Annotated in this window: 53 protein-coding genes, 1 tRNA gene and 2 pseudogenes (1 of these 56 only partly in view); 22 read left to right on the top strand and 34 right to left on the bottom strand. The window is 75.9% G+C overall.

Going from position 1 to position 56,451, the window contains the following annotated elements; genetic code table 11:
* The 14 genes from WAA21_RS13285 to WAA21_RS13220 all read right to left on the bottom strand — a co-directional run.
* A protein-coding gene (locus WAA21_RS13285) for a F0F1 ATP synthase subunit delta (protein ID WP_336923298.1) crosses the window boundary here: on the bottom strand, positions 1-18 show its beginning. The gene continues 804 nt to the left of window position 1, outside the view; the window shows 18 of its 822 coding nt (coding positions 1-18); it begins with the start codon at positions 16-18; its stop codon lies off the left edge, out of view.
* Positions 18-614 (bottom strand): F0F1 ATP synthase subunit B, encoded by a 597-nt coding sequence (locus tag WAA21_RS13280; protein WP_336923297.1) that lies wholly within the window; start codon positions 612-614, stop codon positions 18-20. Before WAA21_RS13280 ends, WAA21_RS13285 begins: the two co-directional genes overlap by 1 nt.
* Positions 614-844, bottom strand: coding sequence for an ATP synthase F0 subunit C (locus tag WAA21_RS13275; RefSeq protein ID WP_336923296.1), 231 nt, complete (start codon positions 842-844; stop codon positions 614-616). The genes WAA21_RS13280 and WAA21_RS13275 overlap by 1 nt, the downstream gene beginning before the upstream one ends.
* Positions 845-870: 26 nt before the next feature.
* Complete coding sequence (gene atpB, locus WAA21_RS13270; protein ID WP_442893292.1) at positions 871-1,560, bottom strand: F0F1 ATP synthase subunit A; 690 nt, start codon at positions 1,558-1,560, stop codon at positions 871-873.
* Positions 1,561-1,857: 297 nt separating this feature from the next.
* Positions 1,858-2,364 (bottom strand): hypothetical protein, encoded by a 507-nt coding sequence (locus tag WAA21_RS13265; protein ID WP_336923294.1) that lies wholly within the window; start codon positions 2,362-2,364, stop codon positions 1,858-1,860.
* Positions 2,361-3,128 (bottom strand): L-threonylcarbamoyladenylate synthase, encoded by a 768-nt coding sequence (locus WAA21_RS13260; RefSeq protein WP_336923293.1) that lies wholly within the window; start codon positions 3,126-3,128, stop codon positions 2,361-2,363. Before WAA21_RS13260 ends, WAA21_RS13265 begins: the two co-directional genes overlap by 4 nt.
* On the bottom strand, positions 3,125-4,012 hold the full coding sequence (gene prmC, locus WAA21_RS13255; protein WP_336923292.1) for a peptide chain release factor N(5)-glutamine methyltransferase: 888 nt from the start codon (positions 4,010-4,012) through the stop codon (positions 3,125-3,127). The genes WAA21_RS13260 and prmC overlap by 4 nt, the downstream gene beginning before the upstream one ends.
* Positions 4,009-5,076: a peptide chain release factor 1 gene (gene prfA, locus WAA21_RS13250; protein WP_336923291.1), complete on the bottom strand. Its 1,068-nt coding sequence runs from the start codon at positions 5,074-5,076 to the stop codon at positions 4,009-4,011. The genes prmC and prfA overlap by 4 nt, the downstream gene beginning before the upstream one ends.
* A 122-nt stretch (positions 5,077-5,198) precedes the next feature.
* Positions 5,199-5,417, bottom strand: a complete 219-nt coding sequence (rpmE, locus tag WAA21_RS13245) for a 50S ribosomal protein L31 (RefSeq protein ID WP_336923290.1) — start codon at positions 5,415-5,417, stop codon at positions 5,199-5,201.
* 151 nt (positions 5,418-5,568) lie between these two features.
* Positions 5,569-7,929, bottom strand: a complete 2,361-nt coding sequence (gene rho / locus WAA21_RS13240) for a transcription termination factor Rho (RefSeq protein WP_336923289.1) — start codon at positions 7,927-7,929, stop codon at positions 5,569-5,571.
* 222 nt (positions 7,930-8,151) lie between these two features.
* Positions 8,152-9,111, bottom strand: a complete 960-nt coding sequence (locus WAA21_RS13235) for a homoserine kinase (RefSeq protein WP_336923288.1) — start codon at positions 9,109-9,111, stop codon at positions 8,152-8,154.
* A gap of 28 nt (positions 9,112-9,139) precedes the next feature.
* Entirely contained in the window at positions 9,140-10,222 is a 1,083-nt protein-coding gene (gene thrC, locus WAA21_RS13230; protein ID WP_336923287.1) for a threonine synthase, read from the bottom strand.
* Positions 10,222-11,523 (bottom strand): homoserine dehydrogenase, encoded by a 1,302-nt coding sequence (locus WAA21_RS13225; RefSeq protein WP_442893289.1) that lies wholly within the window; start codon positions 11,521-11,523, stop codon positions 10,222-10,224. Before WAA21_RS13225 ends, thrC begins: the two co-directional genes overlap by 1 nt.
* 13 nt (positions 11,524-11,536) lie before the next feature.
* Positions 11,537-12,412 carry a TetR/AcrR family transcriptional regulator gene (locus WAA21_RS13220; protein WP_336923286.1) on the bottom strand — a complete coding sequence of 292 codons (876 nt, stop codon included), beginning with the start codon at positions 12,410-12,412 and terminating at the stop codon, positions 11,537-11,539.
* A 74-nt stretch (positions 12,413-12,486) separates the two neighbouring features.
* Here WAA21_RS13220 and WAA21_RS13215 point away from each other — a divergent pair, with 74 nt between their 5' ends.
* The 3 genes from WAA21_RS13215 to WAA21_RS13205 all read left to right on the top strand — a co-directional run bounded on the left by WAA21_RS13215 (position 12,487) and on the right by WAA21_RS13205 (position 17,187).
* The gene (locus WAA21_RS13215; protein ID WP_336923285.1) at positions 12,487-14,718 is read left to right on the top strand and encodes an MMPL family transporter; all 2,232 of its coding nucleotides are present in this window, start codon (positions 12,487-12,489) and stop codon (positions 14,716-14,718) included.
* A 160-nt stretch (positions 14,719-14,878) separates the two neighbouring features.
* On the top strand, positions 14,879-15,424 hold the full coding sequence (locus tag WAA21_RS13210) for a GNAT family N-acetyltransferase (protein WP_336923284.1): 546 nt from the start codon (positions 14,879-14,881) through the stop codon (positions 15,422-15,424).
* Positions 15,425-15,453: 29 nt separating this feature from the next.
* Positions 15,454-17,187, top strand: a complete 1,734-nt coding sequence (locus WAA21_RS13205; protein ID WP_336923283.1) for an HNH endonuclease signature motif containing protein — start codon at positions 15,454-15,456, stop codon at positions 17,185-17,187.
* A gap of 105 nt (positions 17,188-17,292) precedes the next feature.
* Here WAA21_RS13205 and lysA read toward each other — a convergent pair whose 3' ends face one another.
* Both lysA and argS read right to left on the bottom strand, forming a co-directional pair.
* Positions 17,293-18,714, bottom strand: a complete 1,422-nt coding sequence (gene lysA / locus WAA21_RS13200; RefSeq protein WP_336923282.1) for a diaminopimelate decarboxylase — start codon at positions 18,712-18,714, stop codon at positions 17,293-17,295.
* Positions 18,711-20,372: an arginine--tRNA ligase gene (gene argS / locus WAA21_RS13195; RefSeq protein ID WP_336923281.1), complete on the bottom strand. Its 1,662-nt coding sequence runs from the start codon at positions 20,370-20,372 to the stop codon at positions 18,711-18,713. The genes lysA and argS overlap by 4 nt, the downstream gene beginning before the upstream one ends.
* A gap of 65 nt (positions 20,373-20,437) precedes the next feature.
* Here argS and WAA21_RS13190 point away from each other — a divergent pair.
* Both WAA21_RS13190 and WAA21_RS13185 read left to right on the top strand, forming a co-directional pair.
* Positions 20,438-20,509, top strand: a tRNA-Arg gene (locus WAA21_RS13190).
* Positions 20,510-20,645: 136 nt separating this feature from the next.
* A complete protein-coding gene (locus tag WAA21_RS13185; protein WP_336923280.1) occupies positions 20,646-21,527 on the top strand; it encodes a CPBP family intramembrane glutamic endopeptidase in 882 nt (293 codons plus the stop codon).
* Between the two features lie 9 nt (positions 21,528-21,536).
* Here WAA21_RS13185 and WAA21_RS13180 read toward each other — a convergent pair whose 3' ends face one another.
* Both WAA21_RS13180 and WAA21_RS13175 read right to left on the bottom strand, forming a co-directional pair.
* Positions 21,537-22,553, bottom strand: a complete 1,017-nt coding sequence (locus WAA21_RS13180) for a M15 family metallopeptidase (RefSeq protein WP_336923279.1) — start codon at positions 22,551-22,553, stop codon at positions 21,537-21,539.
* Positions 22,554-22,808: 255 nt separating this feature from the next.
* Positions 22,809-24,263: a GuaB1 family IMP dehydrogenase-related protein gene (locus WAA21_RS13175; protein ID WP_336923278.1), complete on the bottom strand. Its 1,455-nt coding sequence runs from the start codon at positions 24,261-24,263 to the stop codon at positions 22,809-22,811.
* A 65-nt stretch (positions 24,264-24,328) separates the two neighbouring features.
* Between WAA21_RS13175 and WAA21_RS13170 the strand changes: the two genes are divergently transcribed.
* The 4 genes from WAA21_RS13170 (at position 24,329) to WAA21_RS13155 (ending at position 30,727) form a co-directional block, all read left to right on the top strand.
* A complete protein-coding gene (locus WAA21_RS13170) occupies positions 24,329-25,312 on the top strand; it encodes an ATP-binding cassette domain-containing protein (RefSeq protein ID WP_336923277.1) in 984 nt (327 codons plus the stop codon).
* Positions 25,309-26,130 carry a hypothetical protein gene (locus WAA21_RS13165; RefSeq protein ID WP_336923276.1) on the top strand — a complete coding sequence of 274 codons (822 nt, stop codon included), beginning with the start codon at positions 25,309-25,311 and terminating at the stop codon, positions 26,128-26,130. The genes WAA21_RS13170 and WAA21_RS13165 overlap by 4 nt, the downstream gene beginning before the upstream one ends.
* Positions 26,131-26,246: 116 nt before the next feature.
* Positions 26,247-30,080, top strand: a complete 3,834-nt coding sequence (locus WAA21_RS13160) for a multifunctional oxoglutarate decarboxylase/oxoglutarate dehydrogenase thiamine pyrophosphate-binding subunit/dihydrolipoyllysine-residue succinyltransferase subunit (RefSeq protein WP_336923275.1) — start codon at positions 26,247-26,249, stop codon at positions 30,078-30,080.
* A gap of 2 nt (positions 30,081-30,082) precedes the next feature.
* Positions 30,083-30,727 (top strand): GDSL-type esterase/lipase family protein, encoded by a 645-nt coding sequence (locus WAA21_RS13155; protein WP_336923274.1) that lies wholly within the window; start codon positions 30,083-30,085, stop codon positions 30,725-30,727.
* Positions 30,728-30,785: 58 nt separating this feature from the next.
* Here WAA21_RS13155 and WAA21_RS13150 read toward each other — a convergent pair whose 3' ends face one another.
* Positions 30,786-31,181 carry a nuclear transport factor 2 family protein gene (locus WAA21_RS13150; RefSeq protein WP_336923273.1) on the bottom strand — a complete coding sequence of 132 codons (396 nt, stop codon included), beginning with the start codon at positions 31,179-31,181 and terminating at the stop codon, positions 30,786-30,788.
* A 123-nt stretch (positions 31,182-31,304) separates the two neighbouring features.
* Between WAA21_RS13150 and WAA21_RS13145 the strand changes: the two genes are divergently transcribed.
* Positions 31,305-32,279 (top strand): zinc-binding dehydrogenase, encoded by a 975-nt coding sequence (locus tag WAA21_RS13145; RefSeq protein ID WP_336923272.1) that lies wholly within the window; start codon positions 31,305-31,307, stop codon positions 32,277-32,279.
* Between the two features lie 28 nt (positions 32,280-32,307).
* On the opposite strand, the gene WAA21_RS13140 is transcribed toward WAA21_RS13145, so the two are convergent.
* The gene (locus WAA21_RS13140) at positions 32,308-32,961 is read right to left on the bottom strand and encodes a UdgX family uracil-DNA binding protein (RefSeq protein WP_336923271.1); all 654 of its coding nucleotides are present in this window, start codon (positions 32,959-32,961) and stop codon (positions 32,308-32,310) included.
* A 23-nt stretch (positions 32,962-32,984) separates the two neighbouring features.
* On the bottom strand, positions 32,985-33,353 hold the full coding sequence (locus WAA21_RS13135) for a S24/S26 family peptidase (RefSeq protein WP_336923270.1): 369 nt from the start codon (positions 33,351-33,353) through the stop codon (positions 32,985-32,987).
* Positions 33,354-33,428: 75 nt separating this feature from the next.
* Between WAA21_RS13135 and sodN the strand changes: the two genes are divergently transcribed.
* From sodN to WAA21_RS13120, 3 genes are all read left to right on the top strand, one after another.
* The gene (gene sodN / locus WAA21_RS13130; RefSeq protein WP_336923269.1) at positions 33,429-33,827 is read left to right on the top strand and encodes a superoxide dismutase, Ni; all 399 of its coding nucleotides are present in this window, start codon (positions 33,429-33,431) and stop codon (positions 33,825-33,827) included.
* A gap of 92 nt (positions 33,828-33,919) precedes the next feature.
* Positions 33,920-34,876 (top strand): hypothetical protein, encoded by a 957-nt coding sequence (locus WAA21_RS13125; protein ID WP_336923267.1) that lies wholly within the window; start codon positions 33,920-33,922, stop codon positions 34,874-34,876.
* Positions 34,873-35,394, top strand: coding sequence for a GNAT family N-acetyltransferase (locus tag WAA21_RS13120; protein ID WP_336923266.1), 522 nt, complete (start codon positions 34,873-34,875; stop codon positions 35,392-35,394). The genes WAA21_RS13125 and WAA21_RS13120 overlap by 4 nt, the downstream gene beginning before the upstream one ends.
* 61 nt (positions 35,395-35,455) lie before the next feature.
* Here WAA21_RS13120 and WAA21_RS13115 read toward each other — a convergent pair whose 3' ends face one another.
* Entirely contained in the window at positions 35,456-36,544 is a 1,089-nt protein-coding gene (locus WAA21_RS13115) for a type IV pilus twitching motility protein PilT (RefSeq protein ID WP_336923265.1), read from the bottom strand.
* Between the two features lie 105 nt (positions 36,545-36,649).
* Positions 36,650-36,862 carry a biotin/lipoyl-binding carrier protein gene (locus WAA21_RS13110; protein WP_336923264.1) on the bottom strand — a complete coding sequence of 71 codons (213 nt, stop codon included), beginning with the start codon at positions 36,860-36,862 and terminating at the stop codon, positions 36,650-36,652.
* Positions 36,863-36,941: 79 nt separating this feature from the next.
* Here WAA21_RS13110 and WAA21_RS17965 point away from each other — a divergent pair, with 79 nt between their 5' ends.
* The gene (locus WAA21_RS17965; protein ID WP_377002503.1) at positions 36,942-37,016 is read left to right on the top strand and encodes a 50S ribosomal protein bL37; all 75 of its coding nucleotides are present in this window, start codon (positions 36,942-36,944) and stop codon (positions 37,014-37,016) included.
* A 110-nt stretch (positions 37,017-37,126) separates the two neighbouring features.
* On the opposite strand, the gene WAA21_RS13100 is transcribed toward WAA21_RS17965, so the two are convergent.
* From WAA21_RS13100 to WAA21_RS13085, 4 genes are all read right to left on the bottom strand, one after another.
* A complete protein-coding gene (locus tag WAA21_RS13100) occupies positions 37,127-38,365 on the bottom strand; it encodes an IS110 family transposase (protein ID WP_336923262.1) in 1,239 nt (412 codons plus the stop codon).
* 308 nt (positions 38,366-38,673) lie between these two features.
* Positions 38,674-38,940 (bottom strand): mycothiol system anti-sigma-R factor, encoded by a 267-nt coding sequence (gene rsrA, locus WAA21_RS13095; RefSeq protein ID WP_336923261.1) that lies wholly within the window; start codon positions 38,938-38,940, stop codon positions 38,674-38,676.
* A complete protein-coding gene (locus tag WAA21_RS13090; protein WP_336923260.1) occupies positions 38,937-39,662 on the bottom strand; it encodes a sigma-70 family RNA polymerase sigma factor in 726 nt (241 codons plus the stop codon). The genes rsrA and WAA21_RS13090 overlap by 4 nt, the downstream gene beginning before the upstream one ends.
* Before the next feature lie 56 nt (positions 39,663-39,718).
* The gene (locus WAA21_RS13085; RefSeq protein ID WP_336923259.1) at positions 39,719-40,531 is read right to left on the bottom strand and encodes an SOS response-associated peptidase; all 813 of its coding nucleotides are present in this window, start codon (positions 40,529-40,531) and stop codon (positions 39,719-39,721) included.
* A gap of 163 nt (positions 40,532-40,694) precedes the next feature.
* Between WAA21_RS13085 and WAA21_RS13080 the strand changes: the two genes are divergently transcribed.
* From WAA21_RS13080 to rsgA, 3 genes are read left to right on the top strand one after another with little or no spacing between them, the layout of a single operon-like run.
* Positions 40,695-41,285, top strand: coding sequence for a DoxX family protein (locus WAA21_RS13080; RefSeq protein WP_336923258.1), 591 nt, complete (start codon positions 40,695-40,697; stop codon positions 41,283-41,285).
* A gap of 2 nt (positions 41,286-41,287) precedes the next feature.
* Positions 41,288-42,616, top strand: coding sequence for a 3-phosphoshikimate 1-carboxyvinyltransferase (aroA, locus tag WAA21_RS13075; protein WP_336923257.1), 1,329 nt, complete (start codon positions 41,288-41,290; stop codon positions 42,614-42,616).
* Positions 42,617-42,623: 7 nt separating this feature from the next.
* Positions 42,624-43,676 carry a ribosome small subunit-dependent GTPase A gene (rsgA, locus tag WAA21_RS13070; protein ID WP_336923256.1) on the top strand — a complete coding sequence of 351 codons (1,053 nt, stop codon included), beginning with the start codon at positions 42,624-42,626 and terminating at the stop codon, positions 43,674-43,676.
* Here rsgA and WAA21_RS13065 read toward each other — a convergent pair.
* A complete protein-coding gene (locus tag WAA21_RS13065; RefSeq protein ID WP_336923255.1) occupies positions 43,667-44,047 on the bottom strand; it encodes a DUF2087 domain-containing protein in 381 nt (126 codons plus the stop codon). The genes rsgA and WAA21_RS13065 overlap by 10 nt on opposite strands.
* Before the next feature lie 73 nt (positions 44,048-44,120).
* On the opposite strand from WAA21_RS13065, the gene hisN reads away from it, so the two are divergent.
* Entirely contained in the window at positions 44,121-44,942 is an 822-nt protein-coding gene (gene hisN / locus WAA21_RS13060; RefSeq protein WP_336923254.1) for a histidinol-phosphatase, read from the top strand.
* A 188-nt stretch (positions 44,943-45,130) separates the two neighbouring features.
* The gene (locus tag WAA21_RS13055; RefSeq protein WP_336923253.1) at positions 45,131-45,799 is read left to right on the top strand and encodes a histone deacetylase; all 669 of its coding nucleotides are present in this window, start codon (positions 45,131-45,133) and stop codon (positions 45,797-45,799) included.
* Here WAA21_RS13055 and WAA21_RS13050 read toward each other — a convergent pair.
* The gene (locus WAA21_RS13050; protein WP_336923252.1) at positions 45,688-47,862 is read right to left on the bottom strand and encodes a GGDEF and EAL domain-containing protein; all 2,175 of its coding nucleotides are present in this window, start codon (positions 47,860-47,862) and stop codon (positions 45,688-45,690) included. The genes WAA21_RS13055 and WAA21_RS13050 overlap by 112 nt on opposite strands.
* Positions 47,863-48,052: 190 nt before the next feature.
* Here WAA21_RS13050 and WAA21_RS13045 point away from each other — a divergent pair, with 190 nt between their 5' ends.
* Positions 48,053-49,324 carry an NAD(P)/FAD-dependent oxidoreductase gene (locus WAA21_RS13045; protein ID WP_336923251.1) on the top strand — a complete coding sequence of 424 codons (1,272 nt, stop codon included), beginning with the start codon at positions 48,053-48,055 and terminating at the stop codon, positions 49,322-49,324.
* A gap of 123 nt (positions 49,325-49,447) precedes the next feature.
* Positions 49,448-50,665 carry a C40 family peptidase gene (locus WAA21_RS13040; RefSeq protein WP_336923250.1) on the top strand — a complete coding sequence of 406 codons (1,218 nt, stop codon included), beginning with the start codon at positions 49,448-49,450 and terminating at the stop codon, positions 50,663-50,665.
* Between the two features lie 9 nt (positions 50,666-50,674).
* Here WAA21_RS13040 and WAA21_RS13035 read toward each other — a convergent pair whose 3' ends face one another.
* From WAA21_RS13035 to WAA21_RS13025, 3 genes and pseudogenes are all read right to left on the bottom strand, one after another.
* Entirely contained in the window at positions 50,675-51,202 is a 528-nt protein-coding gene (locus WAA21_RS13035) for a hypothetical protein (protein ID WP_336923249.1), read from the bottom strand.
* Between the two features lie 25 nt (positions 51,203-51,227).
* On the bottom strand, positions 51,228-51,650 hold the full coding sequence (locus WAA21_RS13030) for an ATP-binding protein (protein ID WP_336923248.1): 423 nt from the start codon (positions 51,648-51,650) through the stop codon (positions 51,228-51,230).
* Positions 51,651-52,016: 366 nt separating this feature from the next.
* Positions 52,017-52,970, bottom strand: a pseudogene (locus WAA21_RS13025) (EamA family transporter); the annotation flags it as partial.
* Between the two features lie 72 nt (positions 52,971-53,042).
* Here WAA21_RS13025 and WAA21_RS13020 point away from each other — a divergent pair.
* Positions 53,043-54,026, top strand: a complete 984-nt coding sequence (locus WAA21_RS13020) for a LysR family transcriptional regulator (RefSeq protein WP_336923246.1) — start codon at positions 53,043-53,045, stop codon at positions 54,024-54,026.
* Here the strand turns inward: WAA21_RS13020 and WAA21_RS13015 are convergent.
* Together WAA21_RS13015 and WAA21_RS13010 are read right to left on the bottom strand one after the other, a co-directional pair.
* Positions 54,017-55,117 (bottom strand): peptidoglycan DD-metalloendopeptidase family protein, encoded by a 1,101-nt coding sequence (locus WAA21_RS13015; RefSeq protein WP_336923245.1) that lies wholly within the window; start codon positions 55,115-55,117, stop codon positions 54,017-54,019. The genes WAA21_RS13020 and WAA21_RS13015 overlap by 10 nt on opposite strands.
* A gap of 198 nt (positions 55,118-55,315) precedes the next feature.
* Positions 55,316-56,451, bottom strand: a pseudogene (locus tag WAA21_RS13010) (hypothetical protein); the annotation flags it as partial.

The raw sequence follows: 56,451 nt of genomic DNA, 5'->3' as shown, positions 1-56,451 counted from the left end.
GCGGCTGACGCCTCGCATCAGACGGTCCCGCCCCCGGTCGCGCCGGTGCCGGCGCCGCTCGTGCGCGCGCCGCCCTGCTCGGCCTCGAGGTCGGCGAGGAAGCGGTCGACGACCCGGCGCTGCCGCTCCTCGTCGCTCAGCGACTCCCCGACCACGCGACCCGCGAGGTCGACCGCCAGCCGGCCCACCTCGCCGCGCAGCTGCGCGACGGCCTGCTGGCGCTCGGCCTCGATCTGCCGCGTCGCCTGCTCGGTCACCCGGTCGGCCTCGGCCTGGGCCCGCCCGCGCATCTCGGAGATGATCGCGGCGCCCTCGCCCCGGGCCTGCTCGCGGATGCGGCCGGCCTCCTCGCGCGCCTCGGCGAGCTGCTGCTCGTACTCGTGCAGCCGCGCGTCGGCCTCGGCCTGCGCCTTCTCCGCCCGCTCGAGCCCGCCCTGGATCTTCTCGTTGCGCTCGTCGAGGACCCGGAGGTAAGACGGCAGCACGTAGCGCCAGAACAGGACGAACAGGACGACGAAGACGACCGCCGACCAGATGATGTCGTAGTACGCGGGGAGCAGGACCGGACGTTCGGCCCCCTCCGCCGCGAGCACGGCGAACGGTGCGGACGACATCAGGCGAAGACGAAGCCGGCGGCGAAGCCGATGAGGGCGAGCGCCTCGGTGAAGGCGATACCGAGGAACATCGTCGTCTGCAGGCGACCCGCCATCTCCGGCTGGCGCGCCTGGCCCTCGACGGTCTTGCCGACGAGGACGCCGATGCCGATGCCGGGGCCGATCGCCGCGAGGCCGTAGCCGACGGTGGCGATGTTGCCCGTGAGGCCGGCGAGAACGGTGGTGTCCACTGGGAGGTGTCCTTTCGGTGGGGTGGTCAGTGCTCCGGGTGGAGCGCACCGCTGATGTAGACGGCGGTGAGCAGGGTGAAGATGTACGCCTGGAGGACGGCGACGAGGATCTCGAACAGCGTGAAGGCGAAGCCGCCGACGAGCGTGAGGACGAAGAACGCCCCGAAGGCCTCCCCGCTCAGCAGCTGCTCGAGGAAGTACTGCGTGCTCTTGAAGCACAGGACGAGCAGCAGGTGGCCCGCGATGAGGTTCGCGAGCAGACGGATCGTGAGCGAGAACGGCCGGATGAGGAACGTCGAGGCGAACTCGATCGGGGTGACGAGCACGTACAGCGGCTTCGGCACGCCCGGCGGGAACAGGTTGCTGCGGAAGTAGCCCCCCACGCCCTGCGTGCGGATGCCGACCGCGATGAAGGTCACGTACGCGACGAGGGCGAGCAGCAGCGGGACGCCGATCACGCTCGTGCCGCCGATGTTGAGCAGCGGGATCACGCCGGTGATGTTGAGCGCGAAGACGAGGAAGAACAGCGTCGCGAGCAGCGGCAGGAACTTCCGCCCGTCGCGCTGGCCGAGGATCTGCTCGGCCACCTGCGTGCGGACGAGGTCCAGACCGAGCTCGACCGTGCTCGTGAAGCGGCCGGGAACCAACCGGGCCCGGTTGACGTAGAGCACGAAGAGGACGACCACCGCCGCCATGGCGATGAGCCGGACCAGCATGATGCGGTCGAAGACGGGTACCCCGCCCACCGTGAACGGGTAGGGGAAGAACTCGCCGATCCCCGGCGGGACGAAGTTGCCCTCTTCGTCCGCGACGGACAGCGGTAGCGCGGCGAACGCGGTCAGCGTCGTCAGCGTCGACTCCCGGGATCGGGCCGGCACGGGGGCCGGCGGACGAGCGAAGGGTGACCGCGCCGGACACTGGCGCGCAGCGCGTGCCGGCGGCCCCGTCGGGTCGTCCGGAACCCTACCAACCTCCCGGCGGTGCCCCGCACGTCGGGCCGCGGCGCCGGGGCGTCAGCGGCCGCTGGTGTCGACGTAGGGGATGCGCGCGGACGTGAGCGCGCGGTACTCGGCGAACAGCGTGGCGACCATGCCGACGACGACCCCGACGAACAGCGCGACCGGGTCGTAGAAGTCGAGGTCGCGCACGAGCCACAGCACGGCGCCCACGACGACGACCTTGACGAGCCACGACCCGAGCACCCAGCCGGCGACGACCACGGGGTCGCCGCCCGCGACCCGGGCGCCGACGAGCGCGGTGACCGCGAGGAAGCCGAAGGCCACCGCGAACCCGACGAGCGCGCCCCACACCCCCGGCAGGCCGACGAGCAGCCCGGCGACGACGGCCGTCAGCACCGCGGCGACGGCGCACGCGAGCGCGGCCAGCCGCACGGCCCGGCGCAGGGCCGCGCGGAGCGCGAGGCCCGCCTCCCCGACGGGTTCGTCTCCCGTCCGAGCGGCGCCCGGGGGCGGGTCGGACGGGCTCGGCGAGCCGTACGGGACGTCGTCGTCGGCGCTCACGGGGCGGCCTCCTCGGGCTGCGGCTGGTCGTGGTCCTCGTGCTGCACGTCCGGATCGTGCGCGTCCGGGTCCTCCGCGTCCGGGTCCTGCACGCCCTCGTCGGGCTCCGCGTCGGGCTCCTCGTCGTCCCAGCCGTCGGGCACGACCTCCCGCAGCAGCGCGAGCGGCACGGCGCCGGCGCGCAGCAGCCGAGGCGTCGCGCCCGTCGCGTCGACGACGCTCGAGGCAGGCTCGTCGAGGCACGCCCCGCCGTCGAGGTACACCGCGACGGCGTCGCCGAGCATGTCCCGCGCGTCCTCGGCCGAGCGCGGGACCGGCGAGCCCACCGTGTTGGCGCCGGAGACCGCGAGCGGCCCGGTCCGCGCGAGGAGCTCCAGCGCCACCGGGTGCAGCGGCATCCGCAGGGCGACGCGCCCGCCGGTGTCGCCGAGGTCCCACGCGAGCGTGGGCTGCGCGGGGAGCACGAGCGTGAGCCCGCCCGGCCAGAAAGCCTCGGCGAGGTCGCGGGCCCACGCCGGCACCTGCGTCGCGAGCGCGTCGAGGCCCGTCGGGTCACCGACGAGCACCGGGGGCGGGGCGTCGCGCCCGCTGCCCTTGGCGGCGAGCAGGTCGTCGACGGCGAGGGGGGCGAAGGCGTCGGCCGCGACCCCGTACACGGTGTCGGTGGGGACGACGACGAGCGCCCCGCGCCCGAGCGCCGCCTCCGCGGCGGCCAGCCCGCGCTCGCGCTCGCGGGGGCGCGCGCAGTCGTACGAGCGGCTCACGCGGGCGATCCTCCCACCCGCGCCGTCGTGACCCGAGGGCGGCCGGTGAGGTCGACGTGGTGGGCGACGTCGTGCCAGCCACCGGCACGACGCAGCACGCCGGCGACCCGCTCGGCCTGGTGCTCCCCGTGCTCGAGCGCGAGCAGCCCGCCGGAGACGAGCAGCCGCGCGGCCACGCGCACGCAGCCGGCGAGCACCCGCATGCCGTCGGGGCCGCCGTACAGCGCGGCGGGCGGGTCGTGCTCGGCGACCTCGGGGTCCAGCGGCACCATGTCGTCGGGCACGTACGGCGGGTTGGCCGTCACGACGGCGCACGCGCCGACGAGGTCCGGCAGCGCGGCCGCGACCGCGGCGGGGTCGCCCGCGTCACCCCGGACGAGCCGCACCCGCCCGTCGCCGAGCGCCGCGACGTTGCGCTCGGCCCAGGCGTGCGCCGCCGGCTCGAGCTCGACCGCCCCGACGACCGCGTCCGGCACCTCGACCGCCAGCGCGAGCGCGACCGCGCCGCTCCCTGTGCAGAGGTCGACCGCCCGCGGCGCGGGGCCGGCCGCGGCGAGCCCGGCGACGCCGAGGCCGGCGAGCAGCTCGGTCTCCGGGCGCGGCACGAACACCCCGGGCCCCACCGCGAGCTCGAGCCCGCGGAAGCCGGCGGTGCCGGTGAGGTGCTGCAGCGGCACGCGCGCGGCGCGCTCGGCGACGAGCGCGGCGAAGCGCTCCCCCGCCCCGTCCGGCCAGTCCGCCCGCATCACCACGAGGCGCTGCAGCCCGCCGCGGCCGGTGCCCGCGGCGTGCGCGGCGAGCAGCTCCGCGTCGGTGCGCGCGCTCGGGACGCCCGCGGCCCGCAGCGTGGCGACGGCCCGGGCGAGGTCGTCGACGAGGCTCACGCGCCCGCCTCCGCCTGCTGGGCGAGCGCCTCGTCCGTCCGCATGCGCACGAGGGAGCCGACGACGGGGTCGAGGTCGCCGTCGAGCACCTGGTCGAGGTTGTACGCCTTGTAGCCGCTGCGGTGGTCGACGACGCGGTTCTCGCCGAAGTTGTACGTGCGCACCCGCTCGGAGCGGTCGACGGTCCGCACCTGCGCGGCGCGCGCCTGCGAGGCGGCGTCGGCCGCGGCGGCGCGCGCGTCGGCGAGCAGCCGGGCCCGCAGCACGCGCATCGCCTGCTCCCGGTTCTGCAGCTGCGACTTCTCGTTCTGGCAGCTGACGACCGTCCCGGTCGGCAGGTGGGTGATGCGGACCGCGGAGTCGGTCGTGTTGACGCTCTGCCCGCCCGGCCCGCTGGACCGGAACACGTCGACGCGCAGGTCGGCCGGGTCGATGTCGACCTCGACCTCGTCGGCCTCGGGGTGCACGAGGACACCGACGGCGGAGGTGTGGGTGCGGCCGGAGGACTCGGTGACCGGCACCCGCTGCACGCGGTGGACCCCGCCCTCGTGGCGCAGCAGGCCGTACGCGCCCTCGGGTGCGGCGACCGCGAGGGTCGCGGCCTTGACGCCGCCGAGGTCCGCCCACGTCGTGTCGAGCAGCTGCGTGCGCCAGCCTCGTCGCTCGGCCCACCGCTCGTACATGCGGACCAGCTCCGCGGCGAAGAGCGCGGACTCGGTGCCGCCCTCCCCCGCGCGCACCTCGACGATGGCGTCCCGGTCGTCGTCGGGGTCGCGCGGCACGAGCAGCTGCTCGAGGTGCGCCGCGGCCTCTCGCGCGGCGGCCTCGAGCCCCGGCAGCTCGGCGCGGATGTCGGGGTCCTCCGCGGCCAGCTCCCGCGCCGTCGCGAGCTCGTCCTCGGCCGACCGCGAGCGCCGGTGCGCCTCGGCCACGCGCGACAGCTGCGCGTAGCGACGGGTGAGACGGCGGGCGAGTGCGGCGTCGGCGTGCGTTGCGGGGTCGGCGAGCGCGGCCTCGAGCTCGGCGTGCTCGTCGAGCAGCGGCTGCAGGCCCTGCGTGCTCACCGGCGTCTCCTCTGCTCCTGGCGCCGGACGGTCGGACGCCGGCGGACGGCCGGGTGCCGCCCGGCCCGTGACGTGCGACGGCGCCCGGCCCGCTGCTGCGGGACGGGCGCCGTCGGGGGGTCCTACTTGGCGTCGGCCTTCTTGCCGTACCGCTTCTCGAAGCGGGCCACGCGGCCGCCGGTGTCGAGCAGCTTCTGCTTGCCCGTGTAGAACGGGTGGCACTGGCTGCACACGTCGGCGCTGATGCGGCCGCTCGTCGCGGTGCTCCGCGTCTCGAACGTGCTGCCGCACGTGCACGTCACGGTGGTGGTGACGTACTCGGGGTGGATGTCCTTCTGCATGTCTCTCCTCGCGGTCTCAGGTCGCCGGGTCGTGCGGGGCACGTGAACCGGGACCGGTGGGTGACCTGTGTCGGCAGCAAGTGTGACGCATGCGCGCGGTCCGTCCGGACCGTGACGGCGCCCGACCCCTGCTGCCGACCTCGTCAACCTCTCAGTGGTCGTGGCTGTTCCCGTTGTGCTGCCGGTCGTGCGGGCGGTCCCCGGTGGCCCCGTGCAGCGTCATGCCCGGCCCCGACGGCGAGGTCTTGCCGACCGTCAGGAGGAACTCGGTGTTGCTGCGGGACTTGCGGAGCCGGTCGAGCAGCAGCTCGACGGCCTGCTGCTGCTCGAGCGCCCCGAGCACGCGACGCAGCTGCCACATGATCGTGAGCTCGTCGCCGGCCAGCAGGATCTCCTCGCGCCGGGTGCCGGAGGCGTTGACGTCGACCGCGGGGAAGATCCGCTTGTCGGCGAGCTGCCGCGACAGCCGCAGCTCCATGTTCCCGGTGCCCTTGAACTCCTCGAAGATGACCTCGTCCATCTTGGAGCCGGTCTCCACGAGCGCGGTGGCGAGGATCGTGAGCGAGCCGCCGTTCTCGATGTTGCGCGCGGCCCCGAAGAACCGCTTCGGCGGGTACAGGGCGCTGGAGTCGACGCCGCCGGACAGGATCCGCCCGCTCGCGGGCGCCGCGAGGTTGTACGCGCGGCCGAGGCGGGTGATGGAGTCGAGCAGCACGACGACGTCGTGGCCGAGCTCGACGAGGCGCTTGGCCCGCTCGATGGCGAGCTCGGCGACCGTCGTGTGGTCGTCGGCGGGCCGGTCGAAGGTCGAGGCGATGACCTCTCCCTTGACCGTCCGCTGCATGTCGGTGACCTCCTCGGGACGCTCGTCCACGAGGACGACCATGAGGTGGCACTCGGGGTTGTTGCGGGTGATCGCGTTGGCGATCGCCTGCAGCACGAGCGTCTTGCCCGCCTTGGGCGGGGACACGATGAGCCCGCGCTGGCCCTTGCCGATGGGAGCGACGAGGTCGATGATCCGCGTCGTCAGCTGGTTGGGCTCGGTCTCCAGCCGCAGCCGGCTCTGCGGGTAGAGCGGCGTGAGCTTGCCGAACTCGTCGCGGCCGCGGGCGTCCTCCGGCGAGGTGCCGTTGACGGTGTCGACGCGCACGAGCGCGTTGAACTTCTGCCGCCGCTCCTCGCCCGGGCGCTCCTGGCGCACCTGCCCGACGACCGCGTCGCCCTTGCGCAGGCCGTACTTCTTGACCTGCCCGAGCGAGACGTAGACGTCGTGCGGACCCGGCAGGTAGCCGCTGGTCCGGACGAAGGCGTAGTTGTCGAGGATGTCGACGATGCCGGCGACGGGCACGAGCACGTCGTCGTCGCGGACCTCCGGCTCCGGGTCCACCTGGTCGCGACGGCCCGTGCGCTTGTCGCGCTGGCGGTTGCGGCCGCGCCGGCGGCGGCCGTTGCGGTCGTCGTCGAGGTCGTCGTCCTGCGGGCCGTTCCGGTCCTGGCCGCCCTGCGGGCGCAGGTCGGGCTGGCGGTCCGCCCGGTCCTGACGGTCGTCCCGCGGCTCCTGCTGACGGTCCTGCTGACGGTCCTGCTGCCGGTCCTGCTGGCGGTCCTGCTGGCGGTCCTGCTGGCGGTCCTGGCGGCCGTCCGGGCGCTGGTCCTGACGGTCCTGACGGTCCTGACGGTCCTGACGGTCCTGACGCAGCTCGGCCTGCCGGTCCTGGCGCGCCTGCTGCCGCTCGCGGAGGCGGTCGCGGCCGGTCCCGCCGTCGCGGCCGGAGTCCTCGCCGCGGCGCGGCGGGAGGTCCGGCAGGATCGGCTCGGCCTTGAGCACGGCCTCCTGCACGGCGGCCTCCGCGTCGCGCTGCGCCCGCCGCCGGGCGCGGCTCACCGGCCGACGGTCGTCGTCCTCGTCGCGGCTGCTGCGCGACGGCTGCTCCCGCTGCTCACCGGACGGCTCGCGCGGCTCCTCGCCGGTCTGCCCTCCGGACCCCTGCCGGGACCGGTCGCCGGACTCCTGGCGGGACTGCGGGCCGGGCTGCTGGCCGGACTCCGGCGCGGACTGCCGACCGGACCCCCGCCGGTCGTCCTGCGGGGCCCCCCCCCGCGCAGCCGCCTGCGCAGGCGACGCGGCCGGCGCCTGCGACGACCCGGCGGGCTCGTCGACGGTCGTGAGCTGCTGCTGCTCGCCACGGGCGCGTGGCGACCGGCGGCTGCGGGTGGGCGCGGACCCGGCGGCCTCGGCATCGGCGGCGTCGGCGGCGTCGGCCGCGGAGGCGTCCGGCGTCGGCCGGCCGGCCGCGTCGTCGCGGGCGGGTCGCGCCGTGCCGTTGGTGCCGGAGCCGGCGGTGCGCTCGCGCACGGCGGCGAGCAGGTCGGCCTTGCGCAGGCGGCCTGCCCCGCTGATGCCGAGGCGGGCGGCGAGGGCCTGGAGCTCGGCGACCTTGAGGCGGCCGAGGTCGGCGGCTCCCGCCGGGGCGCCGGGCACGGAGGCCACGGCGTCGTGGGTGTCTGTCACGAAGGTCCTTCCTTCGGATGCGTCCGCCTGCCTCGTGACGGGCACGGCGGTCTGGACAGCCGCAGGCGCGCCGATCGCGGACCGGAGCCTGCGGGCTGGGAGAACGGCACGACGGGATCCGTCAGACCCCCGGCCGTACCACAGACGGTAGCACCCGGCCGCCCACCGGCGGGCGCTCCCGGCCGGAACGGCCCGCGACGGACCCGTGTCGCCGGGGTCGGCTCAGCCGAGCACGTCGGCCCGGGCCTGGGCGCCGACGTCGTGCCGGCCGACGCGCCACGCGCCCGGCGCGCAGCGCTCGGCCACGGCGGCGACGTGCTCCACCGGGGCCCCGAGGCACAGCAGCGACGGGCCCGCCCCGGACACGCACGCCGCGACGCGCTCGGCCCGCAGCGCCGTCAGCAGCTGCGCGCTGCCCGGCATCGCCCCGGCCCGCTGCTGCTGGTGGATGCGGTCCTCCGTGGCCGGCAGCAGCAGCTCGCGGTGCCCGCGCAGCGCGTGCACGAGCAGCCCGGCGCGCGCCCCGGTGAACGCCGCGTCGGCGTGCGGCACCGTGGCGGGCAGCAGCGCCCGGGCGACGTCGGTCAGCAGCACCTCCCCTGGCACGCACGTGACGACGGGCAGGTCCGGGTCCACCTCCAGCGGGACCGCCCGGTACCCACCGGGCGCGGACCACGCGAGCACCGCACCGCCCATGACGCTCGCCGCGGCGTTGTCGCCGTGGCCCTCCGCCGCCGCGGAGGCGTCGACGAGCCACGCCACGCGGTCCAGGCCGTCGGCGGAGCGGGCGTCGCCGTGCACGAGGGTCCAGGCCGCGAGCAGGCCCGCCACGACCGCCGCCGCGGACGAGCCGAGCCCGCGGCCGTGCGGCACCGAGTTCGTGCAGCCGAGCTCGAGGTCGAAGGCGTCGGCGCCCGCCCCGAGTCCCGCGAGACCGCCGCGCACCCAGCGCGCCACCAGGTGCCGGTCGTCGGTGGCCACCTGGCCGGCGCCCTCGCCGGACACCGTCACGGTCGTGCGGGGCTGCTGCGGGTCGGCCGCGGCCCGGCAGCGCACCGTGACGGTGTCGCGCACGTCGAGCGCGAGCCCGACGGCGTCGAAGCCGGGACCGAGGTTCGCCGAGGAACCGGCGACGTCGACCCGTACGTGGGCGGCGGCGAGCGGCCTGTGGCCCTGTGTCATCGCGGCTCCCGGGTCACGGCGTACGCCCTCACGCGAGCCCGAGGGCGCCCGCGACCTCGACGGTGTCGACGGAGACGCGGACCGGCTGGACCGGCATGCCGTCCTCGCCGCGGAGCGCCCACTGCGGGTCCTTCAGACCGTGGCCGGTCACCGTCACGACGATCCGCTGGCCCGGGTCGACCTCGCCCGCCTCGTGGCGCTGCAGCAGCCCGGCGACGCCCGCGGCGGACGCCGGCTCGACGAACACGCCCTCGCGCGCGGACAGCCAGCGGTGCGCGGCGAGGATCTGCTCGTCGGTGACGGCCTCGATCACCCCGCCGGACTCCTCGCGGGCCGCGACGGCCTGCTCCCAGCTCGCGGGGTTCCCGATGCGGATGGCGGTCGCGATCGTGTCGGGCTCGTCGACGGGGTGGCCCTTGACGATGGGCGCGGCGCCCGCGGCCTGGAAGCCCCACATGCGGGGACGGTGCGTCGCGGGGCCGTCGGCGGCGTACTCGGTGTAGCCCTTCCAGTACGCCGTGATGTTGCCGGCGTTGCCGACCGGCAGGCAGTGGACGTCGGGCGCGTCACCGAGGACGTCGACGACCTCGAACGCGCCCGTCTTCTGCCCCTCGATGCGGGCGGGGTTGACGCTGTTGACGAGCTCGACGGGGTACGCCTCGCTCAGCTTGCGGGCGACCGTCAGGCAGTCGTCGAAGTTGCCGTCGACCTGCAGGAGCGTCGCACCGTGCGCGATCGCCTGCGCGAGCTTGCCCATCGAGATCTTGCCGTCGGGCACGAGCACCGCGCAGCGGATGCCCGCGGCCGTCGCGTAGGCGGCGGCCGACGCGCTCGTGTTGCCCGTGCTCGCGCACACCACCGCCTGCGCGCCGTTGGCGACGGCGACCGTCATGGCCGTCGTCATGCCGCGGTCCTTGAAGGAGCCCGTCGGGTTGCAGCCCTCGACCTTCAGCCACACCTCGCAGCCGAGGCGCTCGCCGAGCGCCCGCGCGGGCACGAGCGGCGTGCCGCCCTCGGCGAGGGTGACGTCGCGGGAGCCGGGTGCGAGCGCACCCACGATCGGCAGCCGCTCGCGGTACTCCGGGATGACGCCGCGCCAGGGTGCCGCCATCACTCCCCCTCCACACGCATGACGGACGTGACGTCGAGGACGACGTCGAGGTCGCCGAGGTCCGCGACCGTGTCGGACAGGGCCGTGTCGGGCGCGACGTGCGTGACGACGACGAGCTCGGCGGTGCGGTCCGCGCCCTCGCCGACCGCCTGCTGGCGCACCTGCTCGATGCTGACGCCGCGCGCGGCGAAGGCGTCGGCCACCCGCGCGAGGACGCCGGGCCGGTCGGCCACCTCCAGACGCACGTGGTAGCGCGTGCGGACGCGCGACATCGGCAGCGCCGCGAGGTCCGCGTACGCCGACTCGCCCGGTCCGCGCCCGCCGTGCACACGGTGCCGGGCGACCGCGACGACGTCACCGAGCACGGCGCCCGCCGTCGGCGTGCCGCCCGCGCCCGGCCCGTAGAACATGAGCTCGCCCGCGGCCTCGGCCTCGACGAAGACGGCGTTGAACGGCCCGCGGACGCCCGCCAGCGGGTGCGTGCGGGGCACGAACGCGGGGTGCACGCGGACCGTCACGCCCTCGGGCCCGTCGGGGCCGGCGGGCACGCGCTCGCCGATGGCGAGGAGCTTGACGACGCAGCCCATCCGCTCGGCGGCGGCGACGTCGGCCGCCGTCACGCCCGTGATGCCCTCGCGGTGCACGGCCTCACCGGGCACGCGGGTGTGGAAGGCGAGGCTCGCGAGGATCGCCGCCTTGCTCGCGGCGTCGTAGCCCTCGACGTCCGCGGTGGGGTCGGCCTCGGCGTACCCGAGCGCCTGCGCGCGCTCGACGGCGTCGCCGAACCCGGCGCCCGTCGTGTCCATCTGGTCGAGGACGTAGTTCGTCGTGCCGTTGACGATGCCGAGGAACCGGCGCACGCGGTCGCCCGCGAGCGACTCGCGCAGCGGGCGGATGAGGGGGATGGCGCCGGCGACGGCCGCCTCGTAGTACAGGTCGACGTCGGCGGCCCGCGCCGCCTCGAACAGCTCCGGCCCGTGCTCGGCGAGCAGCATCTTGTTCGCCGTCACGACCCCCGCGCCGTGCGAGAACGCCTCGTGCATGAGGCTGCGGGCGGGCTCGATGCCGCCGACCACCTCGACGACGACGTCGGCGTCGCGCACGAGGGCGGCCGCGTCGCCGGTGAGCAGGGACGGGTCGATGCCGGGCCGGGCGCGCTCGGGACGGCGCACCGCGATGCCGACGAGCTCCAGCGGCGCCCCGACGCGCGCCGTGAGGTCGTCGGCCTGGTCCTGCAGCAGCCGTGCGACCTCGGAGCCGACGACGCCGCAGCCGAGCAGGGCGACACGGACGCGATCCACGCCCCGCAGTGTGTCAGGGGCGGCGCGCGCCCCGCGGCACGGTCTCGGCTCCCGTCCCGCCGGGCACCGGCCGCCCGCCCGTCCCGGTGCGCACGTCACGGAGGACGGCGAGCAGCGAGCGGCAGCAGTCGGCCATCTCCGCCTCGAACAGCCGCTCGGGGTCGGCGCCGGTGTGACCCACCTTGCCGACGACCTCGACCATGACGAGCCCGAGGAGGCGCACCCAGGCCCGCGCGAACATCTCCCCCAGCGGCCCGGGCAGCACGGCGAAGACGGGGGCGCCGTCACCCACCGGTGCCGGGCCGGCGGCGCCGGTGGGTGACCCGTCCGTGCCCGCCGGGACGGGCACGCCGGGCAGCCGGTCGAGCAGCAGGCGGAGGAAGACCGCACCGAAGCGGTTGCCGGCGGCCTCCGTGCGCGGGCAGCCGGACTCGAGCTGGTGCACCGTCCCGCCGTACATGAGGGCGAACTCCGCCGGGTGCTCGAGGCTCCACCGGCGGAACGCGCGGCTCGCGGCCATGAGCGAGCGGGAGACGGCGCGGTCCGCCGCCTCCTCGGACCCCTCGGTCGTGCCGTCGACGACGTCGTCGGTCGTGCCGCCGGTCGTGCCGCCGCCGTCGAGGGTGGCGCGCAGCGCCTCCGTCAGCTCGTCGAAGAAGGAGGCCGCCAGACGGTCGACCAGCCCGTCGTGGCCGTCGACGTAGCGGTACAGCGCGGAGGCCGTCATGCCCATCCGCCGTCCGACCTCGCGCAGGGTCAGCGTCGACGGCCCGCCCGCCACCAGCAGGTTGCGTGCCGTGGCCACGATCTCCGCCTCCGTGGCCGCGCGGACCCGCTCGCGGCGGGGCACGACGGGCGAACGCACGTCGGAAGCGTTGACAGTGTTCACGTTCGGCAGCATAGTTCACCGTGGCGGACGAGAACAACGTTCACCGACACGAACGTCACTCACGGAGGTCCAGCATGTTGTCCATACTCGCGCGCGGCCTCTCCCGCCGCCCCGTCCTCGTCCTCGTCCTGTCCGGCCTGCTGCTCGCGCTCGCGGCGTGGAGCGCCTTCGCGATGGGCGGGGGGTTGTTCGGCAAGGCCGTCGACGGCGGCTTCGACGACCCGCGCGGGGAGGCGTCGGTCGCCGCGCGGGTGTCGACCGAGGAGCTCGGGCGCACCGACGTCGACCTTCTCGTCACGTACACCGCGCCGGGACTCACCGTCGCCGACCCGGCCTTCACCGACGCCGTCAGCACGACGCTCGACGACCTCGTCCGCGAGCACCCGGACGCCGTCACCGAGGTCGTCGACCCGCTGGCCGCACCCGACCCGGCGGCCACGGGGCTCGTGTCGGCCGACGGCAGCACCGTCGTCGCGCTCGTGCGCCTGGCGGGCGCCGACGACACGGAGAGGTCGGCGAGCTACACCGACGAGGTCGCCGACGCGCTCGTGGCGCCCGCCCCGGTGCAGACCCTGCGGGGCGGCGTCGCCGCCGTCAACGCCGACGTCAGCAGCCAGGTGACGACCGACCTCGCGCTCGCGGAGGGCGTGATGGTGCCGGTCGTCCTCGTCCTGCTCGTCGTCATCCTCGGGGGTCTCGTCGCCGGGTCCCTGCCGCTCGCGATCGGCGCCTTCGCCATCGTCGGCGCCTTCGGCGCCGTGTCCGCGGTCGGCGAGCTGACCGACGTCAGCATCTTCAGCGTCAACGTCATCACGGCGCTCGGGCTCGGCCTCGCCGTGGACTACGGGCTGCTCATGGTCGCGCGCTTCCGCGAGGAGCTCCGCCCCGGGCGCGACGTCGGCGCGGCGCTCGAGGCGACCCTCGGCACGGCCGGGCGGACGGTGCTCGTCTCCGGCCTCACCGTCGCGGTCTCGCTCGCCGCGATGCTGTTCTTCCCGTTCATGTTCGTGCGCTCGCTCGGGATCGGCTCGATCGCGGCGGTCGTCCTCGCGATGCTCGCCGCCCTGACGGTGCTGCCGGCGCTGCTGCGCCTGCTCGGGCACCGCGTCGACGCCCTCGGCCTGCCGTTCCGGCGCGGCGCACGAGCCGGTGCCGCCCGGACGGACGGGCCGTGGGCCCGCATCGCGCGGACCGTCATGCGGCGCCCCGTCCTGGTCGTCGTCGGCACCGTCGCCCTCCTCGCGGTGCTCGTCGCGCCCGTCGGGGGGCTGCAGCTCGGTGGCGTCGACACCCGCGCCCTGCCGGAGCGCGCCGAGTCGCGCCAGGCCGGCGAGACGGTCGACGCCGAGCTGCCGTGGCTCGCGACCGACGCCGTGCAGGTCGTCGCCCGCGGCACCGACGGGACCACCCTGGCCGAAGCGCAGCGGACGGCGCTGACGGCCGCGGTGAGCGACGTGGCCGGGGCCGAGCCGCGCGTCGAGGCGGCCGCCGAGCGGGCACTGCGCCTGTCGGTGCCGCTCGAGGACTCCGACCCCTTCTCGGCCGCGTCCCGCGAGCTGGTGGCGGACCTGCGCGACCTGTCCGTGCCCGGCGTCGAGGTCCTCGTGACCGGTGAGACCGCCTACTTCGTCGACCGGCTCGACGTCATCACCGACCGCCTGCCGTGGGCCGTCGGCTTCGTCGTCGTCACGATGCTGCTGCTGCTCTTCTGGGCCTTCGGCTCCGTGCTGCTGCCGGTCAAGGCGGCGCTGCTCAACACCGCGACGATCGCCGCGACCTTCGGCGTGCTCGTGTGGGCGTTCGGCGACGGCAACCTCGCGGGCGTGCTCGGCTTCACCGAGACCGGCTTCCTCGAGACCAGCCAGCTCGTCGTCATCGTGGCCATCGCGTTCGGCTTGTCGATGGACTACGAGGTGTTCCTGCTGTCGCGCATGCGCGAGGAGTGGGACCGCACCGGCGACAACACCACCGCGGTGGCGAACGGGCTGCAGCGCACCGGCGGGATCGTGACCGCCGCGGCGCTCCTGCTCGGGCTCGTGGTCGGCGGCTTCATGCTCGGCGACGTCACCTTCATCCAGATGATCGGGCTCGGACTCGCCTTCGCGCTCCTGCTCGACGCGACGGTCGTCCGGACACTGCTCGTGCCGGCCACCATGCGGCTGCTCGGCACCGCGAACTGGTGGGCGCCCGCCCCCTTGGCCCGCTGGTGGCAGCGGTACGGGTTCCGGGAGGAGCCGGACGCGGCCGGGGCGGTGCCGCAGCCACGGCACCGCGTGCCCGACCGCGAGGACACGCTCGTCGGTTGAGACCCGACGCACTCCCGGCCACGGCCGCGTCCCGGTCATGGTCCCGCCCCGGTCACGGTCCCGCCCCGGTCACGGTCCCGCCCCGGCGGACCGCGGCCGGGGCAGCCCGTGGCCGGGGCGGCCCGTGGCCGGGGCGCGACCGTCCTGCCACGCTGTCGCCGTGCCGGAGGGGTGGGAGCTGCGTCGTGCGGACGTCGACGACGCGGCGGGGCTCGCCCGCGTGCACGTGCGCGCCTGGCAGGCCGCCTACCGCGGGGTGATGCCGGACGAGGCCCTCGACGCGCTCGACGTGGCCCGGCGCACCGAGGGCTGGCGGCGCCTGCTCGAGGGCCCTCACCGTGCCGGACTCACCGTGGCCGCCGGCCCCGGCCTCGTCCTCGGGTTCGCCCACGCAGGTGCGGCCCGGGAGGCGGCGACCGGGGACGACGGGGAGCTGTTCGCCCTCAACGTCGACCCGGCGGCGTGGCGCGGCGGCGTGGGCACCGCGCTGCTCGCCGCGGCCGAGGCCGACCTGCTCGCGGGCGGTCACGCGACGGCTCGCCTGTGGGTCGTGACGGCCAACCCACGCGCCCGGGCCTTCTACTCCCGCCACGGCTGGCGGGCCGACGGCGTCGAGCGGACGGCAAGGCTCCAGGTCGCCGGCCACGCCGTGGACGTGGCCGAGACGCGGTACGCGAAGACGTTGACGACGCCGCGCCGGTCGTAGTGTCGGGGGGTCGTGGCACAGTCGTACACGTGTTCGAGCCCCTGCCCGTCGACCGCCTCACGGCCTCGCTGTCGGAGCTGTCACGGCGCCTTGACGGTGCCGGCGACTCATCGGCCGGGCAGGCCGGCGACGACGTGTCTTCTGACGCAGAGCTCGTCGACGCGATGGCAGAGGCCACCGCCCTCGCCGGGTGGGCCGAGGGCGTGACGCTGCGGCTCGTCGCCGTGCTCGCGTCCCGACGGCGCGCCACCCACGTCGCGCTCGTCGCCGAGCTCGGTGGCGAGCGCGCCGTCGAACGCGCCGGCGGCCCGGCGGACGCCGCGGAGGTCGACCGCTTCACCGCCACCGAGGTCGCCGCGGCGCTGCGCGTGTCGCAGCGGGCCGCACAGGAGCGCGTCGACCTCGCGCTCCGCCTCGCCGTGCGGCAGCCGGCGACGCTGTCAGCCCTCGGCGGAGGCGTGATCGGGCTCGCGCACGCCCGCGCACTGTGTGAGGCCCTCGACGGAGCCGCCGACGACCGCGTCGCCCGGGAGGTCGAGGCCGACGTCCTCACGACCCGCGAGGAGGAGCGCAAGGCGCACCCAGGAACCAGGTCGGGCGCCGGTTGGTCGCTCGGCACCCCGGGACAGCTCGCGACCGCGGCGCGCCGGACGCTCGCGAGCGCGGACCCGGCGAGCCAGGGGCGTCGCTGCCGCGTGGCGCGCCGCCGACGGCGCGTCGTCTCGTGGGGCCTGCCCGACGGCATGGCCGTCCTGCAGCTCACCGCGTCGGCCGTCGACGTCGCCGCCGCCTACGAGCAGCTCGACGCGCACGCCCGTGCGCGGCTCACCGACGCCCGGCGCGCCGTGGCGGCCGGCGACCTCGCCGAGCTCGACGTGCCGAGCCTCGAGCAGGCCCGCGCCGACGCGGCCCTGCAGCTGCTCGTCGGCACGCCCGACGTGCTCGGCTCGCCGGTGCCGCACGTGAGCATCGGCGTCGACGTGCTCGTGCCGATGAGCGTCCTTCAGGACGTGCCCGCGCGTGCCGGGTCCGGCGGGGCCGCGGAGCTGCCGGGGACCGGTCCGTTGCCGACGCCCGTCGCCCGCGCCGTCGTGCGGGCCGCCCGCCGGGCACGCGTCGTCCCCCTCGACGCTCGGGGCGCGGTCGCCACGCGGCACCTGCCCGCGGAGGAGGGGTACGAGCCCTCGACGGGTCTCGCGGAGGCCGTCCGGGCACGTGACGTCACGTGCCGCTGGCCGGGCTGCCGCCGACGGGCCGCGCGCTGCGACAACGACCACACCGTCCCGTGGCCCGAGGGCCCCACGGCGGCCTGGAACCTCGCGGGCTACTGCCGGCTGCACCACCGGGCGAAGCACCGCGGCGGCTGGGGCGTCGCGCAGACCGCCGACGGGCGCCTCGACCACACCTCACCGACGGGTCACCTCTACCGCACCCTGCCGCCGAGCTGGGTCCCGGCGCGCGCGCCGGCAGCAGCGGACGGTGTCGGGCCGCCGGAGCGGTGGGCCCGGGAGCGCGCTCTCGATCACGCATTGGACCGAGACCGAGACCGGGACCGAGACCCGGACCTGGACCTGGACCTGGACCTGGACCTGGACCTGGACCTGGACCTGGAAGGCGACATGGTCCGTTACCAGGAGCCGGTGGGCGAGCCCGACGAGTACGTGCCGCCCCGGCCACCGGACGACGGCTGGGAGCCCGGAGGGACCCTGGACGAGCGCCGGCCGTGGGACGCGCGGCTCCGGGGCGACGACGACGTCGCGTGAGGTCGCGGCACGCGGAGGCGTCGTGCGTGCACGCGGCCCCGCCTCGAGCCCCGAGCCCCGAGGCCCCGAGCCCCGAGCCCGGAGCCCGGAGCCCCGAGCCCGGCCTCACCCCAGGTCGAGGGCGAGCACGTCCTCCTCGGTCTCGCGCCGCAGCAGCACCCGCGACGCCCCGTCCCGCACGGCGACGACCGGCGGACGCGGCACGTGGTTGTACTGGCTGGCCAGGGACCGGCAGTAGGCCCCGGTCCCTGGCACCGCGAGCAGGTCACCGCGGCGGACGTCGGCCGGGAGGAACTCGTCGCGCACGACGATGTCACCGCTCTCGCAGTGCTTGCCGACGACCCGGGCCATCACCGGCGGCGCGTCGGACGCCCGGGAGGCGAGCGTGCACGAGTAGTCCGCGTCGTAAAGCGCGGTGCGGACGTTGTCGCTCATGCCGCCGTCGACGCTCACGTACGTCCGGTCGCCGCCGCCGTCGAGCGTGACGGGCTTGACCGTGCCGACCTCATACAGGGTGAACGTGGTGGGGCCGACGACCGCGCGCCCCGGCTCGACGCTGATCCGCGGGACGTCGACCCGGGCGGCCGCGCACTCCTCGGCGACGACGCGCGCGAGGCGTCGGGCGATGTCCTCGACGGGCATGGGCCGGTCGGTCGAGGAGTACGCGATACCGAAGCCACCACCGAGGTCCATCTCCGGCAGGACGACACCGTGGTCGCGCGCGACGTCGGCGTGCAGCCGCACGAGGCGACGCACGGCCACCTCGAAGCCCGACGGGTCGAAGATCTGCGAGCCGATGTGGCTGTGCAGGCCGCGCAGGTCGAGCTCGGGGCGCGCCAGGACGTCCGCGACGACGCCGGCGGCGACCCCGTCGGACAGCGCCAGGCCGAACTTCTGGTCCTCGTGGGCCGTGGCGATGAACTCGTGCGTGTGCGCCTCCACGCCCACGTTGACCCGCACGAGCACGGGTGCGACCACGCCGCGCTCCCGGGCGATGCGTGCGATGCGGGCCGGCTCCTCGGCGCTGTCGACGACGATGCGTCCGACGCCGTGCGCGAGCGCGCGGTCGATCTCGGCGTCGGACTTGTTGTTGCCGTGCAGGCCCATCGCGGCCCCCGGCACGCCGGCGCGGACGCCGACAGCGAGCTCACCGCCCGTGCACGTGTCGAGCCGGAGGCCCTCCTCGTGCACCCAGCGGGCCACCGCCACGGACACGAACGCCTTCGCCGCGTAGTAGACGTCGGCCCCGCCGCACAGGTCGGCGAAGGCGGCGTCGAAGGCGCGGGCGTGGGCCCGGGCGCGGGCCCGCAGGTCGGTCTCGTCGAGCACGTACGCCGGGGTGCCGTGCTCCGCGGCCAGGTCGAGGACGCTCACGCCGCCCACGCGCAGCACGCCGTCGTCACCCCGGTCCACCGTCCGCGACCACAGTCGCGGCAGCAGCGCGTTGACGTCCTCCGGGACGCGCAACCACGACGGGCCGGGCGCCATGGCCTCCGCGTGGAGCGCGCCCGCCTCGTGCGCCCTCACATTCGCTCCGGCGCGCTCACCCCGAGCAGCTGCAGGCCGTTGGCGAGCACCGTCCGCACGGCGTCGTTGAGCCACAGCCGCGTGCGGTGCGCGTCGGTGACGGCCTCCACCTCGCCGTCGGGACCGACGCCGGGGACCACGCGCCGCTGCTGGTCGTACCACCTGTGGTACGAACCGGCGAGGTCCTCGAGGTAGCGCGCGACCCGGTGCGGCTCGCGCAGCTGCGCGGCCTGCGCGACGACGCCGGGGAACTGCGCGAGCGCGGCGAGCACGACCTCCTCGCTCGGGTGGTCCAGCAGCGACGCGTCGAAGCCGTCCTCGCGGCGCACCCCGGCCGTCGCGGCGTTGCGGGCGACCGCAGCGGTCCGGGCGTGGGCGTACTGGACGTAGAAGACGGGGTTGTCGTTGGTCTGCTTCCGCATCTCCTCCGCGTCCAGCGACAGCGGGGAGTCCGCGGGGTAGCGGGCGAGGGAGTACCGGACGGCGTCCTTGCCGATCCACTCGACGAGGTCGCGCAGCTCGATGATGTTGCCGGCGCGCTTGCTCATCCGGGCGCCGCCGATGTCGACGAGCTGGCCGATGAGCACCTCGATGCTCGTCGCGGGGTCGTCGCCGGCGCACGCGGCGATCGCCTGGAGGCGCTTGACGTAGCCGTGGTGGTCGGCGCCGAGCAGGTACACCTTGCGCAGGAAGCCGCGGTCCTTCTTCGACAGGTAGTAGGCGGCGTCGGCGGCGAAGTACGTGGGCTCACCGTTGGCCCGCACCATCACGCGGTCCTTGTCGTCACCGAAGTCGGTGGTCCGCAGCCACACGGCGCCGTCGGTGTCGTCGACGTGGCCCTGCTCCCGCAGCCGCGCGACGGCCTTCTCCACCGCGCCGGACCCGTGGAGCGTCCGCTCGGAGAACCACACGTCGAAGTGGACGTCGAAGTCCGCGAGCGTCTGCTCGATCTCCGCCAGCTGCAGCCGGTAGCCGGTGTCGCGGGCGGTGGCGACGGCCTCGTCCTCCGGCAGGTCGAGCAGGTCGGGGTGCTCGCGCAGCACCTGCTCGGCGAGGCCGGCGACGTACTCGCCGTTGTACCCGCCCTCGGGCACGGGCCGGCCGGCGGCACGGGCCAGCACGCTCGCGCCGAAGCGGTCCATCTGCGCCCCGGCGTCGTTGACGTAGAACTCGGTGGTGACGACGGCGCCCGCCGCACGGAGCAGCCGGGCGAGGGAGTCCCCGAGCGCCGCCCAGCGCGTGTGGCCGATGTGGAGCGGGCCCGTGGGGTTGGCCGAGACGAACTCGAGGTTGACGACCTCTCCGGCCAGGGTCTCGTTGCGCCCGTACGCCTCCCCCGCCTCGACGACGGAACGGGCGAGCCCACCGGCGCTCGCGGCGTCGACCCGCACGTTGAGGAACCCGGGCCCGGCCACGTCGACACCCGACACCCCGTCGACCTCGCGCAGCCGCGCCGCCAGGACCTCCGCGACCTCCCGCGGCGGACGGCCGGCCCGCTTGGCCAGCTGCAGCGCGACGTTCGTCGCCCAGTCGCCGTGCTCGCGGTTGCGGGGACGCTCCACGACGACGCTGCCGGGCACCTCGAGCGCGAGCTCGCCGGACTCCACGGCGGCGAGCAGGCACGAGCGGACGGCGGCGGCGAGGGTCTCGGGTGTCACGACCGACCAGCCTACGGGCGGCACGGCGGCGCCCTGCCCGGCTGCTAGTCTCTGGGACGCCCGGAGCCCCCGTAGCTCAGGGGATAGAGCACCGCCCTCCGGAGGCGGGTGCGCAGGTTCGAATCCTGCCGGGGGCACCCACTCAGCCGCCCTCCTCCCGTAGGTGAGCGACCGCCTCGTCGAGGGCCGACGCCATCGCCGAGACCGCCGCGACGGGCGGGCCACCCGCTCGTCACCCGCGCCCGCCGGCGCGCGGTCCGGCATCCTGGTCCCGTGAGCTCCTCCGACGTCCCGACCGTGGAGGCGCGCGCACGCACGGCGAGCGCGGACACACCGGCCGAGTCGGCGGCGCCGTGGCCGCGCTTCGCCGCCGCGGCACTCGTGTGCGGGTCCGCGGTCGCGCTGTTCGGGTTCCGCAGCCACGCCGTCGGGTGGCCGCTGCTGGCCGCGGGCGTGCTGCTCGCCGTCGTCGTGACACGGGGCGGGGACCGGGCCCTGCTCCGTCACCTCGCCGTCATCGCGGTCGCGCTGTTCGGCATCAGCCTGGTGCCGCTCAAGGCGGACATCAGCAACGCGGGCATCCTGCGCTTCGCGCTCGCGCTCGGCACCGCCGTCCTGCTGCCGTACGTCATGTCGCGGGTCTTCTGGCGCGAGGACGTCATCCGCTTCCCCGTCCGCACCGGCAAGGGCTGGGGCCGGTTCGAGTGGACGTACCTCGCGGTGGTCGTCGCGCTCGGCTACCTCGTGCTGCCGGTGTACTTCATCGGCTCCGGCGTCTACACGAACTGGCCGACGGTCGTGGAGACCGGCGACATCGTCCGGCTGTTCGTCGGCGTCAACGCCGTGGGGCTGTGGGACGAGCTCTTCTTCGTCTGCACCGTCTTCGCGCTGCTGCGCCAGCACTTCTCGTTCTGGCAGGCGAACCTCCTGCAGGCGACGGTCTTCGTCTCGTTCCTGTGGGAGCTCGGCTACCAGTCGTGGGGGCCGCTGCTGACGATCCCCTTCGCCGTGCTCCAGGGGTTCATCTTCTACCGGACGAAGTCGTTCCTGTACGTCCTCGTCGTGCACCTGTCGTTCGACCTGATCATCTTCATGATCCTCGTGCACGCGCACACGCCGTCGCTGTTCGACGTCTTCGTCACCGCGCCGCGCTGAGCCCGCCGGTCACCACTGACCGGCGACGTACTCCCAGTGCCACGGCTCGTACGGCCCGCCCCCGCCGCGGCGGGCCCAGGCGGGGTTGTCCCAACCGTGCTCGGGGGCGTTCTCGCGCAGCCACGAGTAGGCGGGCCCGGCCGACTCGACGCCGCCGCACAGGTCGACCGCGAGGCCCCAGCCGTGCTCCGAGGTGCCGGGCCGGGCGGCCAGCCCCGGCTTGCGGGCCTTGAGCGACTGCTGGGCCGCGTAGGAGCGGTAGCCGTCGGTCACGCACATGTCGCGCCCGAACTCCGCCCGGTAGGACTCGTTGAGCACCGCCAGGGAGACGGCCGCGTCCGCGCGGATCTCGCTCTTCCCGTCCCACAGGGTGCAGAGGAACTCGCCGTCCATGCGCCCGTTGGGCTGCTCGGTCTCCGGCGGGACGCCGTCGCAGCCGGGCAGCAGGCTGCGCTCGCCGCTGCGCGACGCCTGGCCGTCGTCGGCGACACGCAGCAGGCCGTCCTCGCCCGCGACCAGCGACGAGCCGGCGTCGATGTCGGCGAGGAGCGACTCCTGCGCGGGCTGCGCCGTGACGACGTCCGCGTCCTCGCGGACGAAGGTGGGGACGCTGCCCGCGGTCGCCGCGACGTCCGCGGTGACGGCGTAGCCGGCGGTGGCGGCGACGAGGGAGCCCACGACGAGGACCTGCGGCAGCCGGCGCCACGCCGACCCGCCCGCACGGGGTGCGGGCACGGCCGGGGCGGGCGTGCCCGCCCGGGACGCGACCGGGGTGGGACGGGGGGTGATGTCGTCGACCCACACGTCGTCCCCGCCCTCGAGCACGTGGTCGGCGAGGACTCGCTCGACCGGCGGCGCCACGGGCGGCACGACGGGGACGTCCGTCACCCGGGGCGCCCGCGTACGGGAGCGCACGGCGTCGGTGCGCTCGGCCGACCGCCGGGCGGCGTGCTCCGCGGCGCGCTCGGCGGCCCGGAGAGCACGGCGCGACGGCAGGGGCTGCTCGTCGGGGCGCGACAACGGCACGCTCTCTCCGGTCGTCTCGTGCACCGTGCGCGGCAGGCAGCGGTGGCGGGCGGGCCCCGAGGGGTCGGCTCGGGGTGGGGGTGGGGTCGTGCGGGGGCTGGGGGTGGGGCCGGGGTCGCGGGGCTGGGGCTCGCGACACCGTCGCGCTCGGCGGTCGGGGGTCCGCCCGTGGTTTGGGAACCGCTGGTCGTGGGTACCGGGGTCAGCGGGTCACGACAAGGTAACGACGACGTCCCGCCGATTCAAGTTGCCCTGTCACCAACCGCTCGGTAGGGGACGGCCCTCGTCGAAGCCGGAGCGCGACTGCACCCCCACCACCGAGCGGTCGGCGAAGGACCCGAGGTCGGACGCCCCGACGTACGTGCACGCGCTGCGCAGCCCGGACGTGATGTGGTCGAGCAGGTCCTCCACGCCCGGTCGGGCGGGGTCCAGGCGCATCCGCGAGGAGCTGATGCCCTCCTCGAAGAGCCCCTTGCGGGCCCGGTCGAACGCGGAGTCCTCGCGGGTGCGGGCCGTCACCGCCCGCTTGGACGCCATGCCGAAGCTCTCCTTGTACTCGCGGCCCTCGGCGTCGACGAGCAGGTCGCCGGGGCTCTCGTACGTGCCCGCGAACCACGACCCGACCATCACCTGCGAGGCGCCCGCCGCCAGGGCGAGCGCGACGTCGCGCGGGTGCCGCACCCCGCCGTCGGCCCACACGTGCGCGCCCACCTCGCGGGCCGCGCCCACGCACTCCAGGACCGCGGACAGCTGCGGGCGACCGACGGCCGTCATCATGCGCGTCGTGCACATGGCGCCGGGTCCGACGCCGACCTTGACGACGTCGGCGCCCGCGGCCACGAGGTCGCGGGTACCGGCGGCGGTCACGACGTTGCCCGCCACGAGCGGCACGTCCGGGGCGGCGCCCCGCGCCTCGGCCACGGCGCGCAGCGCGCTGTCCTGGTGCCCGTGCGCGGTGTCGACGACGACGACGTCGACCCCGGCCTCCACCATCGCCCGGGTGCGGCCCGCGACGTCGCCGTTGATGCCGACCGCCGCCGCGACGCGAAGCCGGCCCCGGTCGTCCAGCGCCGGGGTGTAGATCGTCGAGCGCAGGGCGCCGAGCCGGGTGACGGCGCCGGCGAGCCGACCGTCCGCCGCCACGACCGGCGCGAAGTGGTGCCGCGTTCCGGCGAGGACGTCGAAGGCCGCGCCCGGGCCGCCGCCCTCGCCCACGACGTCGTCGAGCCCGAGGGTCACGAGGTCGGTCGACATGACGTCGCGCACGGGGGTGTAGCGGTCGACCTGCCGGCAGTCGCGCGCGGTGACGACGCCGACGGGACGGCCGTCCTCGACGACGACCGCCGCGCCGTGGGCGCGCTTGGGCAGCAGGTGCAGGACGCTGAGGACGACGTCGTCCGGCGCGACCTCGACGGGGGTCTCCAGGCGCGGGTGCCGGTCCTTGACCCACCCGACCACGCCCGTGAGCACGTCCAGCGGCGTGTCCTGCGGCAGCACCGCGAGACCACCGCGCCGCGCCATCGTCTCGACCATGCGCCGCCCGGTGACGGCCGTCATGTTGGCGACGACGACGGGGACCGTGGCCCCGGTGCCGTCGACGGGGGTGAGGTCGACCGCCGAGCGGGACCCGACGCCGGAGCGCGACGGGACGAGGAAGACGTCGTCGTAGGTGAGGTCGTGAGGCGGCTGGTGGCCGGGCAGGAACTGCACGAGCACCCAGTGTGGGGCACGCGCGCTCCCCCGGGCACCGCGCCGCCCTCGCTACGGTGCGGGGCATGACGGCAGGACGGGGGTCCCGGCAGGGCGTCGTGGTCGAGCTGCGCGGCCTCACGAAGCGGTACGGCTCGGTGACGGCGGTCGACGGCCTCGACGCACGCGTCGAGCCCGGGCGGGTGACGGGCTTCCTCGGCCCGAACGGCGCCGGCAAGACGACGACGCTGCGGCTGCTCCTCGGCCTCGCGCGTCCCACCGCCGGCACGGCGGTGCTGGACGGCCGGCCCTTCGCGTCGCTGGACGACCCGGCGCGCCGCGTCGGGGCCGCGCTCGACGGCGGCGCGGCCGCACCCGCTCGCAGCGGGCGGGACCACCTGCGCTGGCTGGCGGCCGGCGCCGGCATCCCGACGGGCCGCTGCGACGAGGTGCTCGACCTCGTCGGTCTCACAGGGGCCGCGCGGCGACGGGTGGGCGGGTACTCCCTCGGCATGCGGCAGCGGCTGCAGCTGGCGGCGGCGCTGCTCGGCGACCCCGAGATGCTCGTGCTGGACGAGCCGGCCAACGGCCTGGACCCGCAGGGCATCGCGTGGCTGCGCGGGTTCCTGCGGGCCCTCGCCGCGGAGGGACGGACGGTGCTCGTCTCCAGCCACGTCCTCAGCGAGGTCGAGCAGACCGTCGACACGGTCCTCGTGCTGGCGGCGGGTCGGCTCGCCTACGCCGGGGAGCTCCGCGGCCTCGCCGGGCCGCCCGGCGTCGTGGTCGCCTCCCCCACCCCGGACCTGCTCGCCGAGGCGCTGCGGCCGGTCGGCGCGGTGGTGTCCGCGGACGGCGCCGACGGCCCGCCCGGCGCCCTCGTCGCGAGGGCCGCCGACCCGGGGGCGGTGCTGGACCCGGCGGTCGTCGGGGCCGCCGCCGCGCGCGCCGGCGTCGAGCTGCACCACCTCGCGCCGACCACCCAGCGCCTCGAGGACGCCTTCCTCCGGCTCGTCGCCCGCACCGAGGCCGAGGCGAGCCGTCGGACCCCGGTGCAGGAGGGTGCCGCGTGAGCCCGGCGCGCGCACTGGGTCGCGCGGTGCGGCTGGAGACGGTGAAGGCGCTGACGACGTGGGTGTGGTGGGGGCTGCTCGTCGTCGCCCTCGCGCTCGTGGCCGTCAACGTCGGCCTGGTCGCGGCCATCCTGCCCGTCGACGGCCAGCAGGGGCCCGACGGCTTCGGGCTGCCGCCGCTGGGCACGGCCGCGGGCCAGCTCGCGGTGCTCGGGTTCGGCTACCAGCCGGGCTACCTCATGGCCGCCGTCACCGGCGCGGTGCTCGCCGCGGGCGACTTCCGGAACCGGACCATGGCCCCGACGCTGCTCGTCGTCCCGTCCCGGGGTGCGGTGTCGGCGGGGAAGTCCGTGGTCGGGCTCGTGGTGGGTGTCGTCCACGGGCTCGCGGTGCAGGCGGTGTCGCTGCTGCTGCTCGCCGTCGTGGCGACGGCCCGCGGCCTCGACCTCGCACCGGCCGCCGACCTCGCGCGACCGCTCGTGCTGGGCGTCGCGGGGATCGCGGTCTGGGCGCTGCTCGGCGTCGCCTTCGGGCTGCTCGTGCGGAACCTCGTCGTGGCGGTCGTCGTGCTCGTGGTCGTGGTCTTCCTCGTCGACCCCCTCCTCGCCCTCGTGCTGGGGGGCGTCGGCGAGGTGGGGGGCGTCGACCTCGCCGAGGTCGGGGCCTACCTGCTGACGAACGCCTCGACGGCGGCCGTCGAGGGCTTCACCGGGGCGCAGCTGCTCCCGTGGTGGGGTGGCCTGCTCGTGCTGCTCGGCTGGGCGGCGGTCCTCACCGGCGCCGCGTCGGTGGTGAGCCTGCGCCGCGACGTGGGGTGAGCCGCGTCACGGTCGGCCGGGCGGGCCTGCGCCGACCGGCCCGGCCCGGGACGCGGGTCTAGGCTGGCCGCCGCGAGCCGACACAACAGCGTGCAGGGAAGAAGGCGATCCGCGCCGTGTCACAGCAGACCCCGGCAGACGACCCGATGACGGGCTTCGGACCCAACGAGTGGCTGGTCCAGGAGCTCCAGGAGGCGTACCGGAAGGATCCGTCGTCGGTGTCCCCGGAGTGGCGCGAGTTCTTCGGCGACGAGTCGTCGACGGCCGGCGGGTCGAACGGCGGGTCGAACGGCGGCGCGGACGACGCGGACGCCGGCGCTGCCGACGCGACGGCGCGCGAGCCGGAGCGGGCGACGCCCGAGCAGAAGCAGCCCGAGCAGAAGCAGCCCGAGCAGAAGCAGCCCCAGCAGAAGCAGCCCCAGCAGAAGCAGCCCGAGCCCGAGCCCCGCCGCGAGCAGGCGGCGGCTCCGGAGGCACGGCAGTCCCAGCAGCAGAAGCCCCAGCAGGAGGGTCGTCCGGTGTCGTCCAGGCAGTCCGCCCCGTCGCCCAGCGCGTCCGGCGAGGAGGGCCCGGTCGAGCCGGCGCGCCTCAAGGGCCCGGCGGCCCGCGTCGTCACCAACATGGAGTCCAGCCTCGCCGTCCCGACCGCGACGAGCGTCCGCGCGGTGCCGGCGAAGCTGCTCATCGACAACCGCATCGTGCTCAACAACCACCTCGCCCGCGCACGCGGCGGCAAGGTGTCGTTCACGCACCTCATCGGCTTCGCCCTCGTCGAGGGCCTGCGCGAGCTGCCCGAGATGAACTGGGCGTACGCCGAGGTCGACGGCAAGCCCGGCATCCTGCGCAGCAGCGACGTCAACCTCGGCATCGCGATCGACCTCGCGAAGCCCGACGGCACGCGCCAGCTCCTGGTCCCGGCCATCAAGCGCGCCCAGTCGATGGACTTCGCCCAGTTCTGGGCCGGCTACGAGGACGTGGTCCGGCGCGCCCGGTCCGGCTCGCTGACGGTCGAGGACTTCCAGGGCACGACCGTCAGCCTCACGAACCCGGGCACGATCGGCACCGTCCACTCCGTCCCCCGCCTCATGCAGGGCCAGGGCGCCATCATCGGCGTCGGCGCGCTGGAGTACCCCGCGGAGTACGCGGGCGCGAGCGAGGAGACCCTCGCGCGCCTCGCCGTCAGCAAGACCATCACGCTGACGAGCACGTACGACCACCGCATCATCCAGGGCGCGCAGTCCGGGGACTTCCTGCGGCTGCTGCACCGCAAGCTGCTTGGCGAGGACGGCTTCTACGAGCGGGTGTTCGCGAGCCTACGGGTCCCCTACGAGCCGATCCGCTGGGTGCGCGACGTCTCGGTGTCCGACGACGACCAGGTCAACAAGACCGCGCGCGTCGTCGAGCTCATCCACGCCTACCGCGTGCGCGGGCACCTCATGGCCGACACGGACCCGCTGGAGTACCGCCAGCGCAAGCACCCGGACCTCGACGTGCAGACCCACGGGCTCAGCCTGTGGGACCTCGACCGCACGTTCCCCACGGGCGGCTTCGGCGGCAGCCCGACCATGAAGCTGCGCGACATCCTCGGCGTGCTGCGCAACTCCTACTGCCGCACGGTCGGCATCGAGTACATGCACATCCAGAACCCCGAGGAGCGGCGCTGGATCCAGGACCACGTCGAGCACGGCCACGACAAGCCCTCGCGCGAGGAGCAGCTGCGCATCCTCGGCCGCCTCAACGCGGCGGAGGCGTTCGAGACCTTCCTGCAGACGAAGTTCGTCGGGCAGAAGCGGTTCAGCCTCGAGGGCTCGGAGTCGATCATCCCGATCCTCGACCAGGTGCTCAGCGACAGCGCCGACGCCGGCCTCGACGAGGTGTGCATCGGCATGGCGCACCGCGGCCGCCTCAACGTGCTCGCCAACATCGCCGGCAAGACGTACGGGCAGATCTTCGCGGAGTTCGAGGGGCAGCAGGACCCGAAGACGGTCCAGGGCTCCGGCGACGTCAAGTACCACCTCGGCACCGAGGGCACCTTCACCGCGCCGTCGGGCGCGCAGACCAAGGTGTACCTCGCGGCGAACCCGTCGCACCTGGAGGCCGTCAACCCGGTGCTCGAGGGCATCGCGCGGGCCAAGCAGGACCGCATCAACCTCGGCGGGTCGAGCTTCCCCGTCCTGCCCGTCCTCATCCACGGCGACGCGGCCTTCGCCGGGCAGGGCGTGGTCGCGGAGACCCTCAACCTGTCGCAGCTGCGCGGGTACCGCACGGGCGGCACCGTCCACCTCATCGTCAACAACCAGGTGGGCTTCACCACCGCGCCGCAGGCGAGCCGGTCGTCGTACTACGCGACCGACGTCGCCCGCATGATCCAGGCGCCGATCTTCCACGTGAACGGCGACGACCCGGAGGCGTGCGTGCGCGTCGCGGCGCTCGCCTTCGAGTACCGGCAGAAGTTCGCCAAGGACGTCGTCGTCGACATGATCTGCTACCGCCGGCGCGGCCACAACGAGGGTGACGACCCCTCGATGACGAACCCGCTCATGTACACCCTCATCGAGGGCAAGCGCAGCGTCCGCAAGCTGTACACCGAGTCCCTCATCGGCCGCGGCGACATCACGGTCGAGGAGGCCGAGGCGGCGCTGCGCGACTACAGCGACCAGCTCGAGCGCGTGTTCAAGGAGGTCCGCGAGGCGACCCGGCAGCGGCAGGGCGAGGCCGACCAGCAGCGGTCTGCGGCCGGCCTGGAGCTGCCGAGCGCGCAGGTGCAGGACGACGCGGAGCCCGCGGACACCCGCGCGACCGCGGTGAGCGAGGAGCTCGTCCACCGCGTCGGCGACGCGTTCGCCACACCCCCGGACGGCTTCTCCCCGCACCCCAAGCTGTCGCCGCTGCTCGAGCGGCGCCGGCAGATGTCGCGCGACGGCGGCATCGACTGGGCCTTCGGCGAGCTGCTCGCCTTCGGCTCGCTCGTGTCCGAGGGCACCCCGGTCCGCCTCGCGGGCCAGGACTCCCGGCGCGGCACGTTCGTCCAGCGCCACGCCGTCCTCATCGACCGGCAGAGCGGGGCGGAGTGGGCACCGCTGTCGGCGCTGTCCGACGACGCGCGGTTCTGGGTGTACGACTCGCTGCTCAGCGAGTTCGCGGCCATGGGCTTCGAGTACGGGTACTCCGTCGAGCGGCCGGAGACCCTCGTGCTGTGGGAGGCGCAGTTCGCGGACTTCGCCAACGGCGCGCAGACGGTCGTCGACGAGTTCATCGCCGCGGGCGAGCAGAAGTGGGGCCAGCGCAGCAGCGTCGTGCTCCTGCTCCCCCACGGCTACGAGGGCCAGGGCCCGGACCACTCCTCGGGCCGCATCGAGCGCTACCTGCAGATGTGCGCCGAGGACAACATGACGGTGGCGGTGCCGAGCACGCCCGCGTCGTACTTCCACCTGCTGCGCCGGCAGGCGTACGCGAAGCCACGTCGACCGCTCGTGGTGTTCACGCCGAAGTCGATGCTGCGGCTCAAGGCGGCGACCAGCGCGGTGCAGGACTTCACGACGGGCGGCTTCCGGCCCGTCGTCGACGACGCGTCCGTCTCCGACCCCTCGCAGGTCGACCGCGTCCTGCTGTGCAGCGGCAAGGTGTTCTACGACCTGCAGGCCGCACGCGCGAAGGCCGGCGACGAGCGCACCGCGATCCTGCGCCTGGAGCAGGTCGCGCCGCTGCCGCGGCAGGAGCTGCTGGAGGCGGTCGGGCGCTACCCCGCCGAGGCGTCGCTCGTGTGGGTGCAGGAGGAGCCGGAGAACCAGGGCCCGTGGACCTTCGTGGCCATGCAGACCCACGACATGCTGCAGGGCCGGCCGCTGCACCGCGTCGCGCGTCCCGCGTCGGCCTCGCCCGCGACGGGCTCGGCCCGCCGGCACGCCGACGAGCAGGCGCGGCTCGTCGAGCAGGCGCTGGCGCGCTGAGGGTGGCCGACGACCGGCAGCAGGGGCACGACGGGCGCGACGCCCGGGTCGACGTCGCGCTCTGCGTGCTCGGTGACGAGCTCGTCGCCGGGCGCGGTGACGCGCGCGCCCTCGGGTGGGTGGGTCGGGTCGTCGCCCGCACGCCCCAGGAGTCCTTCCGCATCACGTCGTACCCGCTCGCGGTGCCGGGCGAGACGACGACCGGCACGGCCGCGCGGTGGGAGGCCGAGACGGCGCCGCGGCTCGGTGAGCGGGGCCGTCTCGTGCTCGCGCCCGGCCGCGCCGACGCCCGGGAGGGCGTGACCGTGGCCCGCAGCCGGCTCAACGTCGCCAACGTCGTCGACGCGGCGCAGAACCGGGGCCTGCCCGTCATGGTCGTCGGGCCGCCCCCTGTGCTGCCCGACGGTCCCGACGCCGCGCACGCCCGCGCGGTCGGGGAGCTGTCCGCGGCGTACGCGGACGTGTGCGACCGGCGCCGCGTGCCCTACGTCGACACCCACGGCGCCCTCCGGGGTCACGAGGACTGGCTGCGGGACGTCGCCGCCTCCGACGGGCGGGTCCCGGGGCAGGCGGGCTACGGCCTGCTCGCGTACCTCGTCCTCCACGGCGGCTGGTACGCCTGGTGGGGGGTCGAGCCGCCGGCCTGACGTCCGGCGGCTCGACCGGTCCAACCCCGGTCTGGTGCGGCGCGCGCGACCGGTCGGCTCAGGGCGCCACCTTCTGCATGAGGCGGGCGGAGTCGTAGATGGTGCGGAAGCCCGTGCAACGCTCCCCGTCGCGGTCGATGACCGTCACGCCGGTGTACGTCACCTCGTGGCCGCCTGGACGCACCGCGTCCGTCGTCCACTCCAGCGCGGAGCGGTTCTCCCCCTCCGTCACCTGCGTGAAGGTGGTCGACAGCCGGTCGAACTGCCCGACGTACTCCCGGAAGAGCTCGCGGATGCCGTCCTGGCCCTGCCGGGGGCCGTGCCCGTCGATGCTCAGCACCTCGGCGTCGTCGGTGAAGAGCCCGGCGAGCCCGTCGAGGTCCCCGTCCTGCTCGACCTTGCGCAGCGCGGCGATGAAGCGCCGCGTGGTCTCGTCGCGCACCTCGTGGTCCACGTGTCCTCCTCGTGCCCCGAGCAGGGGCGGGTCGGCTGCCGCCGGGCCGACGGCCCGGCCGACGGGGAGGTACCCCGGATCGCCCGGCGGGACACACCCGCCTGCGGCTGGTAGACCGACGCCATGGTCGCCGTCGTCGTCAGCCAGCCGTCCCCCGACGACCCGCTCGCCGCCCTCGAGGTCCTCGACACGGCCCCCGAGCCGGTCGAGGCCCCGCCGCCGGACTGGGTGCCGGTCACCGTCCGGGCCGCGTCGCTCAACCACCACGACGTGTGGAGCCTGCGGGGGGTGGGGCTGCCCGCCGAGCGCATGCCGATGGTGCTCGGCACCGACGCGGCCGGGGTCGGCCCCGACGGGGAGGAGGTCGTGGTCCACGGCGTCGTCTCCGACCCCGCGTGGACGGGTGACGAGACCGAGGACCCGCGCCGCTCGCTGCTGAGCGAGCGCTGGCCCGGCACGTTCACCACGACCGTGCACGTGCCGCGGCGCAACCTCGTGCCGAAGCCCGCGGGGCTGTCGTTCGAGGAGGCGGCGTGCCTGCCGACGTCGTGGCTGACGGCCTATCGGATGCTCTTCACCAAGGCCGGGGCCGCGCCGGGGCAGACGGTGCTCGTGCAGGGGGCGGGCGGCGGCGTCGCCACGGCGCTCGTCAGCCTCGGCGCGGCCGCCGGGCTGCGCATGTGGGTGACGAGCCGCGACGAGGGCAAGCGCCGGAGGGCGCTGGAGCTCGGCGCGGACGCGGCGTTCCCCAGCGGGGAGCGGCTGCCGGAGCGGGTCGACGCCGTCATGGAGACCGTCGGCGAGGCGACGTGGTCGCACTCGCTGCGCGCGCTGCGCCCGGGCGGCGCGGTCGTGGTGTCGGGGGCCACGTCCGGGGCCATGCCGCCCGCGGACCTGCAGCGGGTCTTCTTCCTGCAGCTGCGGGTGCTCGGCTCGACCATGGGCACCCGCGAGGAGCTCGGCCGGCTGCTGCGGCTGTGCGCGAGCAGCGGCGTGCGTCCGCTCGTCGACAGCGTCCTGCCCATGGCGGACGCCGCCGACGGGTTCGCACGCATGGTGTCCGGCGAGGTCGTCGGCAAGGTCGTGCTCGTGCCCTGAGCGCGCCGCGACGGCTCCCGGGCGCCGTTCAGCCCGCGAGGTGGCGCGCGAGCACGGCGAGGTCGGCGACGAGCGCGGCGAAGGCCTCCTCGCGCTGCTCCTCCGGCCCGCGCAGGATCGAGGACGGGTGGACCGTCGGCAGCACGAGGCGCCTCCCGGCGACGGTGTCGCGCTCCTCCAGGCGCCCGCGCTCCTTCGTCACGCGGAACGAGGGCCCGAGCAGGGTCTTGCCCGCGGTCGCGCCGAGCGCGACGAGCACGTCCGGCTCGACGGCGGCGACCTCGGCCTCCAGCCACGGCCGGCACGCGACCATGTGGGCGAGCTCGGGGGTCTGGTGGATGCGCCGGTTGCCGCGCGGCTCGAAGCGGAAGTGCTTGACGGCGTTGGTCACGTAGACGTCGGCGCGCGCGACGCCGGCCTCGTCGAGCGCGCGCTGCAGCAGCCGCCCCGCGGGCCCGACGAAGGGGATGCCCTGCCGGTCCTCGACGTCCCCGGGCTGCTCGCCGACGAGGACGGCGCGGGCGCGCGGGTTGCCCGCGGACACGACGACCTGGGTGGCGGGCTCCCACAGCTCGCAGCCACGGCAGCCAGTCGCCGCCGCCCGCAGGGCGTCGACGTCGGCGTCGGGCGGCACCCACTGCTGGGCACCGGGACGCTCGGGGGCCGGTGTCGTCGGCGTCATGCCCCGAGCCTGCAGGTCAGGGCTCAGCCGGGCACGTCGGGACGGCCCGGACGGGGGCGCAGGCGACCGGGTCGGGGCAGCAGCCGGAGCCGGACCACGGCGAGGACCGCGTCGTCGGCGACCGCACCGAAGAGCCACGAGTCGCTGCCGGCACCGGTGCTGTCGCGCTCCAGCCACCAGCCGCCGTCCTCGCGGTGCACCGCGCGCTTCACGCCGGTGCCGCGACCGCCGGGCAGGTCGGCGACGACGACGTCGCCGACCCGCGGCGACGCGCCCGCACGGGCGAGCACGAGGTCGCCGTCGCCGAGCGTCGGCTCCATCGAGACGCCCCGGACGCGCACGAGCAGCCAGCGACGGGGGCGGCTCGCGCCGGGGCGCGGCCTCGGGGTCACGCGGGTACTGTCGCAGGCGTCCGGTGTGGGCGTCCCGCCCCCGGACCACACGCCTGCCGGAAGGATGCGCATCTCATGACCCGTTCCTGGATCGTCGAGGCCGCGGCGCACTGCGACCTGCCGTGCGGGGTCTACGACCCCGCGCAGGCCCGCATCGAGGCCGAGTCCGTCAAGGGCTGCATGACGAAGTTCCACGGCTCCGACGACGCCGACTTCAAGCAGCGCGCCATCCAGATCAAGGAGGAGCGCGCGGACCTCGTCAAGCACCACCTGTGGGTGCTGTGGACGGACTACTTCAAGCCGCCGCACTTCGAGAAGTACCCGCAGCTGCACGAGCTGTTCAACGAGACCACCAAGCTCGCGGGCGCCAGCGGCGTCAAGGGCAGCACGGACCCCGCGGTCGCCGACCAGCTGCTCGGCAAGATCGACGAGATCGCCGAGATCTTCTGGGAGACCAAGAAGGCCGCTGCCTGAGTCGCACCGCGACCTCGTAGCCTGACGGACGCCGCCCCGCACGGGGCGGCGTCCGTCGCACGTCCGAGGAGGACCCGCACCGTGGTGACCGCGTGAGCTACGACGTGCTGTTCGTGCCGCGCCGGCCCGGCCAGGACTGGGACGAGGCGCTTGACGCCGCCGAGGCCCGCGACGCCGTCGAGGAGCCGCTCGGCGCGGAGCGCCTCGCGCAGTGGGAGCGCGTGCTGCGCCGTCTGCGCGAACGGGCGGGCGACGTCGCCGTCAGCACCTCCGACGACACCGCCGAGGCCGTCCACGCCTCGGGGCTGCAGGTGTGCCTGTTCCCGCACGAGGCGGCGGTGTCGTTCCCCGTCCGCGACCGGGCCGACGCCGCGTCGTTCCACGACCTCGTCGTCGACGTCGTCGGCATCGTCGAGCAGGAGACGGCGCTGCAGGCCTACGACGCCCAGTCCGCCACGAGCTTCGACGGCGACCTCCACCTCGAGGGCCTGGACGCCGACCGGCCGGACGAGCCCGACGAGCCCGACGGGCCCGACGGGCCCGACGGGTCACGCGAGCCCGCAGGGCCCGACGGTTCACGGGAGCCCGACGAGCGGCCCGGTGCGACCGGTCCCGCCGACCGGGCTCCGGAGCCCGACGCCGCAGCCGGCGCGGCCCCCGCCCCGGACCCGGCGACGCAGGCCGAGGCGCAGGTGGCGACCCTGCGGCGCACCGCCCTGCGCTACACGGGCCTCGGCGCGGTCATCCTCGCGGTCGGCCTGCTGCTGCGCGGCAGCGGCTCGACCGGGTTCCTCGTCGACGTCACCCTGCTGCTCGGGGCCTTCGACCTCGCCATCGGGGGCTTCTCGTGGCTGCAGTACCGACGGCGCCGCGACGCGCTCGCGGCACAGGGCGCCGGCACGCCGGGGCCGTCGGCCGAGAACCGGGAGCCGGACGGCGGGGCCGGCACCGACGGTCCCGAGCCCGACGGCACCGACGGCACCGACGGCGACAGCGACGGCGGCGACGGCGGCGACGGCGGCGACAGCGACGGCCGGGCGAGGCCGTGACCGCGGCCCCGGCGGAGCGGGTCGCGGTGCGGGTCCGCGCGGTCGGCTCCGAGGAGACGGCTCTCGTGGCGCGCTGCGGCCGTCTCGTCGCGGCGGTGTACGGCGACGAGCGGCTGGTCGCCGACGAGGAGGGCTACCTGCGGGTCGTCGCGGACGCGGCCCCCAGGGCCGCCGAGGCGGTGCTGCTGGCGGCCCTCGCCGGGCCGGAGCTCCTCGCGAGCGCGACGTACGCGACCGCGGGCAACCGGTGGGCCGAGCTCGCCCGTCCCGGCGAGGCCGAGATGCGGATGCTCGCGGTGGCGCCGGCCGCCCGTGGGCGCGGCGTCGGCAGGCTCGTCACGCAGCACTGCCTGGACCGGGCCCGCGACGAGGGGCTCACCCGGTTCGTGCTGTCGAGCGGGCCCCGCATGACCGGCGCCCACCGCATGTACGAGGGCATGGGCTTCCGTCGGACGCCGGAGCGCGACTGGTCCCCCGGCCCCGGCATCGACCTCGTGACGTACGCCTACGAGCTCTAGCGGTGCGGCGGGCCCGGCCGGGCCGGAACCGGCCGACACCCGGGGCCGGGCGGACGGCCCGTCAGGCGACGAGACCGAGGCGGCGCAGCTCGACCTGCAGGTCGTGGGGGTTGCTCGAGGCGTGGCGGGCGTCCTCCAGCGTGATGACGCCGTCGCGGATGAGCTGCACGAGGTGCTGGTCGAAGGTCTGCATGCCGTAGTAGCCGCCCTCCTTCAGCAGGTCGTGGATCGTCGAGGTCTTGTCGGGGTCGACGATGGCGTCGGCGACGCGGCCGGTGTTGACCGCCACCTCCATGACGACGCAGCGACCCTGCCCGTCGGCGCGGGGCACGAGGCGCTGGCAGATGATGCCGCGCAGCGCGCCGGCGAGCGCGAGCCGCACCTGCTTCTGCTCGTGCGGCGGGAAGAAGTCGATGACGCGGTTGACCGTCTCCTGCGCGTCGGTGGTGTGCAGCGTCGACATGACGAAGTGGCCGGTCTCCGACGCGGCGAGCGCGGCCTTGACCGTCTCGTGGTCGCGCATCTCGCCGACGAGGATGACGTCGGGGTCCTGGCGCATCGCCGCCCGCAGCGCGGTCGCGAAGTCGGCGGTGTCCAGGCGCACCTCGCGCTGGTTGATCATGGAGAGGTTGTCGGTGTGGATGACCTCGATGGGGTCCTCGATGGTGACGACGTGGACCTCGCGGTTGGTGTTGATGTGGTCGATCATCCCGGCGAGGGTCGTCGTCTTGCCCGAGCCCGTCGGACCCGTCACGAGCACGAGGCCACGGGGCTCCAGCGCGAGCCGGGCGATGACGTCGGGCAGGCCGAGGTCGGTCAGCGGGATCGCGCCCACCGACACCCGGCGGAACACGAGGCCCGCGGAGCCGCGCTGGCGGAACGCGTTGACGCGGAAGCGGCCGACGCCGGGGATCGAGTAGGCGAAGTCGGCCTCGTTGCGGGTGCGGAACTCCGCGAGGAGGTCCTCCCGCAGCACCTCGCCGACCATGTGCTCGGTGTCACCGGGGGTGAGGGCCCGCGCCTGCACCTTGCGCAGGCTGCCGTCGATGCGGATGCGCGGCGGCGAGCCGACCTTGCAGTGCAGGTCGGAGCCGCGCAGCTCGACGAGGGCGCGCAGGAAGGGCACGACGCTCAGTGGGGTCTCGCTCACACGGGTGCCATCGGCCCCCGGTCCCGCGCCCTTGACGCACCGGCCCGCCGGTACCCCCGACCGGACGACCGCGACGGGCCGAGGCGGCCCGGCGGTCGCGGTGCGTCACTCCAGGACGACGAGCAGGTCACCCTCCTGGACGACGTCCCCGGGCTCCACGGCGACGCGGCTCACCCGTCCGCCGACCTCCGGCAGGACGGGGATCTCCATCTTCATCGACTCGAGGAGCACCAGCTGGGTGGCGGGCTCGACCCGGTCGCCGACCGCGACGTCGACGCTCAGCACGTTGGCCACCATCTCGGCGCGCACCTCTTCCATGGGACCATCGTGCCGGACGAAGCGGGACCGCCGAGCACGGGCGGCCCGCGCCGAGGACGACACCCCGAGGAGGGCTGGCATGAGCAAGCGCGCCCGCAAGCGCCGCGCCCGCAAGAAGAACGGCGCGAACCACGGCAAGAAGCCGAACGCCTGAGACCGCTCAGACGCACGAGGGCCCGGTCACCGTCGCGGTGACCGGGCCCTCGTGCTGTGCGGGACCGCTGGACGACCCGGGCGCCTCAGACATCCCATGGGGTAGCGGGGTCAAGCGGCGAGGGCGTGGTGGTGTGCCCAGGCAGTGGTCTCGTCGTAGAGGGTCCCGGTTTTGAGGCAGCCGTGGAGGATGCCGACGAGACGGTTGCCGAGCTGTCGGAGAGCGGCGTGGTGTCCGGTGCCGCGGGCGCGGATGGTGTCGTAGTAGACGCGGGCCCCTGCTGAGGCGGTGAGGGCGCAGAAGGCCCACTGGTGGACGGCGTCGGCCAGGCGCCGGTTGCGGGCGTAGCGGGCCAGCACGACGTGGCGTTTGCCGGAGGCGCGGGTGATGGGGCTGGTGCCGGCGTAGTTCTTCCGGGCTCGGGCGTCGCTGTAGCGGTGGGGGTCGTCCCCGAACTCGGCGAGCACCCGGGCGGCGAGGACCGTCCCGAGGCCGGGCTGGCTGAGGTAGGTCTCAGCGGCCGGGTGCTGGCCAAAACCCTCACCGACCACCTGCTCGAGCTCGTCGATCTGCTCGACCAGGCCGGCGATGAGGCGGACCTGGCTGGTCACGATCGCCGCGTAGGCGCGTTCCACCGCTGGTGGCTGTCGCAGGGCCGGGGCCCGCAGCAGCCGGATCAGCTCGCTGGTCTTTGCGTCGATGTCGCGACGTCGCGCGCGGCGCAGCGCCCCGCTGATACCGGTCCTCGTGAGGCGAGCCGCCCGGTCGGGGTCCGGGGCCTTGCCGAGCAGCTCCAACGCATCCGATGCGGTGAGGTCGGCGAAGGCGGTGAGAGCGGCAGGGAAGAACTCCCGCAGCGCCGAGCGCAGCCGCAGGACGTGGCGTTGCCGGTCCCAGATCAGGGACTGGTGGGTGCGGGCGAGCAGCTTCAACGCCTCCGCCTGCTCGCTGTCACCGGCGACCGGACGGTGGTGGTCCCGGTCCAGCCGGACGACCTCCGCCAGGACGTGCGCGTCACCGGCGTCGGACTTCGCCCCCGACGTCGAGTGCCGCTCCCGGTAACGGGCCACCGACATCGGGTTGATCGCGAACACCTGGTAGCCGGCCGCGAGGAGCGCCTGCACCCACGGGCCCCGGTCGGTCTCGATCCCGACGACGACCCGGTGCCGGACCAGGCCCGCCTCGGGGTCGACCCACTCCTCGTCCAGATGATCGGCGAGCAGGGTGTGCAGCCGGCTGATGCCCTCCATGCCCTCCGGCAGCCGCGCCCTCACCAGCCGCCGGCCCTGTTCGTCAAGGATCTCCACGTCGTGGTGGTCCTCGGCCCAGTCATCCCCTACGAACAGCACATTCGCCTCCCGACCCGCTCGTCCCGGCACTCGGTCAGGCCACCCACAAGACGCTCGACCTGGCCTCCCGGCCTTCCTCTCGGCAGCGTGGAGGAGGCAGCCGCCGACCTAATGGTCAAGTGCTCACGCAGCCCCCTCACGACAGAAGCCGACGGGCACGTCATCCCATCAGAGGTCACGCCTCCTCACGACCGGCAGGCGCACGATCTGAGGCTAGGACTATGGCGTCCAGGCGGCGAGAGTGCTGACCTGCCGGCCGCTACCAGAGCCGAGCCTGCCACCAGCGGTGACCCGCTCGACAGCCCCCATTAGGCGTCGGCGGCCTGCTGGCGCGCCTGGTCGAGCCGGGCGAGCACCCGCTGGCGCAACCCGTCGGGGGCGGTCTCCGAGCACGAGCGCGACACGAGCGCCTTGACGGCCCGCTCGACGCCGGCCTCGTCGAGGCAGGGGGCGCACTCGTCGAGGTGGACGCGGATCTTGTCCTTGACCTCGGGCGTCAGCTCGCCGTCGATGTACTCGTAGAGCCGGTCCAGCGCGTCGGCGCAGTCGGTCTCGTGCGGGTTGCCGCAGCTCATCGGGCGACCTCCTCGTCGCGCTCCGGACGGATGAAGCCCCGCTCGAGGGCGTAGTCGGTGAGCTGCTCCCGCAGCTGCCGGCGACCACGGTGCAGCCGGGACATGACCGTCCCGATCGGCGTGCCCATGATCTCGGCGATCTCCTTGTAGGCGAAGCCCTCGACGTCCGCGTAGTACACGGCCATCCGGAAGTCCTCGGGGATGTTCTGCAGCGCCGCGCGCACGTCGGAGTCCGGCAGCGCGTCCAGGGCCTCGACCTCCGCCGAGCGCAGGCCGCTGGAGGTGTGCGACTCCGCCCGCGCGAGCTGCCAGTCCGCGATCTCCTCGGTCTGCTGCTGCTGCGGCTGCCGCTGCTTCTTGCGGTAGGAGTTGATGTACGCGTTGGTGAGGATGCGGTACAGCCACGCCTTGAGGTTCGTGCCGGGGCGGTACTGGTGGAAGGCGGCGTACGCCTTGGCGAACGCCTCCTGCACGAGGTCCTCGGCGTCGGCGGGGTTGCGCGTCATGCGCAGCGCGGCCGAGTACAGCTGGTCGACGTACTGCATGGCCTCGGCCTCGAAGCGGGCGCGGCGCTCCTCGGGGGTCTCCTCGACGGGAGCCCTGCTGGTGTCCTCGGCCATGGTCGCCGAGGCTATCCGCCGGAACGGCAGCCCAGCGATTCGGGTCGTGCCGCCTCCGGGGGCCTGTCCCACCGCCTCCGCGGTCGCTCCGGCTGCTGTCATGGTGTCGGCAACGGCGCCACCACGGCGCGTGTTCCCGCGGCGGCGCCGGGGCGGGATCAGCCGAACAGCTCACCCGTCACGGGGTCGACGACGCCCACGAGGTCGGCGTCGGCGGGACGCTCGAGCAGCGCCGGGGAGTCGTTGCGCACGTTGCCGACGGCCGGCTGGACCGGGCGCGGCACGAACCGCCCGACCGGCAGGTCCTCGAGCAGGCCGAGCGCGTCGGCCGCGGGCACGCCCCGGTCCAGCCAGCGTCCCCACGCCTGCGTCGGCAGCACGACCGGCATGCGGTCGTGCACACCGCGCAGGGCGTCCTCGGCGTCGGTCGTGAGCACGGTGACGGTGCCGAGCCACGCCCGCGGGTCCTCCGGGTCGTCGACGTCGGCGTCGCGCCACCACGAGTACAGCCCGGCCAGGCCGACGACGCCTCCCTCCGGCGGCGACATGAAGAACGGCTGCTTGCGCGCCTTGCCGGTGCCGCTGCGCGCGGCCGGGACGGCCTGCCACTCGTACCAGCCGTCCGCGGGCAGCACGCAGCGGCGGGACCCGACGAGCGATCGGTAGGCGGGCTTCTCCCCGACCGTCTCGACCCGGGCGTTGATCATGCGGTTGCCGACGGAGGGGTCCTTGGCCCACGACGGCACGAGACCCCAGCGCATGGCCCGCAGCCGCGCCGGCGCCCCACCCGCGGCCTCGTCGTCCTCGCGCGGCGCCACGAGGGCCGCGACCTGCTGCTGCGGCGCGACGTTGAACGAGGGCCGCAGCGCCTCGCGGTCCGCGGGCGACGGCGGCGCGACCTCGACGCCGGTGGCGAGCACCTCCTCGACGAGGTCCTCCGGGCTGCGGGACGCCGCGTACCTGCCGCACACGGCGCCCACTGTGCCACCGGGCGCCGACGGTCCGGGCCGACGGGCGCGCCGACGGGGCGCGCCGACGGTCGGGGCCCGGTCCGGCGGGTGCCGGGCGACCCGCCGTGACCAGCAGGTGTGCGACACGTCGCGCGCCGCGCCGGTCACGGGCAGGATGAGCGCCATGTTCCGACGGATCGCTCGCCCGCTGCTGGCCGCCGTGTTCGTCTCCTCCGGGGTCGACGCGCTGCGCAACCCCGACCTGCACGCCAAGCGTGCCGCGCGGCTCTCCACAGCCGCGGCGGAGCGCTTCGGCACCCCCGACGACCCCGTGCTCCTCACCCGGGTCAACGGCGGGGTGCAGGTGGCCGGCGGCCTGGGGCTCGCCACGGGCGTCGCGCCGCGGACCTCCGCGCTCGCCCTCGCCGCCTCGCTCGTGCCCACCACGTACGCCGAGCACGCCTTCTGGGAGCACCCCAAGGAGGAGCAGAAGACCGAGCGCGCGCGCTTCCTCACCAACGTGGGGCTGCTCGGCGGGCTGCTGCTCGTCGCCGACGCGCCGTACGCGCAGGAGCGCGCGGTGCGCAAGGCGAAGAAGGCCCGCAAGGCCGAGGCGAAGGCGGCCGCCCGGGAGAAGCACAGCAAGGCCGTCGAGAAGGAGGCGGCCGCGCAGGCCAAGGCCGCCGCCAAGGTCGAGGCGCGCGCCGCCAAGGTGCAGGCGAAGGCCGAGAAGGCCGAGGCCAAGCTGCGCAAGCGGGCGGGGGACGACGACTGACCGTGCCGCCCTCGCCCGACTGGCCGGCACCCACGCCCGGCCGCCCGGTCGACGCGACGGTCCGCCTGCCCGGCTCCAAGTCGCTCACCAACCGCTACCTCGTCCTCGCGGCGCTCGCCGACGAGCCGTCGCGCCTGCGCCGGCCGCTGCGTTCGCGCGACACGCTGCTCATGGCGGAGGCGCTGCGGCGGCTGGGCGCGTCGGTCGTCGACGAGCCGTCCACGAGCGACCCCGACGGCCCGCCGGACTGGGTCGTGACGCCGCTGCCCCGGCCCGAGGACGGCCCCGGGACGGACACGGCGCCCGTCGACGTCGACTGCGGCCTCGCCGGCACCGTCATGCGCTTCCTTCCGGCCGTCGTCGCGGTCTCCGGCCGCACCGCGCACCTGCACGGCGACCCGCGGCTGCACGAGCGGCCCGTCGCGCCCCTGCTGCAGGCGCTGCGCGACCTGGGCGTGCACGTCGAGGACACCGGCGGCGGCTTCCCCGCGACCGTCCACGCCGGGCCGGTGCCCACCGGCGGCGCGGTCGACCTGGACGCGAGCGCGTCCAGCCAGTTCCTGTCCGGCCTGCTGCTCGCGGCGCCGCGCATGCGCGACGGGCTCACGGTCCGCCACGTCGGCGCGGACGTGCCGTCCCGGCCGCACGTCGCCATGACGGTGGAGAACCTCCGCGACGTCGGCGTCGTCGTCGACGACTCCGAGGAGTCGGTGTGGCGGGTGGCGCCGGGCCCGGTCGGCGGCCTCGACGTCGACGTCGAGCCGGACCTGTCGAACGCCGGCCCCTTCATCGCCGCGGCGCTGGCCACGGGCGGGACCGTGCGGGTGCCGGGCTGGCCGCAGCACACGACGCAGGCCGGCGACACGCTGCGCGACGTGCTCGACGCCATGGGTGCCGACGTCCGCCTGGACCGCGACGGCCTCACCGTCGCCGGGGACGGGGCGGTCTACGGCGTCGACGTCGACCTGCACGACGCGGGTGAGGTCACCCCGACCGTCGCCGGGCTCGCCGCCCTCGCGGTGTCGCCGTCGCGCCTGCGCGGCATCGGGCACCTGCGCGGCCACGAGACCGACCGGCTGCAGGCCCTCGCCGACGAGATCAACCGCCTCGGCGGCGACGTCGAGGTCCTCGAGGACGGGCTCCGCATCTCCCCGCGGCCGCTGCACGGCGGGCGCTGGCTGTCCTACGCCGACCACCGGATGGCGACGACCGGCGCGCTCGTCGGGCTCGCCGTGCCGGGCGTCGTCGTCGAGGACGTCGCGACGACCGCCAAGACCCTGCCGGACTTCGTCGGCATGTGGACGGCGATGCTCGCGGGCGACGGGGTCTGAGGGCCCCGTGGTCCGCCGGCGCAGCACGGCGTCGTGGGACGAGTCCGACGCGCGGTCCCGGCCCCCGCGCCGCGGGACCCGGCCCCGCACCAAGGACCGGCCCGCCCACCGCGACGCGCTCACCGGCTGGGTGACGACGGTGGACCGGGGCCGCTACACGTGCCTCGTGCCGGCGCCGGAGCACACCGACGGGCGCACCGCCGACGCCCCGCCCGACGCGCTCGAGGTGACGGCGATGCGGGCCCGGGCGCTGCGCCCGGGTGACGTCGCGGTCGGCGACCGGGTGGGCCTCGTCGGCGACACCAGCGGCGGGGAGAACAGCCTGGCCCGCCTCGTCCGCGTCGAGGAGCGCACGAGCGCGCTGCGGCGCAGCGCCGACGACACCGACCCCGTCGAGCGGGTCGTCGTCGCCAACGCCGACCAGGTCTGCCTCGTCGTGGCCGCGGCCGACCCGCAGCCGAACCCGCGGCTGGTCGACCGCGCGCTCGTGGCCGCGTGGGACGCCGGCGTCGACCCGCTGCTCGTCGTGACGAAGACGGACCTCGCCGACCCCGTGGACCTCGTCACCGCCTACTCCGACCTCGGCCTCCGCGTGCTCGGCGTGAGCCGGGAGGGCTGGTGCGGTCTCGACGCGGTGCGCGGGGCACTCGCCGGGCGCGTCACCGCGCTGGTCGGTCCGTCCGGGGTGGGCAAGTCCACCCTCGTCAACGAGCTGTCCCCGGGCGCGTACCGGGCGGTGAGCACCGTGAGCGAGACGACCGGGAAGGGTCGGCACACGTCGACGTCCGCCATCGTGCTGCCGCTCGCGACGGGCGGCTGGGCGGTGGACACGCCCGGCATCCGCTCCTTCGGGCTCGCCCACGTCGGGCCGGACGAGCTGCTGCGCGCCTTCCCCGATCTCGCCGACGGCACCGACGAGTGCCCCCGCGGGTGCAGCCACGACGAGGAGGAGTGCGGCCTGGACGCGTGGGTCGCGGCCGGGCACAGCTCCCCGGCGCGACTGGAGAGCTACCGCCGGCTGCTCGGGGCGCTCCGCGCGGCGGCGGAGACCTACGACTGACGTCCGGTCGCGCGACCCTCGGGGCCCTCGGGGCCCTCGGGCTCCTCGAGCTCGACCGAGCCACCCGTCCGCCAGTACACCCCCGCCTCGCGGGCGAGGAAGAGGTTCTCCACGAGGTAGCGCCGCAGCGCGGCGACGTCGTCGTGGTAGGCCCGCAGCCGGTTGTTGACCTCGGTCTCGGGGTAGCGCTCACCGGGCACGAACTCCTGGGCGAGCACGTCGAGCACGAGCAGGCGCTTGGTGTGCTTCGCGGGGACCTGCAGCAGGCGCCCGTCGGCGTCGAAGAACGCGCGCAGCACCGGCCCGCGCCTGCGGTCGTCCTGCCGGGCCGCCCAGCGGGCGGGCTGCGCGTCGGGGTCCTCGTGCGCCACGGCGGCGAGCCTACGAGGACGTGCCGGTCGCGACGCGCCCGGTCGCCGCCGACCGGTGGCTAGGGTCGCGACCATGACGAGCACCGCGAGCACGGACCGCCAGAAGGGCTGGGACGACGACCTGCGCCTCGCCCTGTCGCTCGCGGACCAGGTGGACGCGCTCACCATGCAGCGGTTCGGCGCCGCGGACCTGCAGGTGCGGACCAAGCCCGACCTCACCCCCGTCACGGAGGCCGACACCGACGCGGAGCGCGCGATGCGCTCCCTGCTGCAGCGCGCCCGCCCGCGCGACATGGTCGTCGGGGAGGAGCTCGAGCCGACCGGTCACGGCCGGCGCCAGTGGGTGCTCGACCCGATCGACGGCACGAAGAACTTCGTGCGGGGCGTGCCGGTGTGGGCGACGCTCATCGCGCTCGTCGACGACCGCACCCCGGTCGTCGGGGTCGTGTCCGCCCCGGCGTTGAGCCGGCGCTGGTGGGCCGCGAAGGGGCTCGGGGCCTTCACCGGTCGCAGCCTGTCCACCGCGCGCCCGCTGCGGGTCTCCGGCGTCGACCACCTGTCCGACGCGTCGCTGTCGTACTCGTCGCTGTCGGGCTGGGAGGGCCGCGGCATGCTGCCCGCCTTCCTCGAGCTGTCCCAGCGGTGCTGGCGCACCCGCGCGTACGGCGACTTCTGGTCGTACATGCTGCTCGCCGAGGGTGCGGTCGACGTCGCGTGCGAGCCCGAGCTCGCGCTGCACGACATGGCCGCGCTCGTGCCGGTCGTCACCGAGGCCGGTGGCCGCTTCACCTCCCTCGCCGGTGAGGACGGGCCGTGGGGCGGCGACGCCGTCGCGACGAACGGGCACCTGCACGGACCCGTGCTGGCGACGCTCGCGGGCGGGGCGGGCGGCTGAGGGCGCGCGGACCGGACGGGGACCGGGACCAGGACGCGCTCGGGCCCGCGGCGGGCTCCGCCGTCGCCCGGGCGGTCGCGGCCCCCGACGTCGAGGTCCTGCGTCCGGGGCCGTGGCGCCGCGCGGAGGGACACCGCGAGGCGGCCGAGGCGGCCGAGCCTGCCGAGACGCCGGGGCACGTCTGGTACGTGTCCTACGGCTCGAACCTGCTGCGCGGACGCTTCGAGCGGTACCTGCTGGGCGGGACCCTGCCCGGGCTCGACGTCGTGTACCCGGGCGGACCGGGCACGGCCCCGGCGGGGGCGGACCGCGCCGTCGTGCTGCCCGGCCGGCTCCGCCTCGCCGGCGACGCGCCCGCGTGGGGCGGCGGCGGGGTGTGCTTCTGGGACGAGGGTGCCCCGGGGCCGGGTGTGCTCGCGCGGGCGTGGCGGGTCACCCTCGGGCAGTACCTCGAGGTCGTCCACCTCGAGGGCAGCCGCGCCGCCGTGCCGCAGCGGCGGCGCGCGCCCTGGGACGACGCCGTCCTGCGCGACGGGTCCGCGACCGTGCTCGACGGCTGGTACGGCCGCCTCGTGCTCGCCGGGAGCCTCGAGGGCGAGCCTGCCCTCACCTTCACCTCGCCCGCGGCCGCCCGGCTGCCGGCGCGCCCGCCGTCGCCCCGCTACCGCGAGGTGGTCGTGGCGGGCCTCGTGGAGACCTTCGGCGCTCGGGCGCGCGGCGGTCTCGACGAGGGCGCGGCGGCGGCCTACGTCGACGCGTGCGCGAGCGGGTCGCCGACGGGGCCCTCGCCGCCCGCCGCACCACCCGGGACGACGGGGCCGGTGACCCAGCGGGGTGACGGCACGCCCAGGTGGTAGCCCTGCACCAGCTGCACCCCGACCTCGCGGAGCACCTCGAGGTCGGCGTCGTCCTCGACGCCCTCCGCGCACACCCGGGCGCCCACCGCCGCCGCGAGCTGCACGACGAGGCGGACGAGCTCCAGGCGCGCCTCGTCGGCGTGGCAGCCGTGCACGACGCCCCGGTCGACCTTGACGACGTCCGGTCGCACCGCGAGGACGCGACCGAGGTCGCCGGAGCCGGCCCCGAGGTCGTCCACCGCGATCCGCGCGCCGCGCTCGCGCAGCGCCTGCACCGCGCGCCGCTGCGTCGACCAGTCCCGGCCGACGTGCTCCTCGACGAGCTCGACGACGACGCCGTCGAGGTCGGCGGGCAGCCCGTCCCAGAACCGCCGGGACGCGACCGCGGCCGGTGACACGTTGACGAACAGGCTCGTGCCGGGCGGCCGGCCCGGCACCTGCAGCGCCAGCCGCACGAGGTGCGCCTCGACGAGGTCGCCCACACCGTCCTCGTGCGCGCCGAGGAGCGCGCCGGCCACGTCGGGCAGGCCGGGCAGGCGCGCGAGCGCCTCGTGCCCGATGACGCGGCCGTCGCGGGCGTCGACCACGGGCTGCAGCACCACCCGCGCCCCCTCCGCCCACCGCGGCAGCCCACCCGCGCGGACGGCGGCGGGGTCGGCGACGACACGGTCGCGGCCCCGGCGCTTCGCCTCGTACAGGGCGGCGTCGGCGGCCGCGACCGCCGCCCCCGGCTCGGTGCCGGGCAGCCAGGCGGCCACGCCCGCGGAGAACGTCTGCCCCTGCGGGGTCGTGCCCCGCAGCCGGTCCACCGCGAGCCGCCCCGCCTCGAGGTCGAGACCGGGCAGCAGCACGGCGAACTCCTCCCCGCCGTAGCGGGCGAGCATCGCGCGCTCGGGCAGGGCGTCCGACCACGCGCTGACCGCGGCCACGAGCAGCCGGTCCCCTGCCTGGTGGCCGTGGCGGTCGTTGTAGCGCTTGAAGCGGTCGAGGTCGAGCAGCCCGACGGCCAGCGGCTCGCGGTGCTCGGCCGCGTGCGCGCACGCGCGTGACAGCTCGTGGTCCCACGTCCGGCGGTTGGGTGCGCCGGTCAGCCCGTCCACCCGGGCCAGGGCCGACAGCTGCACGGCCTGGGCCCGTACCCGCTCGAGCATGCCGGCCATGCGGGCGAGCACGAGGCTCGACAGCACGACGACCCCGGCCGCGACGGGCCACCACGCGACCTCGCGGCCGAGGGCGGCCCCCGCCGCGAGGGTGAGGCCGGGCAGGGCGGAGGCGGCACCGAGCGCGACGAGGCGCAGGCGCGCGTCACCCTGACGGCCCGGCTGCCGCTCCGCGAGGTCGTGCAGGCCGCGGCTGCCGACGGCCACCGTGAGCATCGAGTAGGCGGCGAGCCACCCGACGTCGGTCCAGCGGCTCACGAAGTCGTCGCCGCGCAGGACCACGCCGGCGTTCCACGCGGCGTCGGCGCAGAAGGTGAGCACGAGCGAGCCCGCGAGCAGCCCGAAGGCGGGCGTGCGGGCACCGGGTGTCGTGAGCAGGCGGGCGAGGACCGCGAGCAGGAAGACGTCGAGCAGCGGGTACGCCGACGCGACGACCTTGCCGGCCGTCGACAGGTCGGCGTCGGCCGCGGCGGGCTGCACGAGGAAGGCGACGGTGGGGACCGCGACGCCCACCGCGACGACGACGGCGTCGAGGACCGCGGTCCGGTCGCGCGCGGTCGCCCGGACCCGCACCATGACCATCGCACCCGCGCCCAGCCCCACGTAGCCCAGCAGGTACAGCACGTCGGCGACGCCGGGGAACCACTGCGGACCGTCCGGCCCGTTCTCCCAGGTCCACACCAGGTCCCCCACGACCCAGGCCGTGTAGCCCGCGAGCAGCCAGCGCCACGCCCACGGCTGCTGCGGCGCCCGCCGCTCCAGCTGCCACCAGCCCAGCGCGACGGCGCCGCCGGACACGACCACGTAGAGGTCCACCCACCCCAGCGGGACCGGGCCGAGGACGGCGTACACGGCCAGCCCGAGGAGCAGGCAGACGGACGCGAGGGCCCCGGAGCGGGTCATCCTCACGTGATCGGCCGGACCTGCCGGTCGCAGGAGCCCGCCGCCCGCGCGACGTGTCGTCTCACCCTGACGGCGGACCCCCGGTCGGGGCACCCGGGCCGGTTCCGCGCCCGCTGTCCCGGTTCGTCCCCCGCCCTGCGCCGCCGTGGGGCCGGGTGCCGCGCGTCGCGGCCGTCGCTACGGTCGGGGCGTGCCCGCGCTGCTCCCCGCCGACGGCCGGCTGCTCGTCGTCGGCGCCGGCCTCGCCGCGCTCCGCCTCTGCCAGGAGGTGCGCCGGCTCGGCTTCGTCGGTGAGGTCGTCGTGCTGGGCCGCGAGCCGCACCGGCCCTACGACCGGCCGCCGCTGTCCAAGCATGTGCTGCTGCCCGGTCCGGGCGACGCGCCCGGGCCGTCGCCGGCGGGTTCCGTCTCGGACCTGGCCGCCGACGGCACCGGCCTCGACGACCTGGGCGTCGACGTGCGCACCGGCACCAGGGCCCTCGCCCTGGACCCGCTCGCCCGCCGCGTCACCACGACGACGGGCACGACGGGCACGACGGGCACGACGGGCACGGGCACGACGGGCGAGGAGCGCTACGACGCCCTCGTGGTGGCCAGCGGCGCGGAACCCGTGCTGCTGCGCGGCGACGGGCCGCAGCACGCGGTCCGGACGTGGGAGGACGCCGTCGCGCTGCGCGCCCGCCTCGTGCCCGGCGCCCGCGTCGTCGTGGTGGGGGCGGGCTGGATCGGCGCCGAGGTCGCGACCGCGGCCCTCGCCCACGGCGCGGACGTCACGTGCCTCGAGGCCGGCCCCGCCCCGGCGTGGGCCGCCGTCGGCGAGGCCGTCGCGAGGCGTGTGCTCACCCCGCTGTGGCGGGACGTCCGGCTGCGCACCGGCACCCGCGTGGACCGGGTCGTCGACGAGGGCGTCCTGCTCGCCGACGGCGCGCTCGTGCCGGCCGACGTCGTCGTCGTGGGGGTCGGGGTGCGTCCCACGGTGGGCTGGCTGCGGGGCAGCGGTGTCCCGCTCGGCGCGGGTGTGCTCGTGGACGAGCACCTGCGCAGCGGCGCGGACGGGGTGCTGGCCGTCGGCGACGCCGCCGAGCGGTGGTCCCCGCGCTGGCGGCGGCGGCTGCGGGCCGAGCACTGGGAGGAGGCCTCGACCGGGCCGGCCGTCGCGGCCCGGGTGCTGCTCGACGGGCCGGAGGGCACGCCCGCGCACGACCCGGTGCCCTACGTGTGGAGCGACCAGCACGGCGCGCGCGTGCAGCTGGTCGGGCTGCCGGCGGACGACGCCGGGGTCGTGTGGCGCGAGCACGTCGACGGCTCCCCCACCGCGACCTGGCTGTCGCGCGACGGGCGCCTGCTCGCCGTGCTCACCGTCGACCGGCCGCGCGAGGCCGCGCAGGCCCGGCGCGCGGTGGGCCGGGCGCCGGACCGCGCCACGCTCGCCGACCCGGCCACCCCGCTGCACCGAGCGTGAGCGAGCCGCGACGCGACGCTTCTCGCCTCCCGCGAGACCGTTCTGTTACCTTCTGACGACCCCCTCGGAGCCCGCGCCGTCGTCGCCGGGTCGCCCCCTCGACTGCTGCCGACCGACAGGACCATGCCCGTGCGCCTCGCCCCGCTGCCGCTCGCCGCCGCCCTGGCCGCCGCCGCCCTCTGCCTCGGTCTGGTCGCCGCGCCGGCCACGGCCTCGGACGTCGAGCAGGCCGAGGACCGCGTCGAGGAGCTGGGCCGTGAGGTCGCGGCGCTCACCGAGGACTACAACGAGCTGCGCGAGGAGGCGCGGTCCCAGCGGGAGCGGGCCGAGGCCGTCGGGGCCCAGGTCGCCGACCAGCAGGTCCGCATCGAGGACATGCAGGGCGAGCTGACCGGGCTGGCGGTCGAGGCGTTCAAGCGCGGGGGCGTCGACCCGCAGCTCGCGGTGCTGCTGCGCGGCGGCGCGGAGTGGGTCCACTCCTCCAGCACCCTCGCGCTGCTGGGCGAGCGCCGATCGGTCTCGCTGTCGGGGCTCCGCGAGGCGCAGGTCGAGCTGCAGGGCCTGCGACGCGACGAGGAGGCCGCGCTCGCGGCCGTGGAGCGGACCGAGCGCGACCTCGGTGAGAAGAAGGAGCGCATCGAGGGGCAGCTCGCGGCCGCGGAGGACGACCTGCGCGCCGCCCAGGAGGCCGCCGCCGAGCGGGAGCGCCGCCGGCAGGAGGCCATCCGCGCCGCCGCCGAGCGCCGCGCGGCGCAGGAGGCCGCGAGCCGGGCCCGCGCGGCCGACGCCGAGGCGGCGTCCGTCGCTGCGGCGTCCGGCGCGTCGGACGCTGCCGGCGGCTCGAGCGACTCCGGCGGGTCGAGCGGGTCCGGCGGGTCCGACGCCTCGGGCGGGTCGAACGACTCGGGCGGGTCCGGGGACTCCGGCGCGGCCGCGGCGGCCCCGGTGAGCGGGACGACTGTCAGCTGCGGCGGCCGCTCGGTGCAGGCCCCCGACGCGCGCACCGCGACCGTCATCTCCTTCGCGTGCTCGCAGATGGGCAAGCCGTACCTGTGGGGCGCGGGCGGCCCGAACGCCTACGACTGCAGCGGTCTCACCTCGCGGGCGTGGGCGCAGGTCGGCGTCTCGCTGCCGCACTCCTCGCGCATGCAGTACTCCGCGGGCCGGAAGGTGTCGCGCGGCGAGCTGCGTCCGGGCGACCTCGTGTACTTCTACTCCCCCATCAGCCACGTCGGCATCTACATCGGCGGCGGCGAGCTCGTGGCCGCGCCGTCGTCGGGTGACGTCGTCAAGATCCAGTCGATGTCGTACATGCCGTACGCGGGCGGCACGCGTCACTGAGGGAGCCGCTCAGACCTGCAGGGGACCGTCCCACGGCGTGGGCGGGTGGCCCTGCAGCTGTCGCTCGTACTCGCCGAGGAACCACTCGCCGAAGCGGCGGAGCAGCGGCGGGCGCGGCACCGTGAGCAGCCGGGCCTCCTCGCAGTAGCGGTCCGACTCCTCCATGAGCGCCCGCAGGCCGCGGACGGCCTCGAGCGAACCGGCCGGGACCTCCGACACCTGGTCGATGACCGACCGGCCCGCCGCGTGCGCGGCCTCGAGCTCCTCGTCACGACGACCGTGCGCCTGCGCGTAGCGGCCGCCCAGCACCTCGACGAGCTCGACGAGGCGTGCCGGGGCGTGCGCGGCGTCGATCTCGCCGGACAGCGCGAGCAGGCGGTACTCGCGCAGCAGGTCGTCGTGGTGCTCGCGGCTGGCCATCGCGAGGGCCACCGGCAGGTCGCGCAGCACGACGCGCACCGGCGGGCTCCCGTCCCCGTCGGGCACGTAGCGCCCCAGCGGCGTGCCGTCGTCGGGCGAGCGCTCCTCCTCACCCATCACGACGCGCCCACGCGCACGGCGGTCACGGACCGCCCATGACGTCGTCGAGCTCGAAGGTGTCCCAGGCGCTGCGGACCGTGGTGACAACAAACCACGTCACCTTTCCCCGCTCCGAGCCGTGCCAGCCGAAGTCGTCGGCCAGGCTCGACAGCAGGGTCATGCCGCGACCGGTGGAGGCGGTCGGGCTGTAGTGCCGTCGCAGCGGCATGACCTGCGAGCCGTCCTCGACCTCGACCCGCACCCCCTCGCCCTCGCGCCCCACCCGGACCTGCATCGTGGTGCCGGCGTGCAGCAGCGCGTTGGTGACCACCTCGGTGGTGAGCAGCTCCACCTGCTCCACGAGCGGCTCCAGGCCCCAGCCGTCGAGCAGGCCCGCCACCCAGCGCCTCGCCTCACGCGGCGAGGTCGCCTTCGGGGGCAGCACGAGCTCCCGGGTGTCGTTCACGGGCGCCCCGGCGTCGCGGGCCTCGGCGAGGTCATGCGTCCTGCTCCAGTCTGCGTGAGGGGCGGCGGCTCGCGCCGTCGGGCGGGGTGGGACCGACGGCGCCGGAGGACACCCTGCCCCAAACACCCCGGTCGCACACGTCAGCGACCATTCCGGGCGCGGTCGTCACCGGCTCGGCGGTACCGCCACCTCACCCGCTCCGGCCGTCGCCGGGGTCGGGTGGCCCCTCGGAGGGGACGTCGGGGGTGACGTCGGCGTCATCGGCGTCGGCGTCGGCGTCGTCGGCGTCGGCGTCGGCGTCGTCGGCGTCGGCGTCGGCGTCGGCGTCGTCGGCGTCGGCGTCGGCGTCGGCGTCGTCGGCGTCGGCGTCGGCGTCGGCGTCGTCGGCGTCGGCGTCGGCGTCGGCGTCGTCGGCGTCGGCGTCGGCGTCGGCGTCGTCGGCGTCGGCGTCGGAGGTGTCGTGCGACGCAGCCCGGCCCACAGCACGCCGCCCACGACCAGCGCGCCGCCGACGACCTCCAGCGGCGCGGGCCGCTCGCCGAGCACGAGCCACGCCGCGCTCGCCCCGACCACGGGCACGAGCAGCGAGAACGGTGCGACGACCCCCGCTGGGTGGCGCGCCATGAGCCACACCCACACCCCCGAGCCCACGACCGTGCCGAGCAGGACGGTGTAGCCGAGCCCGGCCCAGGCCCACGCGGCCACCGCGTCGCCGCCGAGGAGGGACGCCGCGATCCGGTCCGGCCCCTCCACGACGAGCGAGAGCGCGAGGGTGGGCAGCGGCGGGACCACGGCCATCCACAGCGTGAGGTGCAGCGGCCGGGGGGCCGCCGCGAGGCGGACCGACAGGTTGCCGAGCGCCCACCCCAGGCCGCCGAGCACGACGAGCAGGAACGGCCACGGCGGGCTGCCCTCGGCCCGCTCCACCCCGACGAGCGCGAGGCCGCCGACCGCGACGGCGAGGCCGACCACCGCCCGCGGCCGCACCCGCTCGCGCAGCAGGACCGCCCCGAGCAGCACGGTGAAGGGGGCCGAGGACTGCAGCACGAGGGAGGCGAGGCCGGCCGGGAAGCCCGCGGCCATGCCGAGGTAGAGGCCGACGAACTGCAGCGTGCCGAAGCCGAGGCCGTAGCCCAGCAGCCACCGCAGCGGCACGTCGGGCCGGGGCACGAGCAGGACGGTGGGGACCGCGAGGAGCGCGAAGCGGAGCGCGACGAGGAACAGGGGCGGGAACTGCTCGAGCGAGGCGTGGATGGCCACGAAGTTGACCCCCCACAGCGCGGCGACGAGGAGGGCGAGGGCGACGTGGCGGGCGGGCACGGCACCAGCGTCGGACCGGCGCACCGTTCAGGACAAGCGACAGTTCGTGGAACGACTGTGTAGGTTTCCTGCATGGAGCTGCGGCACCTCGAGCTGCTGCGCGACCTCGCCGCCCTCGGGTCGCTCACCCGGGTGGCGGCCGCCACCCACCGCACGCCCTCCGCGCTGTCGCAGCAGCTGCGGGTGGCGACCCGCGAGGCCGGGGTCCCCCTGGTCGAGCCCTTCGCACGGGGCCTGCGGCTGACCGCCGAGGGCCGGCTGCTCGCCGACGGCGCCGACGAGGTCCTCGCCGCCTCGGCGCGGCTGCGCGCACGGCTGGAGGCCGTGCGCGGGGAGCCCGCCGGACGGGTCGTCGTCGACACGCTGCCGAGCGCCGGCACGGTGCTGCTGCCCGCGCTCGTCCACCGGCTGAGGGGATCCGCCGTGGTGCTGGACCTCGACGACCACGACCTCGCGGAGGCGGACGTCGCCGCCCGCACCGTGCACGCCGACGTCGTCATCGGGCACAGCCCGACCACGGGTCCGCCGCAGGGCTCGGCCGGCCTGGCCGTCCGCGTGCTCGCGCACGAGCCGCTCGACGTCGCGCTCCCGGTCGACCACCCGCTGGCGGACCGGGCCTCGCTCGCGCCGTCGGACCTCGCGGGGACGCGCTGGGTGGGGGTGCCGCCGGGCTACCCCTTCGACACCATCCTGCTCGGGGTCGAGCAGCGCCTCGGGGCGCCGTTGGAGCGGGTGGTGCGCATCCGCGACAACCAGCTCGTCCGCGCGCTCGTCGCGGCCGGCACGGGGCTGGCCGTGCTGCCGCGCTTCAGCACCGCGCCCGGCGACGACGTGGTGCTCCGACCCCTCGTCGACGTGCACGCCTCGCGCAGCATCGTGGCGCTGTGCCGGCCGGACCGGCTGGAGCGCCTGGCCGTGCGCACGGTCGTGGCGCACCTCGTGGAGATCGGCGCCGCCGTCGACGCGGGACGCACGGGCGGGGCGGGTGCGGTCCGTGGCGCCGGTGGCGTCACGCCGCCGTCAGCGGCACCCCCCGGGGCCGACCGTCAGAGGTAGCCCATCGGGTTGACGGGCTCGCCGCCCTGGCGCACCTCGAAGTGCAGGTGGCAGCCGGTCGACAGGCCGGTGGTGCCGACGTAGCCGATGACCTGGCCCCGCTCGACCGAGCCGCCGCCCGTGGCGAAGCCCTGCAGGTGGGCGTAGGCGGTGCTGAGCCCGTCGCCGTGCTCGACCACGATGATGTTGCCGTAGCTGCCGTGCCAGCTCGCGGACGTCACGCTGCCGGAGCGGGCCGCGACGACCGGGGTCCCGCAGGACGCGCCGACGTCGATGCCCTTGTGGAAGCGGCGGTCGCCGTACACCGGGTGGGTCCGCCAGCCGAAGGGCGAGGTGATGGGGCCGCTCGCGGGCATGGCCATGCCGCCACCGCTCCCGGACACGTCGGACAGGGTGGCGGCGCCGGCCTGCTGGGCCTGCAGCTCCGCGTCGGCGGCGGCCCGCTCGTCACGCGCCCGGGAGGCGGCGAGCTCGGCCTGGCGCTGCTGCTCGGCGGCCACGCGCGCCCGATGCTCGCGCTCGGCGACCGCGAGGGCGTCCTTGGCCCCGTCGAGCTTCTTCTCGATGGCGGCGCGACGCTCGACGAGCTCGGCCTCGAGGGCCTCGACCTCGGCCAGCGAGGCCTGCTCCTCGGCGCGGAGCCGCTCGAGCTCGACCTGCGCCTCGCGCAGCGTGTCGAGCGAGGCGCCCTTGCGGCCGGCGACCACGCCGAGCTCGTCGGTGGAGCGGGCCATGTCGAGCGAGCCGGAGGCGAGCAGCTGCAGCTTGGGGTCGACCCCGCCCAGCTTGTAGGCCTCGACGGCCATGACCACGAGCTCGTCCTCGATGCGGGCGATGGTCCGGGCCTGCGCCGCGGCACGGGCCCCGGCGGACTCCGCGCGCGCCTCCTGCTCCGCGAGCCGGGCCTCGACCTCCTCGTACTCCGCGGCGGCCGCCTCGACCTCACGGCCGAGCTGCGCGACCTCCTCGCGCGCCTGCTGGACCTCCTCGCGCGAGTCCTGGACGGACGCGGACGCGGCGGTGGCCGGGACCAGGGCGACGGCGACGGCCGTGAGGACGGCCAGGGCGGTGCTGGGCAGGCGGACGTGCACGCGGTGATCCTTCGGGGCAGGTGGCAGGTCGTGGTGCGGGACCGGGGTGACGGCACCCGGGACAGGGGCACCCGGGTGGCCGGGGGGTCGTCGTGTCCCGGTCCTGTGTTTCGGAACGGTAACGACGATACTTGACGTCAAGAGGTGATGGCGACCGTCCGGGGTTTGTGTGGACAGTCGGGTGGGTATACGGGCCCCTCAGGCCGCGAGCCCGAAGAGCCGTCGCGCCGCGACGGCCCGGGTGCGTCGGACCGCGAGCACCGAGGCCGCGAGGGCCGCCAGACCCCACACGAGCAGCAGCACGACGGCCCCCGCCGCCCCTGGCGCGCCGAGCGCCGTGCGCTGCAGGGCCTCCGTCGCGGGCGCGAGCGGCGTCCACGCCACGACCGTGCGCAGCAGCCCGGGGGCCGTGCCGAGCAGCGCCGCGGGCAGGCTGAGCGCGAGCACCGCGACGAGGACGAGGCGCCCCACGCCGCCGGCCCACGCGACGAGCGCCTGCGAGACCGCGGTGAGCGACGCCGACACGACGAGGGCGGCGGCCCACAGGGCGAGCGCGGTGGGCACCGACGCGTCGACGAGCCACGCGAGGACGGCGGCGACCGTCGTGGCCTGGACGAGGGCGACCACGGCGCCGGGGGCGAAGGCGCGCGCCGCGAGCGCCACCGAGCCGAGGCGGCTGCTCACGGCCCGCCGCGGCACGGCGGGCAGGACGAGGAAGGTCGCGAGCGCACCGATGCCGAGCGCGAGCGCCGCGAGGTAGGCCACGGCCCGGTCGAGCACGGGGCCGGCGATGCCGTCGCCCTCCGTGGTGACGGTCTCGACGGGCCGGGCGACCACGTCTGCGAGCCGCGCGACCTGCCCCTCGTCGTAGTCCGGCACCTGGGCCGCGCCCTCGCGCAGGCCGCTCGCCAGCTCGTCGGTGCCGTCGGCGAGCTCCCCGGCGCCCTCGGCGAGCTGCGACGTGCCGTCGGCGAGCCGGCCGGCACCGTCCGCGGCGCCACCCGCGCCGTCGGCGAGCTGCGACGTGCCGTCGGCGAGCTCCCGCGCCCCGTCGGCCAGCTGCCCGGAACCGTCCGCGAGCGCGCGGGCGCCGGTCGCGGTCGCGCCGACGCCCTCGGCGAGCGCCGAGCTGCCGTCGGCGAGCTCGCGAGCCCCGTCGGCCAGCTGCCCGGAGCCGTCCGCGAGCGCCTGGGCGCCGGTCGCGGTCGCGCCGATGCCGTCGGTGAGCGCCGGCAGCCCGTCGGCGAGCCGGTCGTGGCCGTCGGCGACGCCGCGGGCGCCGGCCGCCAGCTCCTGCGTCCCGTCGGCGGCCGGGGCGCCGCCGTCGGACGCGT

It is taken from the genome of Aquipuribacter sp. SD81, assembly GCF_037153975.1.
GTDB lineage: Bacteria > Actinomycetota > Actinomycetes > Actinomycetales > JBBAYJ01 > Aquipuribacter.
This window is presented reverse-complemented; position numbering and strand designations above follow the sequence as displayed.

Bases quoted from the DNA above. Each gene is read 5' to 3' on its own strand.
- atpB (WP_442893292.1), bottom strand. From the start codon at position 1,560: ATGCTGGTCCGGCTCATCGCCATGGCGGCGGTGGTCGTCCTCTTCGTG.
- WAA21_RS13035 (WP_336923249.1), bottom strand. From the start codon at position 51,202: ATGGGTGAGGAGGAGCGCTCGCCCGACGACGGCACGCCGCTGGGGCGC.
- WAA21_RS13140 (WP_336923271.1), bottom strand. From the start codon at position 32,961: ATGACGCCGACGACACCGGCCCCCGAGCGTCCCGGTGCCCAGCAGTGG.
- WAA21_RS13090 (WP_336923260.1), bottom strand. From the start codon at position 39,662: ATGACAGCAGCCGGAGCGACCGCGGAGGCGGTGGGACAGGCCCCCGGA.
- WAA21_RS13215 (WP_336923285.1), top strand. From the start codon at position 12,487: ATGTTGTCCATACTCGCGCGCGGCCTCTCCCGCCGCCCCGTCCTCGTC.
- rsrA (WP_336923261.1), bottom strand. From the start codon at position 38,940: ATGAGCTGCGGCAACCCGCACGAGACCGACTGCGCCGACGCGCTGGAC.
- hisN (WP_336923254.1), top strand. From the start codon at position 44,121: ATGACGAGCACCGCGAGCACGGACCGCCAGAAGGGCTGGGACGACGAC.
- WAA21_RS13080 (WP_336923258.1), top strand. From the start codon at position 40,695: ATGTTCCGACGGATCGCTCGCCCGCTGCTGGCCGCCGTGTTCGTCTCC.
- sodN (WP_336923269.1), top strand. From the start codon at position 33,429: ATGACCCGTTCCTGGATCGTCGAGGCCGCGGCGCACTGCGACCTGCCG.
- WAA21_RS13110 (WP_336923264.1), bottom strand. From the start codon at position 36,862: ATGGAAGAGGTGCGCGCCGAGATGGTGGCCAACGTGCTGAGCGTCGAC.
- WAA21_RS13020 (WP_336923246.1), top strand. From the start codon at position 53,043: ATGGAGCTGCGGCACCTCGAGCTGCTGCGCGACCTCGCCGCCCTCGGG.
- WAA21_RS13145 (WP_336923272.1), top strand. From the start codon at position 31,305: ATGGTCGCCGTCGTCGTCAGCCAGCCGTCCCCCGACGACCCGCTCGCC.
- WAA21_RS13170 (WP_336923277.1), top strand. From the start codon at position 24,329: ATGACGGCAGGACGGGGGTCCCGGCAGGGCGTCGTGGTCGAGCTGCGC.
- WAA21_RS13050 (WP_336923252.1), bottom strand. From the start codon at position 47,862: ATGACCCGCTCCGGGGCCCTCGCGTCCGTCTGCCTGCTCCTCGGGCTG.
- rpmE (WP_336923290.1), bottom strand. From the start codon at position 5,417: ATGCAGAAGGACATCCACCCCGAGTACGTCACCACCACCGTGACGTGC.
- thrC (WP_336923287.1), bottom strand. From the start codon at position 10,222: ATGGCGGCACCCTGGCGCGGCGTCATCCCGGAGTACCGCGAGCGGCTG.
- WAA21_RS13040 (WP_336923250.1), top strand. From the start codon at position 49,448: ATGCCCGTGCGCCTCGCCCCGCTGCCGCTCGCCGCCGCCCTGGCCGCC.
- WAA21_RS13280 (WP_336923297.1), bottom strand. From the start codon at position 614: ATGTCGTCCGCACCGTTCGCCGTGCTCGCGGCGGAGGGGGCCGAACGT.
- WAA21_RS13235 (WP_336923288.1), bottom strand. From the start codon at position 9,111: ATGACACAGGGCCACAGGCCGCTCGCCGCCGCCCACGTACGGGTCGAC.